We start from the raw sequence: 56,570 nt of genomic DNA on the forward strand, positions 1-56,570 counted from the left end.
CACGCGCTGCACCGAGGCGACGATCTCGCCCATGGTGCTGCCGGCCTGGTGCACCAGGCTGGAGCCTTCGGCGACCTTGCCGACCGAATCATCGATCAGGCCCTTGATCTCCTTGGCCGCCGCAGCCGAACGCTGGGCGAGGGTACGCACTTCGCTGGCGACCACGGCGAAACCACGGCCCTGCTCACCGGCACGCGCGGCTTCCACTGCGGCGTTCAGCGCCAGGATGTTGGTCTGGAAGGCGATGCCGTCGATGACGCTGATGATCTCGGCGATCTTCTTCGACGAGGCTTCGATGGCCGACATGGTGGTGACCACCTGGCCGACCACCTCGCCGCCCTGCGAGGCGACACCGTGCGCGCCGATGGCGAGCTGGTTGGCCTGCCGGGCGTGCTCGGCGTTCTGGCGCACGGTGGAGGTCAGTTCCTCCATCGAGGCGGCGGTCTCTTCCAGGTTGGCCGCCTGCTGCTCGGTACGGCGCGACAGGTCGCTGTTGCCAGACGCGATCTCGCCAGCGGCGAGGGTGATGCTGGAGGCACTGGCCTGGATCTGGCCGACGATCTGGGTCAGCTGCGTAACGGTGGTGTTGGCGTCGTCACGCATGCGCGCGAACACGCCGTTGAACTGGCCGTCCATGCGTGCGGTCAGGTCGCCGGCGGCGATCGACTGCAGCAGCTGCGAGAGCTGGCCGAGGTTGCCGTCGGCCACCTGCATCATGCTGTTGAGCTGCTCGATCATCACGCGGAAATCGTGATCGAAACGCTGCGCATCACCGCGCTGGCTGAAGTCGCCGGCGGCGGCGGCCGAGGCCAGCTGCTGGATCTGCGTGTTGATGGCCAGCAGGCTGGCCTTGGCCGCGTCCATCGACTCGTGCAGGATCGCGCGGCTGCCTGGCAGGCGGCGGGCGTCCGGGGCGAGGTTGCCGATGGCGTACTGGTTGAGCACTTCAATGGCATCGACGATTGCATCGAGGTGTTCGAAGATCACCGTGTTGATGCCGCTGGCCAGCTGGCCGTAGACGCCCGGGAAGTCTTCCGGAATGCGGTGGCTGATGTCCGGGCCGGCATGCATCTGTGCCATCAACTGGGTCTGTTCGCTGAAGCGGCGCAGCATCGCGGTCATGTCGGCGGTAGCCGCCAGCATGCGGCCAGCCTCGTCCTTGCCGGTGCTCTGGGTGGTGACGCTGAGGTCGCCGCGTGCGACGGCCTGGATGGCGTTCACGGCCTTGCCCAGGGGGCCGGTCACGGCGCGCGAGATGACCACCGCCAGTGTTGCGGCGACCACAACCAGCAATACGACGGCGGCAATGATCGCCAGCATGCTGTTGCGGTGGGTGGCATTGGCGTTGTCGATCTTGCCCTGCATCAGCGAGCTGCTGTACGCGCCCAGTGCCTTGAGGTCTTCAAAGGCCTTGCGGCGCAGCGGGCGCGACTGGTCGTCGGAGATCTGCCGTGCGACGACGCCATCGCCGGCGGTGGCCGCTTCGCGCAGCTTGGCATTGGCTGCGAAGTAGCCATCGACGTCGGCCTGCACGGCGCGGTAGAGCTCGCGTTCCTTGGCGCCGGCCGGCAGCTTGGCGTATGCGGCCAGCTGTTCGCGCACAACGGCGGCGGTGTCATCCATGCGCTTGTTGTAGTCGGCCACCTTCTCGGGCTGGTCCAGCATGCTCAGCTGGGCCAGCTCATAGGTGCGGAACTCACCCAGCTGCGAGCGCACTTCGCCGAGGTACTGCACGGACGGAATATCGTTGGAGGCCATCGCGCTCAACTGCGCGTTGGCCTCGGACAGGCGGACCAGGGCGAAGGCGCCCAGTACGACGGTCATCAAGGTGGTGAGGGTGAACCCCACGGCCAGCTTGCGGGCGATGGGCAGATCTTGGAACCACTTCATGCAGGGTGCTCCAGGTGGGCAGAGTGCCGGCGTCTGTGCGCCGGTTCGGGGGTGGTTGCAGAGCGAACGGGGGTGCCCGGTGGGGTTCGGTGACGACCGTCATTGCGAAATAACGGCGCCGTCCGCGTGGACTTTATGGACGCAGATCACATTCGGTTGCGTAGGGATGACAGCGCGAAAGCGTTGCAGCGGCGTGCTTTCGCTTGGATGAAGTAGTTGCGCCCGCAACCACCATGGCGACGGAGTTCACAGAAGGGATGGGGTCGGAGCTCTTTCCTGCGGAAAGGGATCCGACCCCCTTGGTAGAGCGCGCACAAACAAAAACCGCCGCCCCGAAGGGCGGCGGTCCAGTACACGCATGCAGCGTGGATCAGGCGGCCTGCGGCATCCGCAACGAGCGCACCAGTCCGCCAATGTCGACGATCAACGCGACGCGGCCGTCGCCAAGGATGGTGGCACCGGACACCCCGCCGATACGGCGGTAGTTGTTCTCGATGTTCTTCACCACCACCTGCTGCTGGCCGACCAGTTCATCCACTTCCAGTGCGATCTTCTGGCCATCGCCTTCGACCACGACCACCAGCGATTCACTGCCCGGCGCACGGTTGCCGTAGCCGTAGTACTCGCTCAGCGAGAGGATCGGCAGGTACTCGCCACGTACGCGCAGCACGCGGCCTTCGCCGGCCATGCTGCGAATGTCCTCGGCCTGCGGCTGCAACGCCTCAAGCACATAGGCCAGCGGCAGGATCAGGGTTTCGCCGGCAACCGCCACGGTCATGCCGTCGAGGATGGCCAGGGTCAGCGGCAGGCGGATCAGCGTGCGGGTGCCAGTACCCAGGCTGCTTTCGATCTGGACCTCACCGCCCAGTGCCTGGATGTTGCGGCGAACCACGTCCATGCCGACGCCACGCCCGGACAGGTCGGTGACCGCATCGGCAGTGGAGAAGCCTGGCTGGAAGATCAGGTCCCAGACCTGCGAATCGGTCGGGTTGTCCGGTACGGCCAGGCCGCGTTCGGTGGCCTTGGCCAGGATCTTGGCGCGATCCAGGCCGCGGCCGTCGTCGCTCACTTCAATGACGATATGGCCGCCCTGGTGCGAAGCGGCCAGGGTGATCGTGCCGGTTTCGTCCTTGCCCGCGCCGCGACGCACGTCGGGCATTTCCAGGCCGTGGTCGATCGAGTTGCGCACCAGGTGCACCAGTGGATCGGCGATCTTTTCGATCAGCCCCTTGTCCAGCTCGGTGCCCTCGCCGACGGTGCGCAGGCGCACCTGCTTGCCGAGGCGGCTGGACAGGTCGCGGACCAGGCGCGGGAAGCGGCGGAACACCGCGTCGACCGGCAGCATGCGAACGCCGATCACCGCTTCCTGCAGGTCGCGGGTGTTGCGTTCCAGCTGGTCCAGGCCGGCGAACAGGCTCTCGGCGTGGACCGGGTCCAGCGCGTGCGAGACCTGCTTGAGCATGGCCTGGGTGATGACCAGTTCGCCGACCAGGTTGATCAGCGCATCGACCTTGTCGACGCTGACGCGGATCGACGTTTCGGCTTCCTGGGTGGCAGCACCGCCGGCGGCAGGCGCAGCAGGCGCTGCCGGCACGACGGCAGCAGGTGTGGAAGGGGATGCAGCAACGGGCGCCTGGGTCGCCAGGCTCGGCGGCGCTGCCGGACGGATGTCCAGCTCGCAGTCGTCCAGTACCCAGGCGAAGGTGTCTTCGATCTTGCTGCGCGGCACCTTGCCGACCAGGCCCAGGTCCCACGCCAGGTGGGCCTCGAGCGGGTCGAGCTGGGCGAAGCCCGGCAGGCGTTCCATGCGCGCGGCCACCTGCAGCGAGCCGAGGTGTTCCAGTTCGCGGATGATGCGCAACGGGTCGTTGCCGCTCATGAACAGCGAGGGTGCCGGGGTGAACCCGATCTGCCAGGCTTCCGGCGTATCGTCCACCTTGGCTGCGGCAGCGGCCGGCGCGCTCGGTGCGGCCTGGCCGGAGAGAACGGCTTCGAGGCGCGCCTTCACTGCGGCGACCGCAGCGGGGTCTGCGGCCTGGCCATGTTCGGCTTCGCGCAGCAGGGCGCGCAGTACATCCACCGAGGACAGCATGGCATCGACGGCATGGCCTTCCAGGGCGCGCTTGCCGGCACGCAGCTCATCGAGCAGCGTTTCCAGCACGTGGGTCAGGCCGGCGATGGCATCGAAGCCGAAGGTGCCGGCGCCGCCCTTGATCGAGTGGGCGGCGCGGAACACCGAATTGATGATCTCCGCGTCCTGCTGCCCCGATTCCAGGGCCAGCAGGCCAGCCTCCATCGCGTCGAGGCCTTCGCGGCTCTCCTCGAAGAAGGTGGCGTGGAAGCGTTGCAGGTCCATGCTCATGGCAGTGGTGGTCCGGAAGCGAAGAGGGGGAGCGGTGCGGGGCGATCAGCCCAGCACTTTCTGCACGGTGGCGACCAGCTGTTCCGGATTGAACGGCTTGACCAGCCAGCCGGTGGCACCGGCGGCCTTGCCTTCGGACTTCTTGTCGGCGGCCGATTCAGTGGTCAGCATCAGCAGCGGGGTGAACTTGTAGTCCGGCAGCTGGCGCAGTTCGCGGATCAGCGCGATGCCGTCCATGTTCGGCATGTTGACGTCGGTGACCACCGCGTTGAAGCGCTGGCCCTTGGCGCGACCCAGCGCGACCGCGCCGTCTTCGGCTTCTTCGACGGCAAAACCGGCCGAGGTGAGGGCGAAGGAAACCATCTGGCGCATCGACGCCGAATCGTCCACCACCAAGATACGTGCGCTCATGCAGCGTTCTCCACAGATTTCAGGTTGTCATGGGTTACGTCCAGGCCCAGGGCCTGGGTGACGCCCAGCAGGCGCGCGGCGTCACGGAAGGTTGCGGTGCAACCGTGGAAGCCGGTGCCCAGGCCTGCCTCGCGGCGGGCCTGCACGAATGCACACAGCACCTGCACGGCGGCCGTGTGGATGCGGGCGACCTGGCTTGCATCCAGGGTCAGCTCGCCTGCCTGCGCCACCAGCGGGGCGAGGCGGTTCTTGAGCTCGGTGCTGCTCTCGATGCCGAGATCCTCACCCAGTTCGACAGTGCTCATCGTTGCTCCGGACAAACGGTTCCGTGATCCATAACGGCACCCCGGCGGGGTTCTTTAGAGGAATCGACGCGGTGCGTCGATGCGGTCGCAGCTGAAAAGGGGGCGGAGGGGATCAAGTCGCAAGCGACCTGGCTCTACTGCAGCCCCCTCGGCAACGGCGACCGCGCAGTGGGGACGTAAGGTGTTGATCCAACGGATCAACTCCTTGCGTCCCCGACAGGCACCGCTTCGGCGCAAAGCGCCGAGCCACTTGCGACTTAATCCCCTCCGTCCCCTTTTTTCCAGATCAACTCAACAGCCGTGTGGCGTCCAGCAGGATCATCGGGCGCTGGCTGACCCGGGCGACGCCGCGGAACAGATCATTGGAGATCTGGCAGATGCGGGCGGTATCCGGGGGTTCGATCTGTGAATCGGTGAGGTTGGCGACATCTTCCACTGCCGACACGCGCAGGCCGATGGTCTCGCCGTCCTCTTCCAGCACCACGATGCGGGTCTGGGCATCGTCTTCTGCCGCTGCGGCGCCGAGGTGCAGGCCGAGGTCCATCACCGGCACCACCTGGCCACGCAGGTTCATGATCCCGAGCATCGCCGGTGCCGTGCCACGCAACGGCAGCAGTGGCACCGGCAACACCACTTCCTGCACTTTCAGCAGTTCCAGCGCATAGGCCTGGGTCCCGCAGCGCAGGCGCAGCCAGCGCGAGGTGCGCTCGCCGGCGCGGCGGTTCTGCGGGTGCGGGCTGCTGGCGGGCTGGTGCGCCTGCGCCTGCAGCTCCTGCCAGGTACCGGGACGGTTGGTGGCCGGGGCATCCAGGGCGACGCGGGGCGGCGGCGCGGCGGCAGCACGCGCGGCCGGGGCGGGCGCGGGTGCAGGGCGCGGTGCCGGGGGCGCAACCACGGCCGGTGGCGGCGTGGGGACATCCTCGCCACCCGCAGCGGCTTCGAACGCAGCCTGCAGACCGGGGCTGTCAGTGTGGGCGAGCTGATGGCTGTCGGCCGCGTCGGTCTCGTAGATCACTTCGTCGGGCAGGTCGTCCCAGGTGGGCTCCGGGCCGGCCTTGGCCGGGGCCATCTCGTGGATCACCTCGTCAGGCAGGTCATCCCAGGTCGGTTCGCGCTCCGGAGCGGCGACCGGCATTGCGGCGGCCTCGAAGGCGGCTTCCAGTGCTGCGTCGTCCTGTGCCGGGGCAACGGCAACAGCGTCCGTCTCATAGATCACTTCAGCGGGCAGATCGTCCCAGGTGGGCTCGCGCTCGGCCGTTGTGGCCGCCTCGAAGGCGGCTTCGAGCGTGGCGTTGTCCACGGCAGGCCCCGCGGCGACGGTGTCGGTTTCGTAGATCACCTCGGCCGGCAGGTCATCCCAGGTCGGCTCGCGTTCCGGTTCCGATGTGCTGTCCGGAGCCGGGGCGGCGCTGTGCGGCGTTGGCAGCACGACGGCCGCCGGGGCGATCGCTTCGCCCAGCAGTTCGTCCAGGTAGTCGTCCAGTACGCCGGTGCTGTTCATGCGGCCTGCTCCAGGGCACGGGCATCCTCACCGAGGATCCAGTTCAGTGCGCGGCGATAGGCGGCCAGGCCGCGGCCCGGATAGTCCTCACCAACGCTGGGCAGGGTCAGGCCTGCGGCATTGCTGATGCGGGTGTCGATCGGAATGGCGTCTTCCCACACGCGGGTGCCATGGCGATCCTGCATCGTGCGCAGCGACTCGTTGCCGGCGCGGGTGCGGCGGTCGAACAGGGTCGGCAGGATCGAGATCGGCAGCGGGCGGCGGCGCGAGCGCTCGACCATCTCGCCGGTGCGGACCATGCCGTCCAGGCCATGCAGGGCCAGCGGCTCGGCCTGGGTGGGAATGATCAGGCGGTCGGCAGCGGCCAGCGCGTTGATCATCAACAGGCCAAGGGTGGGGGCACAGTCCAGCAGGATGTAGTCGTGCTGGCCCTGGTGACGCGCCAGTGCGTTCTGCAGGGCCAGGCCGAGGCCGGGCTGGTTGGCGCTGCGGCGCTCCAGCGTGGCCAGCGCCGACTGCGCGCAGACGTAGTCCAGGCCGTGGATGCTGCTGGCATGGCACAGGCTGGAAAGATCGGCCGGCGGGGCGCCGAACAGTTCCAGCACGCCCGCCGGTGGCGGATCCACCGGCACGCCGAAGGCGCGGCTGAGCGAGGCATGCGGATCGAGGTCGATCAGCAGCACGCGATGGCCAAGCGCGGCCAGGCCGCGGCCGAGGGCGAGGGTGGTGGTGGTCTTGCCGACTCCGCCCTTCTGGTTGGCGACTGCCCAGATGCGCATCGGTTTACTCCTTCATTGCCGGGGGAACGGCGGCGCCGACGCGGCTGCCAGCCGGCACCGGCGGCAACTTCACCGGTGCGATGGGGGAGGTGGGGGCGGTAGCCGGAGTTGCGGCGGCCTGTTCGGTGGTGCTGTCGTCGACGGCGCCGGTGGCCGCGTTGAGGCGCTGGCCAAGCGGATCCACCGAATGCGAGGTGTCGGCCAGGATGATGACCATCACCCGGCGGTTGCGGTTGCGCCCCTGCGCGCTGTCGTTCTCTTCGCGCGGACGGAACTGGCCATAGCCAACCATCGCCAGCCGTGATGGCTGCACGCCCTGGTCCGCGAACAGGTGCACCACGCTGGCGGCGCGTCCGGCCGACAGTTCCCAGTTCGAAGGGAAGGTGGCGGTGGCGATCGGCACGTTGTCGGTATGGCCTTCCACGCGCACGCTGTTGGGCACGTCGCGCAGCACCTCGGCCAGGCTGGCCAGCGTCTGCCGTGCATGCACGTCCAGCGCGGCCGAGCCGGTGGGGAACAGGATGTCGCTGTTGATCTCCACTTCGATCCACAACTCGGTGCGGCGCACGCTGATCATGCCGCGGTCGATCAGCGGCGCCAGTGCCGCGGTGAGGCGGTCGGCGATGCTGTTGAGCTGGCGCTCGGCACGGGCGATCTGTTCCTGGTTGTGCACGGAGACCGGCATGCGCATCTGCGAGGCCATCGACGGCAGCAGGGTCGGGTCGTGCGACGGCGCGGGCGCGGAGGGGCCGATCTTGGTGCCGGACTTGATCACCGAGGGGCTGTCCCAGCCGCCACCCTGCACCTGCTTGTTACCCACCTGCACCGGGTTGATGGTGCGCGGTGCGCCGCCGAAGGCATCGGTGAGCGCGTCGGCCATGATCCGGTACTTGCCCTCGTTGACCGAGGAGATCGCGTACATGACCACGAAGAAGGCGAGCAGCAACGTCATCAGGTCGGCATAGGGGATCGCCCATGCTTCATGGTTGGCGTGCTCTTCGTGGTGCTTGCGGCGGGCCATGTCAGTGCAGGAAGCCGGAGAGGTTGGTTTCGATGTTGCGCGGGTTCTCGCCCTGGGCGATCGAAATCAGGCCTTCAATGACCATTTCGCGGTCGCGGGTGTTGTGCGAGATCACGCTCTTGAGCTTGGCGGCGATCGGCAGGAACAGCAGGTTGGCCGAGGCGATGCCGTAGATGGTGGCGGTGAACGCGGCGGCGATGCCGTGGCCGAGTTTGCTCGGGTCGGCCAGGTTCTTCATCACCGCGATCAGGCCGAGCACGGCACCGATGATGCCGAGCGTGGGCGCGTAGATGCCCATCGCTTCGAAGACCTTGGCGCCGGCCTGGTCCTGGTGCTCCTGGCTGCCCAGTTCGATCTCCAGCATGTGACGCATCGATTCGGGTTCAACGCCGTCCACCAGCAGCTGCAGGCCCTTGCGCAGGAACGGGTCCTGCTGCGCTTCCACCTGCGATTCCAGGCCCAGCAGGCCCTGGCGGCGGGCGATGTTGCTCCACTCGACGATCTGCTGGATCAGTTCGCGGCGATCGCTGTGCGGCGGGCGCACGACCCAGCGCACGATCTTGAACGCATGCTTGAACACCGCCGGCGAGGTGTGAAGCAGGATCGCGGCAACGGTACCGACGATGACGATCACGAACGCCGCAGGCGACCACAACGACGCCAGTCCGGCGCCCTTGAGGATGCTGCCGCCGACCAGCGAGGCCAGGGCGAGAAAGAGTCCAATGAGGCTGAGTCTATCCATGGTTCCGGTATCGGCTTGTATGAATGGGACTTGAGACACCGGGAGAATGCGTACAGACGGTAGTCACAGTTTTCGGGTCGCCGGGCCTTGCCCGGCGGCGTTCAGCGTATGCCGTCCACGTCCAGGATCAGTGCCATGCGACCATCGCCGATCAACGTTGCACCGGCATAACCGCGCAGGCCGCGCAGGGCTTTTGGCAGTGGCTTGATGACCACTTCCTCGCGCCCGCGCACCTGGTCCACGACCAGGCCGAAGCGCGCTTCCCCGGCCTGCAGCACCACGATGGTCAGCAGGGTTGACGCGGCCGGCGTCACATCCAGCCACTGGCGCAGGTCGACCAGCGGCAGGGTGTGCGAGCGGCGATCAAGCACGGCGCGGCCATCGAACCAGCCCAGCGAGGTGCGCGGCGCGTGCAGCACTTCCATCACGCGTGCCAGCGGTAGCGCGTAGACGTCCTCGCCGGCCTGCACCAGCAGGGTCGGCAGGATCGCGAGGGTGAGCGGCACGCGGATCAGGAAGCGGCTGCCACGACCCAGTTCCGACTGGATCTGGATCTGGCCGCTCAGTTCGCGGATGCGCGACTGCACCACGTCCATGCCGACGCCACGGCCGGAGATGTCGGTGACCTGCTGCTTGGTCGAGAAGCCCGGCAGGAACACCAGGTGCAGGCACTCCTCGCTGCTCAGGCGGGCAGCGGCTTCCGGATCGATCAGGCCTTTCTCACGCGCCTTCGCGCGCAGCTTCTCCGGGTCGATGCCGGCGCCATCGTCCTGCACCTCGATGCTGACGTAGTCGCCTTCCTGCTGCGCTGAGAGGCGTACATGGCCCATCCGGGGCTTGCCTTGTGCTTCGCGCAGGTCGGGCATTTCCACGCCATGGTCGATGGCGTTGCGGACCAGGTGCACCAGCGGATCGGCCAGTGCTTCGACCAGGTTGCGGTCGAGTTCGGTCTCGGCGCCGACCAGCTCCAGGTCCACTTCCTTCTTCAGCGAGCGGGCGACGTCGCGGGCGACCTTGGGGAAGCGCGAGAACACCTTGCCCACCGGCTGCATGCGGGTACGCATCACCGCCGACTGCAGGCGGGCAGTGGCGATGTCCAGCGTCGATACGGCGCGGTCCAGCTCCTCGTCGCGCAGGCGTGCACGCAGGGTCTTCAGGCGGTTGCGGGAAAGCACCAGTTCGCCGATCAGGTTGACGATCGCATCCAGGCGCTTGGTGTCCACGCGCACGGTGTGCTCGGCCTCGGCCATCGGCTTGGCCGCCGGCTTGGCGACGGGCGCCGGTACGGGCGCCGGGCGCGTTGCAGCGGCAGGTGCTGCCGCGACGGTGGCAGCAGGCTTCGCGCCTGGCGCAGCGCCGCCGTGCAGCTGGTCCAGCAGCGCTTCGAACTCGTCTTCGCTGATCAGGCCGTCGTCGGCCTTCCTGGCCGGCGCGACCGCGGTCGGTGCGTTGCCGCCATGCAGCTGGTCGAGCAGGGCCTCGAATTCGTCGTCGGTGATCAGGTCGCTGCCAGCTGCCGCAGGGGCGGCCGCAGCGACCGGCGCGGCAGTGCCACCGTTCATGTCGAACTGCGCGATCAGGTCCGGCGGCGCATAGCCTGGCTCGGTGCCGGAGGACACGGCGTCCAGCATCGACTGCAGGTAGTCCAGCGATTGCTGGGCGGCGTCGAAGTGGTGGGCCTGCAGCACCGCCTGCCCGGCACGCGCGATGCCCAGGGCCTCTTCAGCGGCGTGGCACAGCTCGACCATCGCAGTGACGCCAAGGAAGCCGGCACCGCCCTTGAGCGTGTGGTATCCACGGAACACCGCGTTGAGCTGCTCGGTGTCCTGCGGTGCCTGCTCCAGCGACACCAGCTGTTCGCCCAGGCGATCCAGGATTTCCTGTGCCTCGATGATGAAATCGGCAGTGATGTCGTCGGATACCGCGCTCATGCTTACAGCCCCAGATCCGACAACAGGTCGTCGGCGTCGTTCTGCGAGACCGCGTGGCGGTCCAGTCCCTTCAGTGCCGGCCCGGCCAGTTCCGGGTCGGTGCGATGCTGTTCCGGCGGCAGGCCGAGTGCGCCGAAGCCCTCGTGCACGCGGCGGACGATGCCGACCACGCGACGGATGATCTGCCCGGTCAGGTCCTGGTAGCTCTGGGTCAGGGCGATCTCGGTCAGGTTGTGGCGGATGCGCTCGAGCTGCGCGTCCTGGCCAGGCTGCAGGCCTTCAGCGCGCAGCTGTTCGGTCAGGCTGCGGCATTCCTCGGCCAGGTCCAGGGTGCGGTGCGTGGCCTGTTCGGTCATGGCCACCACGTGGTCCAGGCGTGCGCAGGCGTCGTCCAGCTCACCGGCCTCGCTGGGCACGGTCGGCAGCTCACCCAGTGCCTGCCCCAGCTCGCGGGCCAGCCGCGAGAGGCCGCTCATCATCGGCTGCGTACGCAGCGCGACCAGTCCGTCGATGCGCTGCCGCCAGGCGGCCTCGTCACCGGACTCGAGTGCGTCCAGGGCTTCCTGCAGGCGCAGGGAGAGGGCGCTCTTGTCGACCGTGGTATCCATCAGGCGCTGGCCGCCAGGCGTTCGAAGATCTTGCCGAGCTTCTCTTCCAGCGTCTGCGCAGTGAACGGCTTGATGATGTAGCCGTTCACGCCGTTCTGGGCGGCTTCGATGATCTGTTCGCGCTTGGCTTCGGCGGTGACCATCAGCACTGGCAGTGTCTTCAGCTTGGCATCGGCACGGATCGCCTTCAGCAGCTCGATGCCGGTCATCACCGGCATGTTCCAGTCGGTGACCACGAAATCGAACGGCTGGCTCTGCAGCAGCGACAGCGCGGCATGCCCGTCCTCGGCTTCGGCGGTATTGGTGAAGCCCAGATCGCCCAGCAGGTTCTTGACGATCCGACGCATGGTCGAGAAGTCATCGACGATCAGGATGCGCATGTTCTTGTTCAAAGCAGAGTTCCTTTGTTGTTCATTCCGGGCGGCCGGGGGCAGCCGCCTCGGGCATGTTCATTCTTCCAGGCCGGCGTCCGCCGCCTCGAAAATCTTGAGCCGGCCACGCAGGCGCAGCACCGCCTGGCCGTGGATCTGGCAGACCCGCGACTCGCTCACGCCGAGCACCGCGCCGATCTCCTTCAGGTTCAGTTCCTGCTCGTAGTAGAGCGAGAGCACCAGCTGTTCGCGCTCGGGCAGGTGGCCGATGGCCTTGCCCAGCTCGCGGCCGAACTCACCACGCTCCAGCACCTGCTGCGGGGTCGGGCCGCCCTGGGCGACGGTGTCCAGCTCGCCCTGGTCCTCGATGCGCGACTCCAGGCTCAGCACCTGGCCACGTGCGGCGTCTTCCATCAACCGCAGGTATTCGGGCAGCGGCATCTCCATCGCGGCGGCCACTTCGGTGGCGCTGGCGGCGCGGCCGCTGCTCTGTTCCAGGCGGCGGATGGTGGCGGCGGCATCGCGTGCACGGCGGTGCACGGAGCGCGGCACCCAGTCGCCACGGCGGATCTCGTCGATCATCGAACCGCGGATGCGGATCGAGGCATAGGTCTCGAACGAGGCGCCCTGGTCGGCGTCGTAGCTGCGCGACGCTTCTATCAGGCCCATCATGCCGGCCTGGATCAGGTCGTCCACTTCAACGCTGGCCGGCAACCGCGCGGCCAGGTGGTGGGCGATGCGCCGCACCAGGTCCGAATGCTGGGCGATGACCTCGTTGGCCGCCGAGCGCTGGACTTCCCTGTACTGGGCTGCGCCTTTCATGCGGCCACCCCGCGCTGCTTGAGGATGCGCTCGAGGAAGAACTCGACGCCGCCACGCGGTTCGGTCGGCGCCTGCCAGCGTGCGGTGCGACGCGCGATCTCGGTGATCGCCAGCGCGGCCGGGCTGGACGGGTAGGCCTTCACCACCGGCTGCTGGCGCTGCACCGACAGGCGCAGCCAGTCGTCCTGCGGCACGCAGCCCAGGTAGTTCAGCGAGACATCGGCGAGGAACTTCTCGCAGACGCGGGTCAGCTTTTCGTACAGCACGCGGCCCTCGTTGGGGTCGCGCACCATGTTGGCCACTACCTGGATGCGGTCCACGCCGCGTTCGCGCGACAGCACCTTGATCAGCGCGTAGGCGTCGGTGATCGAGGCCGGCTCGTCACAGACCACCACCACGGTGTCCTGCGCGGCCTGGCAGAAGGTCAGCACGCCGTCGGTGATGCCTGCGGCGGTGTCCACCACCATGATGTCCAGTTCGCGTTCCAGCTCGGAGAACACGTTGACCAGGCCGACGTGCTCGGCCGGGGCCAGCTCGGCCATGTGCCGGCGGCCGGACGCGGCCGGCACCACCAGCACGCCGTTCGGGCCTTCGACGATGACGTCGTCCAGCGAGCAGCGGCCGGCGACCAGGTCGGCCAGCGTGAAGGTCGGGTTCAGCCCCAGGATCACGTCGATGTTGGCCAGGCCCAGGTCGGCGTCCAGCAGCAGCGTGCGCTTGCCCATCCCGGCCAGTGCCACCGCCAGGTTGGCGGACACATTCGTCTTGCCCACGCCGCCCTTGCCGCCAGTGACGGCAATGGTGCGCACAGGGCCGAGCGGCTCGCTGCGGGTGGCCGACAGCGGGAAGGTCTTGGTCAGCTTGGCGTACTCACGCGACGGCATGGTTCAACTCCGGGTTGCAGGGTATATCGGCCGCTCGGCGCAAATCTTCAAGGCGAAGTACAAGATTGGCTGCACTGGCCCGGTGCAGGTCGTCCGGAACGTCCTGGCCATCGGTCACCCAGGTGATCGGCAGGGCGTGGTCCACGGCCACTGACAGGGCGTTGCCGAAGCGGCCCGTCTCGTCCAGCTTGCTCAACACCAGGCCCTGCAGGTTGGCGGCGCCGAAGCGGCGGACCACCTCGTCCATGTCGCCGAAGCTGGTGTTGGCCGGCAGCACCAGCAGGGTGCGTACCTGGCGGGCGGCGCGCAGCCACTGCAGCTGCGCGGCCAGCGCGCGGTCGCGCGGGCCCAGCCCGGCGGTGTCGATCAGCACCAGCTTGTAGTCCTTCAGGCGTTCCAGCAGCTGGTCCAGGTCGGTGCCGCTGTTGGCCTCGTGCACCGCGATGCCGAGCTGGCGGCCGTAGCCGTACAGCTGCTCGCGGGCGCCGATGCGGGTGGTGTCGGTGGTCACCAGGGCCACGTCGCGCGGCGCATGCTTCTCGGCGAAGCGCGAGGCCAGCTTGGCGATGGTGGTGGTCTTGCCGGCGCCGGTCGGGCCGACCAGGGCGATCACGCCGCCTTCTTCCAGCGGGTCGACCGGGGCGATCGGCAGCTTGCGCGAGATCAGCCCCAGCATCAGGCCGCGGCCACGATGGGCTTCGGTCTCCAGCGGGATCTGCATGGCCACGTCGCGGGCCAGCCCGGCGTCGAAACCGTACTCGTCCATCAGGTCCAGCGCGGTGGCGCGCACCGGGCTGCCACGCAGGCGCTCGTCGGTGAAGCGGTTCATCTCGCGCTCGATCACCTGGCGCATGCCGGCCACTTCCTGGCGCAGCTGGCGGATCTCGGCGTCGTCCTGGGCAACCACGGTCAGCGTCGGTGCCGGGGCCAGCATGGGGGCCGGGCTGGCTTCGCCGGCGGCTTCGAGCGCTGCCGTTTCGCTGGCGGCGATGTCAGGCTGGACATCGGCCATGGCAGCGCCCGGCAGCGGCGGCGGCTGCACGGCGGGGGGCACGCTTTCGTGATGCGTGTCGTGCGGCGGGTCGATCTGGAAGCGGGCGCGGTTGGCCGGCGCGGTGACGGCCGGGCCCGGTGCGACGATGGCCTCGGCGAACGGGGCGAAGATCTGTTCGGGCAGCGCCGGTTCGTTGACGGCGGCGCGCGCCAGGGTGGCTGCGAAGCCGGTGCTGCCGCGGGTCGGCACGATCTCGTCGGCGCTGTCCAAGGTGCGGCCGGTGGCACCCACGGCCGCACGGGCGAGGGCGGCCACGGCCGAGGTGGTGGCGGCCACCGGCTCCGGCGCCGGGGCAGCGCTGCGGCGGCGGGTGACCGCGGCGATCACCGCGTCAGCAGCGGTGCGCGGCTTGGGTGCCGGCGGCGGTGCGACATCACGGCGCGAGGCTTCCAGTGCACGCTGCACGGCGCTCTCGTCGTAGTTGGCCGCGGCGACGATCTCGACGCCTTCCTCGATCCGGCGGTTGGACAGGATCACGGCGTCAGGACCATGTTCCTTGCGCACCAGGTTCATGGCGGAGCGCATGTCGGCGGCGACGAATCGTTTGATTTTCATGCTGTGGTCACGGGACGAAGACGGCGGGGTGGCGGTCGGAGAACTCGGGTGGTCGGTGGTCTGCACGGTGCGGGTTCCCCTTGGTATCTGTCTGTTGCGTTGGTTCGAAGGTGGTGTCTGTTTTCTGGCGCATCGGTGGGCGGCGTCAGCTGATCGTTCCGACCAGCTTCAGGCGCTTGTCCTCCGGCACCTCGCTGTAGGCCAGGACCGACAACGACGGAACGCTGTGGCGGACCAGGCGCGCCAGCGCGGCGCGCACCGGGCCCGGTACCAGCACGACCGCCGGCTCGTTTCGCGCTTCCTGCTTGCTGACACATTCGGCCAGGCTCTGGTGCAGTCGCTCTGCGAGTCCGGGTTCCAGCGCGGCGCCGTTGCCCTGCGTGGACTCCTGCAAGACACGTTCCAATTGCGGGTTGAGGGTGAACACCGGCAGCTCCGCCGACATTCCGGCGATCTCCTGCACGATGAAGCGGCCCAGCGCGGTGCGCACGGCAGCGGTCAGCACCGCCGGGTCCTGGCTGCTGGGCGCGTGTTCGACCAGCGCTTCGGCGATCTTGCGCAGCTGTCGGATCGGGATGCGCTCGACCAGCAGGTTCTGCAGCACGCGCACCACTGCCGACAGCGGCAGCGCCTTCGGCGTCAGATCTTCGACGAGCTTGGGCGCGCTCTTGGCCAGGTTGGCCAGCAGGTGCTGCACTTCCTCGTGGCCGAGCAGTTCCGGCGCATGTTCGCGGATCAGGTGCGAGAGGTGGGTGGCCACCACGGTGGCCGGGTCGACCACGGTGTAGCCCAGCGTTTCAGCCTGGGCACGCTGGTGCGGCTGGATCCAGGTGGCATCCAGGCCGAACGCGGGATCCTTGCCGGCAATGCCCTCCAGGGTGCCCAGCGCGCTGCCCGGGTCCAGCGCCAGTTCGCGGTCCGGGTGGATCTCGGCGGTGGCCACTGGCACGCCATGCACCAGCACGCGGTAGCCGTTGGCCGGCAGTTCCAGGTTGTCGCGGATGTGCACCGAGGGAATCAGGAAGCCGACGTCCTGGGTCAGCTTGCGGCGCACGCCCTTGATGCGCGCCATCAGTTCGCCGCCCTGGTTGCTGTCCACCAGCGGGATCAGCCGGTAGCCGACCTCAAGGCCCAGCGGATCGACCGGGCTCAGCTCGTCCCAGCTCAGTTCGGCGGTCGGCGCAGGTGCCGCCGGGCGGCCGAGTGCGTTGAGTGCGGCCGCGTCATTGCCGGCGGCTGCCGGGTCGGTGGCTGCGGCCTTGCCCTTGCGGTAGACCTTCCAGGCGATGAAGCCGAGGATAGCGGCCAGCGTCAGGAAAGCGACGTTGGGCATGCCCGGCACCAGGCCGACCACGCCGATGATGCCGGCGGTGATCGCCAGCGCGCGGTACTGGCCGAACACCTGGCCGGTCATCGCCTGGGCCATGTCCTGCGAGCGCGAGGCGCGGGTCACCAGCATCGCCACCGCGCTGGAGACCAGCAGGGCCGGCAGCTGCGCCACCAGGCCGTCACCGATGGACAGCAGGGTGTAGGTGGCAGCGGCTTCGCCGAACGGCATGCCATGCTGCAACACGCCCACGGCCAGGCCGCCGAGCATGTTGATGAACAGGATCAGGATGCCGGCGATGGCGTCACCGCGGATGAACTTGCTGGCGCCGTCCATCGCGCCGTAGAAGTCGGCTTCCTCGCGCACTTCCTCGCGGCGCAGCTTGGCTTCTTCACGCGTCAGCAAACCGGCGTTGAGGTCGGCGTCGATCGCCATCTGCTTGCCGGGCATCGCGTCGAGGATGAAGCGCGCGGTCACTTCCGAAACGCGGCCGGCGCCCTTGGTGATGACCACGAAGTTGATGATGGTCAGGATCGCGAACACCACGATGCCGACCGCATAGTTGCCGCCGATCACGAATTCGCCGAAGGCGGCGATGACCTTGCCGGCGGCGTCGTGGCCGTTCTGGCCGTTGAGCAGGATCACGCGGGTGGAGGCCACGTTCAGCGCCAGCCGCAGCATGGTGGTGATCAGCAGCACGATCGGGAAGATGGTGAAGTCCAGCGGGCGCTTCACGTAGACCACCGCCAGCAGCACCATCAGCGAGATGGCGATGTTGAAGGTGAACAGCGCATCGAGCACCGGCGCGGCCAGCGGCACCACGACCATGGCCAGCAGGGCCAGCACGATCAGCGGCGCGCCAAGGCCCTGGCGGATCATTTCCAGGGCACGGCGGGTGTTGAAGCCGGCGGAGGGCTGGGCGCTCACGGGCGGCCCCCCTTGCCGAATTCATCCACCTGGATGTGCGGGGCGTCCGGCATCGGGCCAGTGCGCCAGGCGCGCAGCTGGTAGACGTAGGACAGGACCTGGGCGACGGCCGAATACAGTCTCACGGGGATTTCCTTTCCGAGTTGGCCTTCCCGATACAAGGCGCGTGCCAAAGGCGGGGCGGAGACGATCGCGACCTTGTTGCCGTCGGCGACCTCACGGATGCGCAGGGCGGTTTCGTCCACGCCCAGGGCGACCACGGTGGGGGCGTTCATGGCGCCACCTTCGTACTTCAGGGCCACCGCGTAGTGGGTGGGGTTGACCACCACCACGTCGGCGGTGGGTACCGCTTCCATCATCCGGCGGTTGGCCATCTGCTGCTGCAGCTGGCGGATGCGGCCCTTCACCTCGGGGCTGCCCTCGCTCTCCTTCATTTCCCGGCGCAGCTCTTCACGGGTCATCTTCAGTTTGCGCATCCAGTTCCAGCGCTGGTACGGCGCATCGATGGCGGCCAGCACCAGCATCGCGCCGGCGGTGGCCAGCAGCAGGCGCAGGGTGAAGCCCAGGCCATCGGTGATGGCGGTCTCCAGCGGGTGGTGGATCAGCCCGCGCAGGGTGTCGAAGCCGGTCCAGACCACCAGTCCGGCGGCGACGCCGACGAAGGCCACGCGCAGCAGCGATTTGGTGAACTCGGCAATGGCCTCCGGGCCGTACAGGCGCTTGAGCCCGCTCATCGGGTTCATGCGGTTGATGTCGGGCAGCAACGCCTTCTGCGACCAGCGCAGGCCGCCCATCACCAACGGGGCGACGAAGCTGGCCAGCAGGCAGACCAGCACCAGCGGTGCGATCACCAGCATGAACTGCAGCAGCAGGTCGCCGAAGTGGCCGAACAGTTCCTTCGGGTTCTGTCGCAGGCTCTGTTCCGGGCTGAGCGCCTGCTTCATCCAGGCACTGGCGCCACGGCCGATCGAGCCGCTCATGGCCATCACCGCCAGCACGCCGGCGCCGAACACGGCGGCGGTGCCGAGTTCGCGCGAGCGCGGCAGGTTGCCTTGTTCACGGGCGTCGCGCAGGCGTTTTTCGGTAGGTTGTTCGGTCTTTTCGCCGGCGGATTCGTTCTCGGACATCACAGGCACTGCGGCAGGGGATGCCGGGGTGCGTGCAAGAAGTGTTCCGTGATGGGCCGTTGCCTATCCACGCATGGCGTGGCTCTACTGGGGGGTGTCGCTGGTGGGGTGCAGGGGAATCGTCAGAACACTGTCGCTGTGCCAATCCACCTGCAGCGGGGCGCCCGCATCGGCGGCCGATTCATCGCTGACATCGCGCCCGGTGCCGTGGTTCACCTGGTGCATCGCGTCCTTCAGCACATCCACCTTCACCAGCAGGCGGCTGCCGGCAGCCAGGCGGCGGGCGACCATGCGCGTGCGATCGAAGGGCAGGTGGGTCCATTGGCCGGGCTGCAGCAACTGGCGCGTGCCCGGGTCACGCACGTGGCTGGCCCGGCCCATGTAATAGGACAGCTGCATCCGGTGTCCATCGGCCATCAGCTCGTACAGGGTGACGGTGAAATCGAAGTCGCGCTTGTTGATCCGCACCTTCAGGTCGCCGGAGAAGCTGCCCACCAGATCCATCGGTCCGGTGAAGGGTTCCGAGACATAGGCCAGCGCGGTGTCGGCTTCATCCTGTGCTGCGACGATGGGGAACGGGTAGTAGCCGTGCCGCATTTCGTTGCGGTCGGCCATGTCCACGGTCTGCTCCAGCTGGCCCGGCGCTGGCGGCTGTTCCTGCAGGCGGTGGTAGCCATCGGGCGAAGCGGGTGCGGCCGACAGGTGGTAGCGGCGATGGGCACCCGCGGCGGCGTCCAGTGTTGCCGCATGCCCCCAGCGGTTGGCGCCCATCAGCTGGTAGTTTACGCGGTCGGGCACCAGCGCCGGGCGAGGGGCGCCGCGCAGCACATGGTCCAGCCACTGGAAGGTCAGTGCGGGCGTGTCGAACTGCGCGACAGGATCCAGCTCATGGCCACGTAGCTGCATCGGCTTGAGCGCCGACTGCGCACCGCGGTGGTCGTAGGGGCCGATCAGCAGGGCATGGTCGGCATCGGGGCGGTGCCGCAGGTGGTCCTTGAAGTACTGCAGTGCCGAGATCTGGCCGTCGTCGTAGTACCCGGTGATGGTCAGCACCGGGATGCGGATGTCGTCGAACTGGTCGCCATAGGGAACCATCGACTGCCAGTAGGCGTCGTACGTCGGGTGATCGAGCCAGCGCTGCAGCCAGGGGTTGGGCGTGCCGTCGATCTGGTCGATCTGCCGGTAAGGGCGGCCGGAGGCATACCAGCGGCGGGGCAGCTGTGACCAGCGTTCGTTCTGGTTGTAGGTGTCGTTGTCCAGCATCGGGCCATTGGCCACATAGAACGCCCAACCGTAGTTGGCACTCAGGAACACGTTGTTCTCCATCGGAAGGCCCTGGCCGGGGATGGCGGCAACGTAGGGCACGATGGTCTTCAATGCGGGATGGTGATGGCGCGCCGCCGCCCAGGCAGTAAAGCCCTCGTAGCTGCCGCCATACATAGCCACCCGGCCATCGCTCCATGGCTGGCGGCTGATCCAGTCGATGGCCGCGTTGGCGTCCGCGCCGTCATGCTCGTAGGGGGCGATGGTGCCGCTGCCCTGGCCCTTGCCGCGCGCATCGACCACGATGCCGGCGTAGCCATGCGCGGCGGCCAGCAGCATCTTCTGCCGGTTCTTGGGTGGATCGGTGTAGATGGTGAACAGCATGGCCGCAGGCAGGGGCACCGATGCGGCGCGAGGGCGGGCCAGCTGCGCCGACAGCACGACGCCATCGCCAACGGGGATGCGCAATGCGTCGTCTATGGCGAAGCGGCGCTGCTCTTCCGCCGCGACCAGCGGAGGGGCCAGGGCAGCGGCCAGGGTCTGCGCACGCAGTACTGCCCGCAGGCGCAGCAGTTCCAGGGCGACAGCCTCGGCAATGGTCGTCGCCCCCGCCTGTGCCGCGACGGCCTGCTCCAGCTGGGCGCGCACCGGGGCTGGCTCAGCCGAGAGTGCGGCACCGGCCTGCACCGCGGCAACGTCGTCGAGGGCGGCGAAGGTGGCGTGGAAGGCGCGCGCATACGCCGCTGCGTCCTGCTCGCCGGCGGTGACGAGCAGCAGCATCGGTACCCAGCGTTGCACTGCTGCGGTATCACCTTCGCTTGCAAGCGATGCGCGTGCCTGCTGGATCGATCGCCGCGCTTCGGCCGTCTGGCCCGCCGCCACCAACGCGTGGCCGCGCTGTACATCGGTCAGGCTGGGCGACTTCAGCACGCCCTTGCCAAGGGCCTGCAGGGCAGCGTCGACCTGGGCCGGGGAAGCATCGGCTGGCAATGACCACGGCAGATCAGCGGCAGCAGCGTGGCCAACAGCAAGGGCCAGCAACAGGCCAGCAAGGGGGGTGCGTAGGGCCACGGGCGCTTCCTGGGATGAGGGTGGAACGGCGCATCCACGCGTGGCGTGGATCTACCGAAGGCCAACCAATGGTAGCGCCGGGCCGTGCCCGGCGGGAGCCGAGCGCAGGCTCGGCGCTACCGGGGCGCGTTGTCGCTGGGCGGTGGGCTCTGCGCCAGTTCCACCCGCGGCCGGGGCAGGTCGTGCAGCTGCATGAAGCGCGCCGCATCGACTGGCCGTCCCAGCAGGTAGCCCTGCAGGTAGTCGCAGCCCAGGCGCTCCAGGTAGGCGCGCTGGGCGGCGGTCTCCACGCCCTCGGCGACGATGTCCATGTCCAGCGCATGGCCCAGCGCCACGATCGCCGAGACGATCACCACGTCCTCTGCACTGTGTTCCAGGTCGCGCACGAACGCATGGTCGATCTTGATCTCGGTGGCCGGCAGCCGCTTCAGGTACAGCAGGCTGGAATAGCCGGTGCCGAAGTCATCGATGGAGATGCCTACGCCCAGCGCCGACAGCGCCTGCAGCAGGCGCAGGCTGGTGTCGGTATCGCGCATCACCGTGCTTTCGGTGATTTCCAGCACCAGGTGGCGCGGAGCGATGTTGTGGCGTTCGATCACCGCGCGCACATCCTGCAGCAGGTGCGGCGAACTGAACTGCACCGGCGACAGGTTCACCGACATCGACCAGCCTTCGTGACCGGCATCGTGCCAGCGCCGCAGCTGCAGGCAGGCCTGGTCCAGCGCCCAGCGCCCGATCTCGTTGATCGCACCACTGCGCTCGGCCAGGCGGATGAACCGATCGGGCGGAATCAGGCCATGCTCCGGATGGTGCCAGCGGATCAACGCTTCGGCACCGGCCACCTTCTGCGTGGCCACGCGGATCTTGGGCTGGTAGTGCAGGAACAGCTGCTCGCTGCCGATGGCCCGGCGCAGGTCGGCCAGCAGCCGGAACTGTTGTTCGGCGCTGTCATTCATCCAGTCGGCGAACAGCACGAAGGCGTTGCGCCCGGATTCCTTGGCCTGGTACATCGCCGCGTCGGCAAAGGCCATCAGCTGCCGCTCGCTGGCGGCGTGGTCGGGGCAGATCGCCACGCCGATGCTGGCGGTTACCTGCAGTTCGTTGTCCGGCAGCAACGGCCCACTGCCGACCGCCTGCAGGATGCGCCGGGCGAGGGTTGGCAGATCCTCATCGTGCTCGATGCGCACCACCAGCACGAACTCATCGCCGCCCAGGCGCGCCAGCATGTCATGGGGGCGCAGCAGCTGGCGGGTGCGCTCGGCCACCGCCACCAGCAGTGCGTCACCCGCCTGGTGGCCATAGGCGTCGTTGACCTGCTTGAAACCGTCCAGGTCCATGAACATCACCGCGAAGCGGCTGCCGCCCTGTTCGGCCTCGGCCAGTGCCTGCACGATGCGGCGCTGCAACAGCAGGCGGTTGGGCAGGCGGGTGAGCGGATCATGCAACGCGGCCTGGGTCAGTTCCTGCTGCGCATCGGTCAACGAAGTGCTCAGCATGGAATTGCGCAGTCGTAGCAGCTGCGCCTCCACCCGCTGGTCCAGCCAGGACACCACCAGCACCACCGCGAGGATCGCGACCGTCAGCACCACTACCAGCATCGCCAGCCACTCGTTCTGCAGGCCATCGCCGACCGCCGCGCCGCAGATGCTGCCTTCCGGAAAGCGTGCGGCGGCCATGCCGGTGTAGTGCATGCCAACGATGGCCAGCCCGAGCAGGCCAGCGGCTGCCAGCCGGTCGCCGACACGGGTGCGCTGCGCGCGCAGGCGGAATGCCACATACAATGCAGTCCATGAGGCGGCGACCGCCACGATCAGCGAGAACAGCAGCCAGCCCGGGTCATAGTCGATGCCGGGTTGCATGCGCATCGCCGCCATGCCGACGTAGTGCATGCCGGCAATGCCGGTACCCATCAGCAATGCCCCGCCGGCCAGGCGTGGGTGCGGCAGGGTGCGCAGCGAAACCAGCCACAGCGCGAACACCGATGAGGCGATGGCCAGGGCCAGGGAGAGCAGGGTGATCGGCAGGTCGTAGCCGAGCGGAATGGGCAGGTCGAAGGCGAGCATGCCGATGAAGTGCATCGACCAGATGCCCAGGCCCATGGCGAAGCCACCACTGAGGCGCCACCACCAGGCCGCGCCCTTGCCGGGTGCGGTGACCGTGCGCCCGGCCATCGCCAGCGCGGTGTATGACGCCATCACGGCAACCAGCAACGAGATCGCCACCAGCCACGGGTTGTACGTGCCTACCAGCATTCGTCAGTCTCCCGGACCTGCCTGTCGACGGAAACCACGGTGGGGCATGCATGAGGCAGGCCGACGCAGGGCGGCGGCCACGTGCGGCATCCCCCCGGTTGCCGCGCATTCACTCTAGCGCGCAGACCCGGGGGAAGGGCAAGCAGTAAAACGTGATGATCGGGTCAGTGTGTGACCGCGTCCGCAGCCTGGAAGGCGGCATCGAACAGGCGCTGTACCGGCGGGCCCATTTCCCCGGCCAGCAGGGCCAGCAGGAACAGGCCCAGCAGCAGTGAGACCGGCAGGCCCAGCTGGATCGGATTCAGTGCCGGGGCAGCACGCGCCAGCACGCCGAAGGCCAGGTTCACCGCCAGCATCGCCACGGTCAGTGGAATAGCCAGGGTCAGTGCGCCGCGCAGCACGGTCAGCAGGAAGGTCGGAGCGATGCTGAAGAAGGCGTGCGGGTCCGGCAGCGGGGCGCCGATCGGCAGCGCCCGGTAGCTGTCCACCACCAGCGAGATCAGCGCCAGATGGCCGTTGGCGGTGAAGAACAGCAGGCCGAACAGCAGGTAGAACCACTGCCCGATCACGCCGGAGGTGCCACCACGAAGCGGGTCGCTCATCTGCGCGAAGGCCAAGCCGGTGCCCTGGGCGATCAGTTCGCCGGCCATCGCGCCGGCCTCGAACACCAGCCGCAGCAGGAAGCCGATGGACACGCCGATGGCCAGCTCGCGGGCGATGGTCAGTACGGTGGCAGCATCGAAGCCGGTCCAGTCCGGAACCGGCGGCAGCAGCGGCGCCAGCGCGATGGCAAGGGTACCGGCCAGGATCACGCGGATCCGTGCCGGCACCGCACGGGTGCCGACCATGGGCATGGCCATGGCCACCGCGCCGATGCGCAGCATGGTCCACAGCACGGTGCCGATCATGCCAAAGGCCTGCAGGCCGTCGGCAGCCATCTGGGTGGCGGCGTCCATCGAGGCGCGTGTCCTAGCCGATCAGGTGTGGAATGCGCTGGAACAGCAGCGTGGTGAATTCAACCAGGTGGCCGATCAGGAGGCTGCCGAGCGCGAACAGCACCGCGGTCAGTGCCGCCGCCTTGGCAACGAAGGCGATGGTCGGTTCGTTGAGCTGGGTCGCGGCCTGCACCACGCCCACCACAACGCCCACCACCAGCACGGTGAGCAGCAGCGGGCCGGCCACCCACAACACGGTGATCAGGCCGCCACGCAGTTCGGTCAAGGCAAGTTCGGGAGACATTCGGGGTCCATCTGCTTGTGTGGAGTCGAGCCGCGCTCGACTGTGCTTCTGTAGAGCCGAGCCATGCCCGACTGCCTCTCAATCACGCCGGATTGAAGCTCGCCGCCAACGTACCCACGGTCAGCACCCAGCCATCCACCAGCACGAACAGCAGGATCTTGAACGGTGCCGACACCAGCATCGGCGACAGCATCATCATGCCCATCGACATCAGCACGCTGGCCACGACCAGGTCGATGATCACGAACGGGATGAAGATCAGGAAGCCGATTTCGAAGGCGGTCTTCAGTTCGCTGGTGACGAACGATGCGACCAGTACCGGGAACGGGATGGCGTCGGGGCTGGCGTAGGTGCCGTGCCCGGCGATGCCGGCGAAGGTCATCAGGTCGGTCTCCCGGATCTGCGCCAGCATGAAGCCGCGCAACGGCGTGGTGGTCAGCGTCCAGGCGGTCTGGAAGTCGATCTCGCCATTGAGGTACGGCGCCATGCCGGTGCTCCAGGCCTTGTCCCAGGTCGGCATCATCACCATCGCGGTGAGGAACAGGGCCAGGCCCAGCAGCACCTGGTTGGACGGGGTCTGCCCGGTACCCAGCGCCTGGCGCAGCAGGCCCAGCACGATGATGATGCGGGTGAACGAGGTCAGCACCAGCAACATCGACGGGATCAGGGTGATCGCCGTCATCAGCAGCAGGGTCTGCAGCGGCAGGCTGACCGGCGCACCTCCGATCTTGCCGACGTTGATGTCCGGCAGTGGCGTGGTCGGTGCGCCGGGTGCAGCGAAGGCCAGTGCCGGCAACAGGCACAGGGCGAGCATCAGCAGCCACGGCATCAGGGTGGCAAGACGGGTACGGGCGACACGCATGTCAGGGGTCCTTGCGCAGCCGCTGCTGCAGCAGCTGGGCGAAATTCGGAAGATTCTTGAAGTCCGGCACGCGCACGGGCGCGGGCGGCGGCAGCGGTTCGGGCAGGGTGTGCAGGGTGTTGATGCCGCCGGCGGTGACGCCCAGCAGCAGCTGCTGGCCGTTGACCTCGACCACCACCACGCGCTCCTTGGCACCGACACTCAGGCTGGCCACCACCTTCATGCCTTCGGCCGGGCGGAAACCACTGCCGGGCAGGCGCTTGAGCAGCCAGCCGAGGCCGATGACCAGCGCCAGCACTGCCAGCAGCGCCAGCACCGCGCCGAACAGGCTCGGTGCGGCGGCTGCGTGCTGGCCGATCTGCGGGCCGGCCGGAGCGGCGGTCTTGCCGACCGCCAGCAGGGTGGAGGCCAGCAGGCTCAACGCAGTCTCCGGATCCGCTCGCTCGGGCTGACCACATCGGTCAGGCGCACGCCGAAGCGGTCATTGATCACCACCACTTCGCCATGGGCGATCAGGGTGCCGTTGACGAACACATCCAGCGACTCGCCGGCACCACGTTCCAGTTCCACCACCGAACCCTGGTTGAGCTGCAGCAGGTTGCGGATCGGCAGGCGCGCGCGACCGACTTCCAGCGACAGCGTCACCGGTACGTCGAGGATCACGTCCAGGTTCAGGTCCGGGCCGTTCGGCTCATCGGCCTGCAGGCTGCTGAACTGGGCCGGAGTGGGTTCGAGGGCGTCGATATCGTTCATTGCGGGTCTTCCTGGATGACGGGTACGCGCGGGCGGGTGCCTGGCGGATGGGTAGCGGTGATCTTCACGGCGTTCATGCCGTTGGCGATGCCGAACTCGCCGGTGAACACCGGGATGTTCTCCACGCACACCGGCACCTGCGGGCTCAGCTCGATCGGCAGGATGTCGCCGACCTTCAGTTGGGTCAGGTCACGCAGGGTCATGCGCTTGCTGGCCAGTACGCTGGACAGGGTGACTTCGGCGATGTTGAGCTGTTCACGCAGGGTCTTGCCCCAGCTCTCGTCGCGGTCGTTGCGGTCGCTCTGGATGCCGGCGTCGAGCAGCTCGCGGATCGGCTCCAGCATCGAATACGGCAGGGTGACGTGGATGTCGCCACCGCCGCCATCGAGTTCGACGTGCAGGCGGCACACCACCACGTATTCGCGCGGCGTCACGATGTTGGCGAAGTGCGGGTTGATCTCCGAGTTGATGTACTCGAAGTCGACGTCCATCACCGGTGCCCAGGCCTCGCGCAGGTCGGCGAAGGTCTGCTTCAGCAGCAGGTGGATCACCCGCATTTCGGTGGCGGTGAACTCGCGGCCTTCGATGCGGGTGGGGTAGCGCCCGTCGCCACCGAAGAAGTTGTCGACGATGGCGAACACCAGGGTCGGCTCGAACACGATCAGGCCGGTACCGCGCAGCGGCTTGAAGCGGATCAGGTTCAGGTTGGTCGGCACATACAGCGAGTGCATGTAGTCGTTGAACTTGATCAGCTCGATGCCGCGCACCGACAGCTCGGCCGAGCGACGGATCAGGTTGAACAGGCCGATCCGCCACAGGCGCGCGAAACGCTCGTGGACCATTTCCAGGGTTGGCATGCGACCGCGGATGATGCGGTCCTGGCTGGCGAAGTCGTACGAGCGCGCTTCGCCTGACGGCGGTTCCGGATCGGTTTCGACCGCGCCACTGTCCACGCCGTGGAGCAGGGCATCGATCTCGTCCTGGGACAACAGATCATTCATCGGTGGGCCCTTACTGGGTCACGAAGCTGGTGAACAGCAGGTCGTCGGCACCATTGCTGCCGGTCTCGGCCTTGAGCACTTTCTGCACTTCGGCCAGCGACGCAGCCTGCAGCTTCTGCTTGCCGGCGACATCGGCGATCTGGTCCGGGCTGACCTGCGAGAACAGCATCAGCAGGCGTGCGCGGATGGCGGGTGCATGGGTCTTGATCGCTTCCAGCGCGGACGGGTCGCGGGTCATCAGCTGCACTTCCAGCTGCAGGTAGCGCGGGCCATCGACCGGGCCGTTGAGGTTGACCACGAAGGCCGGGTCCAGCGCGAAATACTGGGCCGGTGCCGGGGTCGCGGTCTTCTTCGGGGCCTGCGCGGCCTTGTCTTCGTGCTTGGACTGGGTGAAGAACCAGACGCCGCCACCGGCGGCAGCGGCGGCCAGTACGGCCACCAGCGCGGTGATCAGGATCGGACTACGCGGCTTGGCGGCCTTGTCCTTCTCGGCTGTCTTCTTGGTTTTGTCAGCGGCTGCGGCCACGGGGTGAAGCTCCTGAGGGTTGCTTCACCGGGATATGCAAGGGGTGTGCCGAAGGCGGGGCAGAGGGGTGCGACGGAATTCCGTCGGGGGGCGGTGGGGCCGTGCGGAGCAAGCTCCGCACCCACCAACGCGATACTGGCCGGTGCGGCTCTATTGCCCGGGTGCCCTGGTGGGTGCCAACCTTGGTTGGCACGCCTGTCAGGCGTATGCGTCCAGCAACCCGCGCTGGCGGATCAACTGTGCGGACGACACGTTGGTGTCGCCCGGCGACGGTTCTCCGTCACCGGCGGTCCCACCGTTGCCAGATGCTCCCGACGCATTGCCGTCGCCCCCCGGGGCCTGGTGGCCAACATCAGCGTGTGCCAGCTGGAAGCCCTGTTCGCCCAGCAGCTCGCGCAGGCGCGGCAGGCTGCTTTCCAGAGCCTGTCGCACGTCCACGTGCGGGCTGCTGAAGCTGGCATGCACCTTGTCGCCGTTCAACTGCAGGCGCACGTCGACCGGGCCCATATCGTCCGGGCTCAGGCGGATATGGGCGTGGCCGATTTTCTGGTCGGCCAGCCAGCCCAGGCGTGCGCCAATGGCCTGGTCGAAGCCGTCGTCACCCAGCACGGGCTTGGGCGTGGGTTCGCCATTGAAGATCGCGTTGCCGGTGGCGAGCGCTGCCTTCAGGTCCTGTACGGCGCCCCCCGCCGGTGCATGCAGCAGTGGTGCACTGGCGCGGTCGCCAACGGCGGCCACGTCACTGCCTTCGCCGCGCTCGCTGCGCTTGCCGGGCAGGATCATCTCCGGCAGTGGCAGCGCGCTGGCATCGTCCGCGCTGGTCGCCGCCGGTTTGCCGTCGGCCGTCGCTGCGGCGGCCGCTGCTGGAGCGGTTGCAGGCAGTGCCGGGTTCGCGGCAGGGGCAACGGGCAGTGCGCTGCCGTCGCTGGCCTGCGACGGTGCAGCGGTGGTCGGCAGGGCAGCGGCCGGATCCACGGGCGTCGGCATCGCCAGCACCAGGCCGGCCAGACCGAGCGGCGGCCAAGGGGCGTCTTCGGTCGCGGCGGGCTTGTCCTTGTCGGTAGCGGGTGCAGCCGGGGGCACGGCAACGGGCGCTGGCGGCGGCGCTTCAGCGGTTACCGCTTCGGCGTCGCTGCGTTCGCCTGGTGCCTGGCCACTGCTGTCAGTGGTCGACGGCTGGCTCGACGTGGATGGCGACGGCGTGGTGGCGCTGCCGGCAGGGGCGGGTGCAGAGGGCGCGCCGTCCTGCAGCAGCTGGCTGAAGTCCTTTCCGCCTTCGCTGCGCGGGGCGCGCGCCGCACTGTTGCTGGTGGCCGGCGTGGCAGGGTTGGCACTGCCGGCGAGTGGGGAGGGCATCACGAGCGACCTCCCTGCTCGGTGCCGTCCTGGTCTTCGGCCTGGACCAGGCGCGCGCGGCGCGCACCGATATCGTCCATCTCGCGCTGGTCGCGGCGGTCGGTCACCACTTTTTCCTGCGCGCGGTAGCTGGCGGCCAGCTGTTCCAGCACGGCCTTGTCACGGCTGGCCAGGATCAGCCGGGCGCGCTCGGCTTCCACCTTTTCGCGGTTGCCATTGACCGTGGCCTGCTGCTGTTCGACGGCACTGTCCAACCGGTCGAGGAAAGCGCGTCGGTTCAGCAGCTGCGCCGGGCTGGTGGCGGCCATCTGAGCGTTGGCGTACTCCTCGGCGTAGCGGCGCAGTTCGTCCAGTCGCGATAGATGGGTATCGAGCACGCGCTGGCGTTCGGCAAGGTCGCGGGCAACCGCGTCCTCGTGTTCCTGGGCCCGCTTGAGCAGGGGATCAATGCGCTTGGACTGGTTCATGGCTTAACTCTCTTGTTCCACCAGGCGCTGCAGCGCCGCCTGGCTGTGCGGGAGATCTGCGGCCTTGGCAACGTCCTGGCCGAGGAACTCCATGATTTCCGGCCAGCGTTCCAGGGCTTCGTCGGTGGCCGCGTCGTTGCCGCGCTGGTAGGCACCGATGGCGATCAGGTCACGGTTGGCCGAGTAGGCCGAGACCAGTCGCTTCAATTTGCGGATGCGCAGGCGCCACGGCTCGTCGGCGATTTCCGTGACCACGCGGCTGACCGACGATTCGACGTCGATGGCCGGGTACAGGCCGCTGTCGGCCACGCGCCGCGAGAGCAGGATGTGGCCGTCGAGGATCGCGCGCGCCGCATCGGCGATCGGGTCCTGCGGATCATCGCCCTCGGTCAGCACCGTGTAGAACGCAGTGATCGAGCCACGGCCCTTGGCGCCATTGCCGGCGCGTTCGACCAGTGCCGGCAGCTTGGCGAACACCGACGGCGGGTAGCCGCGGGTGGTCGGCGGCTCGCCCACCGACAGGCCGATCTCGCGCTGCGCCTGGGCAAAGCGGGTCAGCGAGTCCATCAGCAGCAGCACGTTCAGTCCCTGGTCGCGGAACCATTCGGCGATGGCGGTAGCGCGGTAGGCACCGTGCAGGCGCGCCAGCGGCGGCCGGTCGGCGGGACTGGCCACTACCACGGCGCGGCGCAGGCCTTCCTCGCCCAGCGTGGTCTCGACGAAATCGCGCACTTCGCGGCCACGTTCACCGATCAGGCCGACCACGATCACGTCGGCGGCGGTGTAGCGGGTCATCATGCCCAGCAGCGTCGACTTGCCGACGCCGGAGCCGGCGAACAGGCCGACACGCTGGCCGCGGCCGATCGGCAGCAGCGCGTTGATCGCGCGCACGCCCACGTCCAGCGGCTGGGTGATCGGTTCACGCGCCAGTGGATTGATCGACACGCCGGCCATGCCGACATGGCCTTCGGCGCGGATCGGGCCCTTGCCGTCCAGCGGCACGCCATCGCTGTCGATGACGCGGCCAAGCAGGCCTTCGCCCACTTCCACGCCACCGCGGCGCGCCGATGGCACCACGCGGGCGTTGGGCAACAGGCCATGCAGCTCGGCACTGGGCATCAGGTAAGTGCGCTCGCCGGCGAAGCCGACCACTTCGGCATCGACCCAGCCGCCGTCGACCACTTCCACCTTGCAGCTGGCCCCCAGCGGCGCCTCGCAGCCGACAGCTTCCAGGGTCAGTCCGACCGCGCGGCGCAGCACGCCTTCGCGGATCAGGCCACGGCCATGGGCGGTATCCACGCGCAGTCCATCGAGGCGACGGGCCAGGCGCAGGTTGCGGGCCATGGCCCAGTCGGCCGGTGGCGGCGTCGGCTGCGGATCGGGGTTCATGCATTGGCTCCGGTCTGGCGGATCACCGCGTCCAGCGCGCCGCGCAGGCGGGCTTCCAGGGTGCCGTCGATGCGCACGGCTTCGGCGTGCACGCGTAGATCGCCGCGGCTGAGGCTGGTGTCTGGCACCAGGCGCTGTTGTGGCGGCAGGCTCAACAGCGGGGCGAGGGCGGCGATGTCATCCGGATGCAGTCGCACTTCTACCTCGCGGGTGCTGCCACCCACCGCGTCGATGGCCTCACCGACCAGCTGTGCCAGCAGTGCCGGGTCAGCTTCATAGGCGCGGCCGACCAGCGCACCGGCGATGCGTACCGCCAGCTCACCGAGTGCGCCGACCACTTCGTTCTCCAGCCGCACCAGGGGGCGGCTGAAGTTGTCGAGGATGCCTTCGATCTGCGCGGCGAGGCGACGCACTTCGGCCTGACCCTGGCCGTAACCTTCAGCATGGCCGTGCTGGAAGCCTTCCTTCTCGGCGCTGTCCTGGATGGCCTGGATCTCCTCCAGGGTCGGCAGCTGCAGCGGCGGCTCCGGCTCGTGTTCCGGGTCCGGCTCGGTGAGTTCGAACGCATCCTCCTGCTCCAGCACCGGTTCAGGCTGGGCCAGCAGGTCCGGGGCAAGCCAGCGCACGACGTTGCTCACAGCATGGCCTCCGCGCTGCCACCGATCGTGACGGTGCCCTCATCGGCCATGCGCTTGACGATGGCCAGGATCTCGCGCTGCGCGCCTTCCACGTCGGACAGGCGCACCGGGCCACGAGCTTCCATGTCTTCCAGCAGGATTTCGGCCGCGCGCTGCGACATGTTGCGGGTGATCTTGTCGCGCACCTTGATGTCGGCACCGCGCAGGGCCAGGCCCAGGCGCTCGCCGCTCACTTCGCGCAGCACCAGCTGCATTTCGCGGTCATCCAGGTCGACCAGATCGTCGAACACGAACATCAGGTCCTGGATGCGGTTGCTCAACGGCGCATCGATGCGGGCGATTTCTCCCAGGATCGCCTGGTCCTGGCCGCTGTCCATGAAGTTCAGGATGTTGGCCGCGCACTGCACGCCGCCGATGTTGGACGATTTCAGGTTCTGGTTGCCGGCGAACTGGCGCTCCATGATCTCGTTGAGTTCATTGAGTGCGTTAGGCGGAATGCCGTCGAGGGTGGCGATGCGCAGCAGCACGTCCACGCGGGTACGGTCCGGCAGCAGTTTCAGCGCGTCGGCGGCCTGGTCGGTTTCCAGGTGCGCCATCACGATGGCGATGATCTGCGGGTGCTCGTTGCGCACCAGGTCGGCCACCGCACGCGGGTCCATCCACTTCAGCGCGTCCAGGCCGGTGGTGTTGCGGCCGAGCAGGATGCGGTCGATCAGGTTGCCGGCCTTCTCGCTGCCCAGCGCCTGCACCAGCATGTTGCGGATGTAGTCGTCCGAGCCCACGCCCAGCGAGGTCTTCGAGCCCAGCTCCTGGCCGAACTGGTCCATCACCCGTTCCACCTGCTCGCGGGTGATGTCGGTCATGGTGGCCATGGCGATGCCGATCTTCTGCACCTCCTTGGGTTCCATGTGGCGCAGCACTTCGGCCGCATCCAGCTCACCCAGGGACAGCAGCAGCACGGCCGCGCGCTGTACGCCGGTCAGTTGTGCCTCAGTCATTGGCCACCCAGCCCTTGACCACCTGGGCCACGCGCTTGGAGTCGGTCTTCACGGCTTCACGCGCCATCCGCAGTCGTTCCTCATAAGAATCCACCGGCAGGGCCAGTGCGTCTGGTCCGGCCAGGCTGGCCCGGTCGGCGCCCAGCGCCGGCAGCGGCATGCCATCGTCATCGACCAGCTGCACATCCGCGGTGTGCGGTTCCAGTGCTGGTTCGTCGTTCTTCTTGTTCTGGCCGGTGATCGCACGCAGTGCCGGGCGCAGCACACCGAACAGCAGCGCTAGCACCACCACCGCGCCGAGCAGCATGCGGCCGGCATCGTGCACCCACGGCAGCTCCCACCAGGCCGGGCCTTCGACCGGCGTGGTATCCCGCACGAACGGGGCATTCATCACCGACACGGTATCGCCACGCTCGGCGTTGAAGCCGACGGCCTGCTTGACCAGCGCTTCGACGCGGGTCAGTTCGGCGGCCGACAGCGGCTGCGGGCTCATCTTGCCGTTGGCGCCGGCGCGCGGCACGTTGTCCACCAGCACCGCCACCGAGACGCGCTTGATGCGGCCTGCCGGCTGGCGGGTGTGCTGCAGGGTGCGGTCCAGCTCGTAGTTGCGGGTGGCGTTCTTGCTGCTTTCGGTCGGGGTCTGCGCGGTGGCCGGTGCAGCCTGCTGGCCCGGCGGGCTGTTGCTGGTCGCACCCGGCACACCCTGCGGGCCAGGGGTGCTGGTGGTGTTCTCGCTCATCTGCTCGCTGCGCAGCTTCTGCGGCTCACCGTTGTAAAGCTCGCGGGCCTCCTCGGTCACCGAGAAATCCATGTCCACGCTCACTTCCGGGTTGACGCGGCCAGGGCCGGTCATCGGTTCCAGCAGCTCGCGGATGCGCTGGTTGAACGAGGTTTCCTGGCGGCGCACCTGCTCGAACTGGGCAGCGTTGACCGCCGCTTCGCTGTTCGGGTCGGTGATGCTGAGCATGCGCCCACTCTGGTCGACCACGGTCACCCGCTCCGGCGCGAGATCCGGGATGCTGGCCGCAACCATGTGCACGATGGCATCCACCTGACTGCGTTCCAGCTGCTGGCCACCACGCAGTTCCAGGGTGACCGAGGCACTGGCTACGTCGCGCTGGCGGGTGAAGGCGCTGGGCTTGGGAATGGCCAGGTGCACGCGCGAATCGCGCACCGGGCGCAGCGTGTTGATGGTGCGCGACAGTTCGGTTTCCAGCGCGTGCTGGTAGCGCGCGCTTTCGACGAACTGGCTGACGCCGAAGCCCGGGTCGCGTTCCATCAGCTCGAAGCCGAGCTTGCCACTGTCGGTCAGGCCGGAACCGGCCAGCTTCAGGCGGGCGTCGTGCAGGTTCTTTTCCGGCACGGTGATGCCACCGGTGGCCGGGTCGAGCGCGAACGGAATCTGCGCGGCGCGCAGCAGGTCGGTCGCTTCAGCGGTGGCCTTCTGGTCCAGGCCGGTGTACAGCGGGACCATGCCCGGCTTCTGCGACCAGAAGAACACGGACAGGCCTGCCGCCACCGCCACCGCGATCATCGCCATCAGGCCCAGCCGACGGGTGATCTGCAGGCTCTGCAGGCGGTCGAACCATTGCCCGGCCTTTTCGGCGTTCAGGCTGTCCTTGGAGAGCGTCAGTGCCATGCGTCTCTATTCCTTACAGCGGCATGTTCATCACGTCCTGGTAAGCCTGGACGAGACGGTTGCGGACTTCCACGGTGGCGCGGAAGGCGATCTGGGACTGCTGCGAGGCGACCATCACCTTGGCGAGGTCGGCGCTGGGGTCGCCCATTTCGAAGGCCTTGGCGAGGGCGCCGGATTTCTGTTGCGCATCGTTGACGCCGGCAATCGCACCACGCAGGGTTTCGGTGAAGCTGGCCGGCTGGGCCTGCGGTGCGTCCAGCACCGTGCCCGGCAGGGCGTTGCTGCGAGGCGTTTCGCCCAGCGGGTTGAGCGCCGGCTGTCCCATCTGGGTCTGATAGGAGCGGATCTGCGAAAGGATCGAAGTGACGGAGTGGGACATCTGCAACGGTTCCAGAAACAGGGATGGGGTTGTCTGCTGTAGCCAGTGCAAGTGCCGTGCCGAAACCGGTTTTCGATTCAGTGAAGTGAGGGTGGGGGTGTTTGGTGGCAGGGCTGCGCCCTGCACCCGCAGAGGCCACGTCAACATCAACGTCAAAATCGGGCTATCCGTGGGGTGGCGGGGTGGGTCCGGTTACGGGGGACGCCGTAAACCCGTCCTTGGGGGCTTGGCCGCGGCATCCATGCCGCGGACACCCCCGCAACCGGACCCACCCCGCCTTCGACAGTGGGCCGCGATCTGTTGGAACCTGCTGCTGATGGTGCTTCTGATGGTGGTGGGTGCCGACCGTTGGTCGGCACGGGGTCGGATCCCGTTGCAACGCAACCGGCTCTGACTCCGGTCGTGGCGCCATTTAACCGGCGTCGGTTTTCTGGCCTATGGCTGCAGGGTCCATCGGCCGGAATTCTGGCGCTGGCGCGGGGCAATGGGTCCGTCGTGCTGGGTGTAGATGAAGCGACCCTGGCGGTCGCTCTGGCAGGTCAGCAGCAGGGTGTAGTGGGCGGGGCCGGCCGGGTGGGCCTCGGTCATGTGGAGTTCCGCGATATGCGGGGCCAGGCGCTGGTAGCGGTAGCTGCCGCCGATGCGCAGGTCGGTGCCGAGGATGTCGAGCACGTACTGGCTGCCGGCGAAGCTGACCTGGACCATGCGTCCGGCATTGGGGTTGTCCGGGGCGTACAGCGGGTCGCTGAGGTTGGTGAACTGGCGCTGGTCGAGCGTGGCGGGCAGGATGCAGTTGGCCGCGGTGGCCAGGGCCGGGCAGAGCAGGACGGCGAGCAGGATCAAGCGATGCATGTGGACCTCCTTGGGATGTCCTTGCCAATGCACCGCAGTTCGGCGCTGCTGTCTTTAGGAAGACTTGTAAACGCGGGAGTTTCGGCTCCCTACCGCAGGTGGCACTTTGACCCCTGCGAGTTCGTTCAGCTGGTCGGCGCGGCGTGCTCGCATTCGACGCCTCGCATGGGCTTCGGGTTAACCGTTGCCTCGGGCATTTGAGGAGCGTTCCTTCACTTCCTGCAGCCACGCTTCGAACATATCGGAAGGCAGGAGATCTTCGGTATTGGAGAAATGGAGATCGTGGCTGAACTTGACGCTCAGCTTTTCCGTAACGGCGTCGAAGTGCGCCTTCAGCTGGGTAGGGGGTTCTCGATCATGATTCTTATGAAGTTCAAGTAGGCGATCAAGATCGTCCAAGAGAAAATCCAGCAGGGCGCTGCCACGGGAATCGGAAAGGTCAAACGGCTGACCACTTCCGGCCGCGGGAGCGTCGTTCAACTGGTTGGTCCTGTAGAGGTGACCGCCAATGTCATAGAAGACGTCTGCAGATGACGTCCCATCTTCCGCTGCACCGTACAGGTAGACCCCATCCACGCGATGCTCTCCGTACTCCAGGCAAACGCTCAGCATTGATTCCAGTATTTCCTGCATGGAATCTTCGAAGGTCCCGTTCATGGCATTCCCTGGTCGAAATCACAACCCTTGAGGCTATTGCGTAACGAAGCAGAACGCATTGGGAAAAGTTGTAAATCTCAAAAACACCAACGCCCGGGCAAGCCCAGGCGTTCGTGCCCCCTTCATGCTGGTAGCGCGCTTCAGCCGGCCAGTTCGGCCTGCTCGCGTTCGATGCCGTACTTGCGCAGCTTTTCCACCAGGGTGGTGCGGCGCAGGCCGAGCAGCTGGGCGGCGTGGGCGACCACGCCCTGGGTGCGTTCCAGTGCTTCGTTGATCAGGCCCAGTTCGATGTTGGCCATGTGGTTGCGCAGGTCCATGCCTTCGTCGGGCAGGGCGGCCGGTGCCGCCGGGCGATTGACGGCGATGCCGTGCTCCAGCGCCGGCTGGTTGCCGCTGCCGGGCGTGTGGAACGAGAAGCTGCGCAGGTCCAGTCGCTCTTCGCTGGTGGCGGGCTGTGCCGGCGTCGGCGTAGCGACGGCAGCCAGCGCGGCATCGCCACGGTAGCGGGCCGGCAGGTCCTGTACGCGCACCGATCCACCCGGATGCAGCACGGCCAGGCGCTCGACCAGGTTGGTCAGCTCGCGCACGTTGCCCGGCCACTCGTAGCCGGCCAGTGCCTGCAGGGCTTCCGGGGTGAAGCGCACTTCGCCACGGCCGGTTCGCGCCAGCTGTGCGGCGATGGTTTCCACCAGTGCCGGCAGGTCCTCGCGACGCTCGCGCAGCGCGGGTACTTCAATCGGGAACACGTTGAGGCGGTAGAACAGATCCTCACGGAACTTGCCTTCGGCGATCCGCGTTTCCAGATCACGGTGGGTCGCGGCCACGACACGTACGTTGCAGCGGATGGTCTGGTTGCCACCGACGCGCTCGAAGCTGCGTTCCTGCAGCACGCGCAGCAGCTTCACCTGCATCGGCAGGCTCATGTCGCCAATTTCGTCCAGCAGCAGGGTGCCGCCTTCGGCCATCTCGAAGCGGCCCTTGCGCGCGGTCAATGCGCCGGTGAAGGCACCCTTTTCGTGACCGAACAGTTCGCTTTCCAGCAGGTCGGCCGGAATGGCGCCGCAGTTGATCGCCACGAACGGGCCATCACGGCGCGGCGAGCGCTGGTGGATGGCGCGCGACACCACTTCCTTGCCGGTGCCGGATTCGCCCAGCACCAGCACGGTGGTGTCGAACGCGGCCACCTGCTCGATCATGGTGCGCAGTGCGGTGACCGCCGGGCCGTTGCCGGTTGGTCCCTGCTCCTGCGCGGCACCGGCCTGGTGCTCGGCATCCAGGCGCTTGAGGCTGGCGCGGCGCAGCAGGGCTTCCATCTGCGCGTGGCGCAGCGGCGTCTCCAGTGGCCAGATGTTGGCTTCGTGCAGGCCGTGCTGCTGCGCGAAGGCTGCGGCATCACCGTCGGCCAGCAGTACCGGCGGAGGCAGGCTGCTGCCGCCCAGCCAGTTGTAGAGTGCGGTGCTGGCGGCGTTGTCGTCCAGGCTGCCGACGATCACTGCCATCCAATCGTTCTGGCGCTGCCGGCCCAGATCGAAGTCGGCCGCGTCGGAGACCCAGCGCGGGTTGAAGTCCATGAACTCCAGCAGGGCAACGGTGCGCTCTGCACGCACGGCGTCGTTGTCCAGCACAAGGATGCGCGATTCGCTCACGACTGTTCCTCCCTGAGGCCTTCCAGGATCGGCATGACTTCCTGGATGTAGGACAGCTTGCTGACGAAATTGTCGGCACCGGCACGCAGCGCGTGCTCGCGGTGCTCCGCGTCGTCGAAGTGGCTGGCGATCACGATGTACGGTGCGTCGTCCTGCGACTTGATCAGGCGGGTGGCCTGCAGGCCGCCCATCTCAGGCATTGCCAGATCCATCAATACGACCTGCGGGCGCAACGTTTCCGAACGCTCGATCGCTTCCAGGCCGTTGCCGGCGCTGCCGACGATCTGCAGCCAGTCGATCTTGCGGAAGTGGCGCATTGCCGCGTTGATGAAGCCCTCGTGGTCATCGACCAGCAGGACGGTAAGCTTGTTCATGTGCAACATCCTTTTCAGCCCACCCGGGCCAGCTGTGGTTGCCTGGCGCCGAGCCGGCGCCGTTCACGGGCCGGGGCGATGTCCAGTTGTTCCCGGTATTTTGCGACGGTTCGGCGGGCAATGTTCACCCCCTGGCGTGACAACAGGCCGGCGATCGCCTCATCGGCCAGTGGCCGACCGGCCGGTTCGGCGTCGATCAGGCGGCGGACCATGGCCTTGACCGCCTGCCCGGAGACGCTGGCGCCTTCCAGTCGGACGGCGAAGAAGTGCTTCAGTTCGAAGGTGCCGCGCGGGGTCTGCAGGAACTTGCCGGTGGTGATGCGCGAGACGGTGGACTCGTGCATGCCGATTTCCTCGGCCACTTCCTTCAGGGTCAGCGGTGCCATGGCTTCCTCGCCACGCACCAGGAACGCGGCCTGGCGCTCGACGATTACCCGCGCGGTGCGCAGCAGGGTGTCGTAGCGCATCGACAGGCCGCGGCTGAACCAGCGCGCTTCCTGCAGCATCTCGCGCAGTGCCGGGGCGGCCTCACTGGTCTCTGCCAGCGCCTGTTCGTACTGGCTGTTGATGGAGACGCGGCGACTGGTGGCCGGGTTCAATGCCACTTTCCACTGGCCATCGGCGTGCCAGGCGACCACATCCGGAACCACAACGGCATTGCGTTCCGGCAGCAGGCTGTCGCCTGGGCGTGGCTGCAGCGACAGGATCAGGCGTACCGCTTCGCGCACATCGTCGATCTCGGCGTCGTGCTGGCGGGCGAGGGCGGGGTAATCATGTGCGGCCAGCGCATCGAGCGCGCCGTCCAGGATGCGCGTGGCCAGGTGGCGGGCAGGCACCGCGCCGTGCAGGCTGCGCAGCTGCGCCTGCAGGCCCTCGCGCAGGTCCTGGGCGGCCATGCCGGCCGGGTCACCGTGCAGCAGCTGCTGGCGGATGGCTTCGACGCCGTCGGCGTCGATGTCGAACTGGGCGCTGGCCAGCAGCTGCAGCTGGCCCAGTGGCGCCTGCAGGTAGCCAGCCTCGTCGCAGTGGTCCAGCCAGAATGCGGCCACTGCCAGCTGGCGATCATCCATGTCCAGCGACAGGCGCTGCAGCACGCGCAGCTGCGGGTCGGTGGATTCGCCGGTGGCGATGCGCGCCATGCGGTCGTCGTCGCCGTCCTGCCAGCTGGCGCCGGCCACGTCCCACATCGACGACTCCGGCAGCTCGTCGAACGCGGCGGTTTCCAGCGTCGCGGTGGCAACGTCGGTGGCGTCGGCGGCCGGTGCTTCGGGCTCTTCGATTTCCAGCAGGGGATTGGAGTCCAGCAGGCGCTGGATTTCCTGTTCCAGGTGCAGGCCATCAAGCTGCAGCAGCCGGATCGACTGCAGCAGCTGCGGGGTGAGGTGAAGTTGTTGGCCCAGCTGGGTCGAGAGTGCAGCCTTCATCGTGGTTCCCCGGCGCCGCTCCCCGGCGCCTTGTGGAACGCATCTTGCTTTTGATCCGGCGGTGGCGGAATCGGGGGGTTCCTGAGGAGCTTCGTGAATTTCCTGACGGCGTGTAGGGATATTCCCCACAGTGGTGCGGAATGTTGACGATGATCGCTGCTAAGTTGCTGATTTCCGGTGCAAGGCCCGGATTGATCGGGCTGCGCCGTGTACGGATTCCTGTCGGGGAGTGTCGGGATGACGGGAATTCGACGCCGGTGAAGGGGGCGGGCGTGGGTTGGTAGAGTCGACTGCCAGTCGACTGCTCTCCGGTCAGATAACGAAAAACGCCCGCGCGCTTCGCGCGCAAGTCGACTGGCAGTCGACTCTACCCGGCATTTTCCCGACGCCCACGGTGGAGTTGGATCACTCCAGCTCGTGCTGATGGCGCGCGGCCAGCAGCAGCAGATCGTTGGCGCGACGGCAGCCCAGTGACTCCATCATGCGTGCGCGGTGGGTTTCCACTGTCTTGACGCTGATGCCGAGGTCGGCGGCGATTTCCTTGTTGCTCTCACCCTTGCCGATGCGGCGCAGGATCTCGCGCTGGCGCGGCGACAGTGCGGCGATGCCGGTGGGTTTCTCGCGGCCGAGCATCGGTGCCAGCATCTTGGCGGAGATCTGCGGGCTCAGGAACACCTGGCCGGCATGCGCCGCGCGAAGCGCCAGCTCCAGTTCCTGCGGCGCCGCATCCTTGACCACGAACCCGACCGCGCCGCGGTCGAGGGCATCGCGCACGTGCGCGGCATCGTCGTGCATGGTCATCATCACCACCCGGGTACCGGGCGCGCGCAGCCGGATATCGCTGAGCGCTTCCAGACCCGTACGGCCAGGCAATGACAGGTCCATCAGGACCACGTCCGGGGCGTGCTGCAGGGCCAGCTGCAGCGCCTGTTCGGCGTTGCTGGCCTCTGCAACCAGCTGCACGTCGGCAAACCCCTGCAGCAGCCGCGCCAGGCCGGCGCGGACCAGGGTGTGATCGTCGACGATGAGAACTCGCACAGGCACGCAGCAGGTCCGTGTAGGGGAGTCCACCTTAACTTAGCTGAACGGGCGCGCCAAGGCTTGCCCGCCAAGCGTGATGGTGGCAGGTTTCAGCGCGCCCGGCGTGCCTCGGCCACCTGGCGCCGGTGCAGGCGGAACAGGTGGCGCTCCATGGCCATTTCCAGGCCATCGCCAAGGCGCTGGAAGCGCAGCCACAGATAGTGGCCGCCGCCGCCATCGGCCGCTTCGGCAATCACTTCCACCGGCAGGTCGATATGGTCGGGCAGCCAATCACTGGGCTGCAGACGGACCAGGCCCGCCTGGCCGGGGCTGGCGCCACTGCGCGGGCCCAGTTGCAGGCGGATGCCACGGCGCGACCAGCGCACCGGGCGCAGGGTCAGTTCCTGGCCCTGCTGGCGGACCAGGCGGCCAAGCAGCACCATCGCCAGATCCAGCTTCGCCTCCAGCCGCTGCAATTGCAGGCTGGCTTCATTGCGGTCGTCATGCTCGTCAACGCGGCTGTCTTCAACCAGCGCCAGGCTGCGCAGCAGGCCCTCGGCACTGCCGGTACGGCCGGTGCCACTGCCTGCCTGGAATTCGGCGGGCAGTGCCAGCTCGCAGCTGAGCGTTTCGTCGAACAGCTCGCTTTCGGCGGGATGGTGCAGCGACGTTGTCGGCAGTTGGGTCATGCCAGCGATTCTGCCTGCAGGTAGGCATGGGCCGCGCGAAGAGAGCGCTGGCCGTCATTCATCAGTGCTGCCACCGCATCGCGACGCTGGCGCAGCAGGCCCAGCAGGTTCTGCTGGCGCTCGAACAGCGCACTGAGTGGTGCGTGGTCGTCCGAGGTCAGCGGCTGGCTGAGCAGGGCATGCAGCGTGCTGTCGTGACCGTCTAGCAGGCTGTCGGCCTGGTCGAGGGCGTCTTCGCCCAGGGCCTTTTCGAAGGCGTCCAGCTGGGTGTGCAGTTCGTGCAGGCTCATGGCGCCACCGCGGCCGGGCGGCGCTGTTCCTGCGGGATTGCATTCCAGGCGCTGTCGATCTCGCCCAGCAACTGCAGGGATTCATCGAGGGCGGCACGGTCGTTGTGCAGGTTGGCCTCGGTCAGGCGCTGCAGCACGTAGTCGTAGAGTGCCGACAGGTTCCCGGCGATTTCACCGCCAGCCTCATGATCCAGCGAGCCATTGAGGTGGCCGACGATCGCGCAGACCTCGCCGATCGCCTTGCCCTTGCCGGCCTGGTCGCCACGCTCGAGGCTGGCCAGGGCGCGCCGCACGCGCTCCAGCGCGCCGGCCAGCAGCATCGCCACCAGCTTGTGCGGATCGGCATCGGCGACCGCACTGGTCACTCCCACCTGGCGGTACTGCTCGGCATATTGACGGCTGGAACCGTACATTCGTGATTCTCCTTGCGCGGGGTGCCGCCGGCAGGTCGTGGGGACCGCTTCCGGCGGTGCGGCGTTGATTGCTGTTGCGTCCGTTATCGGTGCGTTACACGCCAAACTTGAGCGTTGCACGCCGTCCTTTAGCGGTTCAGCTGTGCCAGCTGCTGCTGCAGCGACGTATTGCTCTGCTGCAGCTTGCCCATCAGGCTGTCCAGCGCGATGAACTGCTTCTTGTAGCGCTCCTCCACGTTCTTCATGCGCGTGTCGAGGTCCTTGCGGCGCTTGTCGATGTTGTCCAGCGTGGTGTTGAGGCCCTTGGTGCGGGCGACGAATGCGCCTTCCTTGCCGACCGTGGTGCTGACGTAGCCGTCGACCATGGTGTAGAGCGTGCCGGCACCGCCGGTGTCACCGGTGATTGCCGAGCGGATCTTCTCGGGCTGACTGGCCAGCGCGGCGGCAAACTTGGTGGCGTCCAGCACCAGGCTGCCGTCGGCGTTGGGGTAGCCACGCGTCTGCAGTCCCAGCGTTTTCGGGTCCAGGCCATCGGCGGACAGTTCCTTCAGCACGCCCGACATCACCGAGCGCAACTGGCTGGAGGCACCACGCATCTGCGCGTCGCCGGTCAGCGTGGCGGCTTCCTTGGTCTTGGCGTCGTACTTGGTCTCGGTGTTGATCGCCGCGATGGCTGCGTTGTAGGCGGTCACGAACTCCTGCATCACCTTGGTGGCTGCAGTGGTATCGGTGCTGATCACGACGGTGCTCTTGCCCTTGACCTTGAGGTTCAGGGTCAACCCCGGCACGGCGTCGGCCACGGTGTTGCTGGCGCTGACCACCGTGACGCCATCGATGGTCAGCTCGGCATCGGCTGCCGCGGTGTTTTCCTGGAGGCTGCCCACCAGTGCGGTCAGTTTCGGGTCGCTGCCGCCGTATTCGAGCTTGATGGCATTGGCGGCGCCGGTCTTTTCCTGGGCAATCGACAGGTACTGGTTGTCGCCCGAGGCGATCAGGGTCGCCTGCACGCCTTCCTTGCGGCCTGCGGCGTCGATCTTGTTGCGCACGGTGGTCAGCGTATCGCCGGCTTCCACCTCGACCTTCATCGTCTTTGCCTTGTCGCCGACGCCAACGGTCAGCGTCAAGGTTCCGGCGCCGAAGGTGTCGGTCTTCCCTACCGAGGTATTGGCAATCAGCTTGTGTGCGGTGGCAAGGGATTTCACCTCCACCTGGTGGGTGCCATTGGAGGCCGCTGCCTTGGTCGTGCCCAGGTCGTACAGTGCCACCGAGGCCGTCAGCACGTCGTCGGTGTTGGCCGGTTGCGCCTTGCCGGTGGCGGTCACGGTGCGGGTATCGAAGGCGGTGGTGGCCTTCAGTGCGGTCAGCGCGGTCTTCAGCTTGTCGAAGGCTGAAGTGACAGTGCCGATCGACGACAGCTGCATCTTGGCCTTGGACTGCTGCAGGTTCAGCGCGTTGTCGGCGGGCTTGCGGTCGGCTGCGACCAGCTGGTTGACGATGTCCGAGATGTTGAGCCCCGAGCCAATGCCACCGTATCCAAAGCTTGCCATGTGATTCTCCTGGTATCCGGGCCTGGCCGTCGTGCGGTGGCCCGTCGTCAACGAAAATAGCGGCCTGCGCCGCTGGGTCTTGAGGACTTCGTTGATGCACGTGCCGTGCCAATGGTCTGGCGCAGGTTCTGGCACGCGGGTTGCAGGAAGGCTGGGGCAGGGTGCGGGTAGGTTCACCGCGGGCTGCCGGGAGTCTGCAAAAAGCCCTCCCCCAATGCAGGGGAGGGATCAGGCTACTGACAATCGGGGGGAGACGAAGCCGCCCGGTACGTACAGTCAAAGGTACAGCGCTGAAAGAGAGGTCCGCAGGAGCGGGCGATGCCAAGCCGGTTCGGGAGCGATCCCGGGCCGGGCATGGCCCGCGCCTTCGTGCACCGTGGCTTCCGGGTTGCCGCTACCGTCGGTTCGATCCGACGGTAGCGGCGCCTTCTTGCCGTGGATCAGCGCAGCAGGCTGAGCACGCCCTGCGGCACCTGGTTGGCCTGGGCCAGCATGGCCGTACCGGCCTGCTGCAGGATCTGGGTGCGGGTCAGCTCTGCGGTTTCCTTGGCGAAGTCGGTGTCCTTGATGCGGCTGCGCGACGCCGACAGGTTTTCCGACGAGGTCTGCAGATTGGCCACGACCGAGGTGAAGCGGTTCTGGATCGCGCCGAGGTCGGCACGGGTGCTGTTGATCGCACCCAGGGCCTTGTCGACCACTTCCATCGCCTGCTGTGCACCAAGCACCGTGCTCACGTCCAGCTTCTGCACGTTGGCGGCGGTGGCGGTGCCAGCGGTGTAAGCACCGGCTGCGGTCTTCGCGCTCCACACGCCGGTCGCGGCGGTCAGATCGCTGCGCTCAAGCGCGATGTCGGCAGCGACGACGGCCTTGCCTTCCTTCACCGAGGTCAGTTTCATCGAGCCGTCGGCATTCGCCTCGGCATAGAGGCCGGCTTCGCCGATCTTTGCGTTGATCGCCGTGGCGACAGCCTTGGACGCGTCGGCAGTGGTGGCGCCGGCCTTGATCTCGACGGTGCCGATGTCCACGCCCATTACCTTGCCGGTAATGCGCGAGCCGTCGGTACTGGCGGCCAGTACGTCAGTTGCACCGCTTGCGAAGGTCGAGGTGCCGAGCGAACCCGCTTTCGCATCGATGGTCTTGTCGATGGCGATGGCCTGGCCGGCATTGGCGCCGACCTGGAACAGCTGGCTGGAGAACGTGCCGTCCAGCAGCTTGGTGCCGTTGAAGTCCGACTGCTTGGCGACGCGGTCGATTTCCGAGACCAGCTGGGTCACTTCGGCCTGCAGCGCCTTGCGGTCGCTGGCCGAGTTGGTGGCGTTGGAGGCCTGCACCGACAGCTCGCGGACGCGCTGCAGATTGTTGCCGATTTCGGTCAGCGAACCTTCGGCGACCTGGGCCAGCGAGATGCCGTCGTTGGCATTGCGGATGGCAACGTCGGTACCGCGGATCTGCGTGCCGAAGCGCTCGGAGATCGCCAGGCCGGCGGCGTCGTCCTTGGCGCTGTTGATGCGCGAACCGGAGGACAGGCGCTGGATGGTGGTGGCCAGCGAGCTGCCGCTGGTGCTCAGGTTGCGCTGAGCATTCAACGACATCGTATTGGTGTTGATGACTTGTGCCATGGTGCTTTTCCTTTGGCGAAGGTGGAACGTATTTCAGGATCCGGGCGCCGCGTCATGCGGCGCCCGGAGGTCGATCAGCGAGCGGATCAGCGCAGCAGGCTGAGCACGCCCTGCGGCACCTGGTTGGCCTGGGCCAGCATGGCCGTACCGGCCTGCTGCAGGATCTGGGTGCGGGTCAGCTCTGCGGTTTCCTTGGCGAAGTCGGTATCCTTGATGCGGCTGCGCGAAGCCGACAGGTTCTCCGACGAGGTCTGCAGGTTGGCCACGACCGAGGTGAAGCGGTTCTGGATCGCGCCGAGGTCGGCGCGGGTGCTGTTGATCGCACCCAGGGCCTTGTCGACCACTTCCATTGCCTGCTGTGCACCCTTCACGGTGGACACGTCGATCTTGTCGGCGAACTGCTTGCCCGGGACCGGGGTTGCCGCGGCGAAGCCGGCCAGCGAGCTGCCGATGGCAGTGAAAGCGCCCGCGTTGTTCACGCTGTCCTTGACCGAGGTCAGGGTCAGTGCGCCGGCGGCATCGGTTTCGGCCAGCACGCCGGTTTCGCCGATCTTGGCGTTGATGGCGGCAGCGACGGCCTTGCCGTTTGCAGCGGTGTTGGCGGCAGCGTCACCGACGCTCTTGACCGTCATGGCGCCGAAGTTGAAGACGGTGCCCTTGCTGTCGGTGATGGTGAACGCACCCACTGCGGTGTCGGTGTCAGCGGTACCGGCGATTGCGGTTGCGGTACCGCTGGAGAACTGTGCACCACCCAGGGCGTTGGCCTTGGCATCGATGGTCTTGTCGATGGCGATGGCCTGGCCGGCATTGGCGCCTACCTGGAACAGCTGGCTGGAGAACGTGCCGTCCAGCAGCTTGGTGCCGTTGAAGTCCGACTGCTTGGCGACGCGGTCGATTTCGCTGACCAGCTGGGTCACTTCGGCCTGCAGGGCCTTGCGGTCGCTGGCCGAGTTGGTGGCGTTGGAGGCCTGCACCGACAGCTCGCGGACGCGCTGCAGGTTGTTGCCGATTTCGGTCAGCGAACCTTCGGCGACCTGGGCCAGCGAGATGCCGTCGTTGGCATTGCGGATGGCGACGTCGGTACCGCGGATCTGCGTGCCGAAGCGCTCGGAGATCGCCAGACCGGCGGCGTCGTCCTTGGCGCTGTTGATGCGCGAACCGGAGGACAGGCGCTGGATGGTGGTGGCCAGCGAGCTGCCGCTGGTGCTCAGGTTACGCTGAGCATTCAACGACATCGTATTGGTGTTGATGACTTGTGCCATGAGGAGAGGTCCTTGAGCGGTTGCACGTGAGTTGGGTTAGACGCCCCCGACGTGCCCCGGGGGCGGCTCATGTCAGCGCTGCAACAGGCTGAGCACGTTCTGCGGTACCTGGTTGGCCTGGGCCAGCATGGCCGTACCGGCCTGCTGCAGGATCTGGGTGCGGGTCAGTTCGGCGGTTTCCTTGGCGAAGTCGGTATCGCGGATGCGGCTGCGCGAGGCCGACAGGTTTTCCGAGGAGGTCTGCAGGTTGGCCACCACCGAGGTGAAGCGGTTCTGGATCGCGCCGAGGTCGGCGCGCACGCTGTTGACCGATTCGAGGGCCTTGTCGACGATCGACAGCGCCTTCTGTGCGCCTTCGGCGGTGGTGACGTTCAGGTCCTTGACGAAGTTGGCCGTGGCGCCAGTCAGCAGGCCGCCGTTGGTGCTCGTTTCGGTCAGGCCCAGGCCGGCGATGGTCGCGGCGGTGGCGCCAGCCGGCGGGGTTGCGGCACTGACGCCCAGGGTGAAGGTCTGGCCGTCCTTGACCGAGGCCAGGCTGATCACACCGGCATTGACCGAGGCCATGACGCCGGTTTCGCCCAGCTTGTTGTTGATCGCGGCAGAGGTGGCCGAGGTGATCGATTCGCCCGCCTTCACGGTGAAGTCGTTGATGGTGACCGTGGTGGCGGTGCCGCCCGGCGGGGTCACCGAGATCTGCAGGCCGGAGTAGGTGGTGTCGGCGGTGGCCTTGTCGGCGGCGGCCAGGCTGGTGCCGGTGTAGCCGTTGGCGAAGGTTGCCGCGCCCAGCGAATCAGCCTTGGCGTTGACCACGCTGTTGATGGCGATGGCCTGGCCGGCGTTGGCGCCGACCTGGAACAGCTGGCTGGTGAAGGAGCCGTCCAGCAGCTTGGTGCCATTGAAGTCAGCCTGCTTGGCCACGCGGTCGACTTCCGAGACCAGCTGGGTCACTTCAGCCTGCAGGGCCTTGCGGTCGCTGGCCGAGTTGGTGGCGTTGGAGGACTGCACGGCCAGTTCACGGATGCGCTGCAGGTTGTTGCCGACTTCGCTCAGCGAACCCTCGGCGACCTGGGCCAGCGAGATACCGTCGTTGGCGTTGCGGATGGCCACGTCCAGACCGCGGATCTGGGTGGTGAAGCGCTCGCTGATGGCCAGGCCGGCCGCGTCGTCCTTCGCGCTGTTGATGCGCAGGCCGGACGAGAGGCGCTGGATGGTGGTAGCGAGCGAGCTGCCGCTGGTGCTCAGGTTGCGCTGAGCGTTGAGCGACATCGTATTGGTGTTGATTACCTGTGCCATGGGGTCGTCTCCTCTTATATGGAACCCGTTGGTGAATGAAACGAAGCGCCGCCTGTTTTTTTGTGTGGCTGTGTGCTTCGCTGTTGCCAAATGAATAACGGCGCTTTGTCAACAACCTTTAGCCGTGAATTCCGTCGATGCTGCAATTCGGTGCCGGAGGCTGTTTTTCCCGGGTTTTCCAGCTCTGGCTGGGCGTGAAGGCGACCCCGGAAAGGGCGGTTGGGCATGCCCAACCAGCGCTGATGAAGGTATCGGCGGGGCAGGGCCGGGCTTGATGGGCAATCACGGAAAATGCGTGCAGCACGTTTCCGGTAGCGCCAGCCCACGCCCGGCGAGCGCGACGGAACGGGCACGCAGAAACGAAAAAGGCCGCGATGCAGGGCATCGCGGCCTTTCAGGGGTGACGCAGGAGATGCGTCAGCGGATCTTGTTGAACAACGACATCGACTGCATCTGCGAGAAGATCGTCTGTGCCGCCTGCAGCGCGGTGCTCTGCAGCTGGTACTGGCTCAGTGCATCGGCATAGTCCAGGTCGCGCATCTGCGACAGCGTAGTCTTCAGGGTCACGCTGTTGGCTTCGCGCATGTCGGCGGCATTGTCCAGTGCCTTCAGCTGCGCACCGCCGGCCGCGCGCGAATCGATCATCCGTTCCGACGCACGGGCCACATCGCGCAGGGCGCTCTGCAGTTCGTTCTGCTGCGCGCTCATCTTGGCGGTGGTGCCGGTGTCGGCATCAAGCGCGGCAATCAGCTTGTCCATGGTGTCGAAGATGTCGCGGCTGGTGGCCGGCTTCACGTTGAAGCTGTCACCGGCAGCGGGTGCGCCGGTGATCTGCAGGCGGACACCGTTGACTTCGACGTTGTCACCGGCCTTGAACGTGCCGGTGCCGGTCACGTTGCCAGCGCCGTCCAGTACCTGGTACTGGTCGGCGGCGGTGAAGCGGATGCTGAAGGACTGGCCGTTCCAGCTGTCGCTGCCATCGCGGGTGATGTTGGTCAGCACGCCGTTGCCGGTATTGCCGGCCGCGGCAACACCATCGACGAAGCCGTCGCCGGTAGGAATGCGCATGAAGATTTCGCTGCCGGGCAGGGCATCCCGCACATAGGTATCGGGGCCGACTTCAATCTGGCGCTGGGTCTGGTCGCCACGGTAGACCACCTTGCCATTGATCTTGGCGAACGGCGGATCGCCATCGTTGGTGCCGCCGAACACGTAGCGGCCGGTGCCGTCGTCGGCGTTGGCCAGCGACAACAGGCCCTCGCGGATCTGGTTCAGTTCGGTGATCAGCGTTTTCTTGTCGGCGGCGCCCAGCGCCGGATTGCTGGCCTGGATGGTCAGGTCGTTGACGCGCGCCATCAGGTCGTTGACCTGGGCCAGGGTGTTTTCCTGTACGCCCAGTCGGTTCTGCACGTTGCCGGCATTGAGTTTCATCCGGTCCAGCGCGGCCAGGCTGCGGTCAAGCCCCACGGCCGTACCTGCGGCGACCGGATCGTCCTTGGCGCTGACGATCTTGCTGCCGGTGGCGATCTGCTGCTCCAGGTGGCTGAGCTTGGCCTGCTTGGCCATCATCAGCGACACGGACTGGTTGAACATCATGCTGGTGGAGATACGGCTGCTCATCGACGGACGGCTCCCAGGATGGTCTGGAACATGCTGTCAGCGGTGGAGATCAGCTGCGACGCGGCCTGGTAAGCCTGCTGCAGGCGCAGCATGTCGGCCGCCTCTTCGTCCAGGTTGACGCCGGACACTTCATCGCGCGCTTCCTGCGCCTTGTCATTGATCACCAGCTGCGCTTCCAGCGAATACTCGGCCGAGCGGGCGGCTGCACCGACCTGGGTGGTCAGGCCCCCCAGGGCGCCGTTGAGGGTGACCGTGCCGCTGTTGAACGCCTTGGCGCTCTCCACCTTGGACAGCCTGGAGGCGTTGCTGTTGTCCGACGAGCCCGCCGGAGTCGGGGTGATGTTGAAGGTGTCGCCGACCTTCGGCGCACCGTCCAGCACGAAGCTCCAGCCATTGGCACTGATGGTCTGGCCGGGCGTGTAGGTCTGCGGCGGGCCCCCATCGATGGTGTAGGTGGTGGCCGAGGTGAACACGATCGCGGCCGGATTGCGCAGGTTGGCGTTGGTCGAATCGCTGACGGTGACACCGCTCAGCTTGCCGGTGCCCGTGTTGGACGTCGCCGCCGCGCCCTTCACTGCCGCAGCAGCGGCGATGCGCGAGGGATCGGTGATCGCCACTTCCATGCTACCCGCCACGCCTGCGGTCGGCTGCAGCAGGAAGCGGTCGTTGGCCGCCGGGGTACCGCCGACCACCAGCTTGACGCCGTTGATCACCAGTGGATCGGCGGCCGTACCGGTGCCGGTCAGCGGAACGTTGGCACCGGTGTCGGCACGACTGGCCTTCCAGTTGGTGCCATCGAACTGCAGCACCACGTTCTGCGCGTCCAGCTTGCCGAGGTCGCCGTAACTGGCGCTGAGGCTGGCGGTGCCGGTGTTGGCATTGTTGGCGGTGACGCGCGGGTTGCCGATGTTGAAGAAGTCACCCCCGAGCTGGCCATACAGGTCCACGCCCTGGTGATGCACCTGGTTGAAGCTCTCGGCCAGGCCTACCGCCAGCTTGCCCAGTTCGGCCTGGGCAGGCGTCAGCACGGTGTCGCGGAATTCCAGCAGGCCGCCGATCTGGCCACCGACCGCCTTCGGGTCGAGGCGGATGGTGTTGCCCTGCGTTTCCAGCGCCAGCTGCAGGCGCTCGGGCTGGTACGGATCGGCCACGGTGGTGACCTTGGTCGCCGTGGTGCCCACCACCAGTGCGTTGCCGCCGGCGGTGTAGACATTCATGATGCCGCCGTCCTGGATCACTGCAGTGCCACCGGTGTAGCCGATCAGCTGGGTGATCAACTGGTCGCGGCGGTCGAGCAGGTCCGGTGCGGCGGTAGCGATGTTGGTGCCGATCGCACCGTTGATCTGCGCGATCTCCTGCGCCAGCCGGTTGACCTCGGTGGCACCGGCCAGCAGGCCGTTGTTGACCTCGCTGTTGAGGTTGTTCAGGTGCGTGTTGAGCTGCACGAAGCGGTTGGCCAGCGCCTTGCCACCATCCAGCATGTTCTGGCGGTCGGCGGTGCCGGCGGCATTGGAGGACAGGCCGCTGACCGAATCGAAGAACTTCGACCAGACGCCGGACACGTTGGTTGCCGCGTCGGAGAACAACGAATTGACCCGGTCGGCCATGCCGGAGAGCTGCTTCAGGCGCGCCAGCTCGCCGCTGCTGTCGAGCAGGCGCGAGATCGCCAGCTGGTCGGCGGTACGGCGGATGTCGGTGATGCGGGTGCCGTTGCCGACCGTGCCGTAGCCGTAGTTCTGGGGATCAGCCGTGGCGAAGTTGACCTTCTGCCGGCTGTAGCCGGGGGTATTGAGGTTGGCCACGTTGTGGCTGGTGGTCGCCAACGCACGCTGGAAGGCGAGCAGGGCACCGGTACCGGTGGAAAGTACGCTGGACATGGGGTTCCTCAACGACGGGTGATACCCAGCGCCGCGGTTGCGGTGCTGGCGAAGGTCTGGCCAAGGCGCGAGCCGGCGTCTGCCACGGCGCTGACGGCGCGCTCGATGGTCGGTCCGCCGGCGATCGCGGCGATCTTGGCCGCGTAGCGCGGGTCGGTGGCATAGCCGGCGCGCTGCAGGCCACGGGCGAAGCCCTGCACGTCGGTGCCGGCCTGCAGGGCCTGCTGGTAGCGCGGGCTGGTCTTCAGCAGGCGCACGTAGTCGGCAAAGCTCTCGGCCGGCGAACTGTAGGCACGGAAGCTGGCGGTCTCGTTGCGGCGCACGCCATCGACGTACTCGTGGGTGCCGGCCACGGCGCGCTGGCCGTTCCAGCCATTGGCCTTGATGCCGAACAGGTTGTGCGAGGTGCTGCCGTCGGCATGCTTGATGTGGCGCTTGCCCCAGCCGGTTTCCAGCGCCGCCTGGGCGACCAGGGCGCGGGCATCCACGCCCAGTTCCTTGGCCGCACGCTGCGCGTGCTGCCAGATGCTGGCGACGAAGCCTTCCGGGGTGTGTTCGCCCAGCTGGGCGACGGCGGTGCGGGTCGCCATTGCATCGGCCGGGCTGATGGCCGTGCCGCGGTTGCTGGCGGTGGCCGACCACTGGTCGCTGTTGGCGGCCCAGTCCTCGCCTTGCAGGCCGCCGATGTAAGGATCTTCGGTACCCAGCGAGCGGTGCATGCTGCTGCTTTCGCGCCCGGCGATCAGGTCCAGCGCCTGTTCCATCGGTGTAACCGCCGCGTGTGCGCCGGACTGCGCGCCGGCGGCCATCTGCTGCAGCAGGCGCACGGCCTGGCTGCCGTCTTCCAGCGGCAGCGACGGTGCCGGCTTGGTCGGTGCATTGAGCTGATAGGCACGGCTGGCCTTGGCCGGGTCCACGCGGGTATCCAGCGCCGGGCCATCGGCGGCCTGGCCGGACAGCTGCCGGCTGATCATGCCGGACAGGCCCAGGCCTTTGCCGCGGGTCATCGCCTCGGCAATCTTCTGGTCGTACATCTCGCGGAACATCTTGTTTTCGCCAGGGAACAGCGAGTCGCCGAAGCTGGCGTCACGCATGCTCTTGACCAGCATCTGCGCGAACTGGCCTTCCAGCTGGCGCGCGACCTTGTCGATCTTCGCCGGATCGTTCTGTTGTGCCGGGTGCAGATCGAATGCGGGATTGATGCGCATGTCAGATCACCTCGAGCTCGGCACTCAATGCGCCGGCCTGCTTCAGGGCTTCCAGGATCGCGATGAGATCGCCTGGTGCTGCGCCCACGGCGTTCACCGCGTGCACGATTTCGTCCAGGGTGGTGCCGCCGCTGAACTTGAACATGCGGCTGCCGTCGTTGGTGGCGGTGATGGTCGACTGCGGGCTGGCCACGGTGCGGCCGCCGGACAGCGCATTGGGCTGGCTGACGTTGGTGTTTTCCTGGATGGTCACGGTCAGCGAACCATGCGAGATCGCAGCCGGTCCCACGCGCACCTGCTGGCCGATGACCACGGTGCCGGTACGCGAATTGACCACCACCTTGGCCGGGGCGCTGCCGGGGGTCAATTCCAGGTTCTCGATGCGCGCCAGCAGGCCGATGCGTGCGCCCGGATCGGTCGGCGCGGTAACCGCTACGGTCACGCCGTCGACCGCACGCGCCGCACCTTCGCCGAAGGCGTTGTTGAGCGCGGCGACCATGCGCGAGACCGTGGTGAAGTCGTTGTTGTGCAGGTTCAGGGTGATGTCACCGCCGTTGGCCAGCGGATCGGGCAGGGCGCGCTCAACGGTGGCACCGTTGGGAATGCGGCCGACGCTGGGCACGTTCACCGAGACACGGGAACCGTCCTTGCCCTGCGCACCGAAGCCGCCGACGATCAGGTTGCCCTGCGCGATGGCGTAGATCTGTCCGTCGGCGCCGCGCAGCGGGGCCATCAACAGTGAACCGCCACGCAGCGAGACCGCGTTGCCGATCGAGGACACGGTGATGTCGATCGGCTGGCCCGGCTTGGCGAACGGCGGCAGTTCAGCGTGGATCGCCACGGCGGCCACGTTCTTCAGCTGCGGGTTGACGTTCGGCGGAACATTCACGCCCAGCTCGCCGAGCAGGTTCTTCAGGCTCTGCACGGTGAAGGGCGCCTGGCTGGTGCGGTCGCCGCTGCCATCCAGGCCGACCACCAGGCCGTAGCCCACCAGGGCGTTACCACGCACGCCGCCGACCTGGGCCAGGTCCTTGATGCGCTCGGCGCTGGCCGGGGCTGCCACCGCGAAGACCATGAACACGCCACAGTAGAGCGACGCCATGCGTCGCTGCCAGGAAGAAGAGGAGAAGAGTTTCATGGCCATACTCAGAACGGCGTCAGGCCGGAATTGAAGAAGCGGCTCAGCCAGCCCATCGCGTTGGATTGCGCAACCGGGCCGCGGCCGCCGTAGACGATGCGGGCTTCGGCCACGCGGCTGGACGGAATGGTGTTGTCCTGGCTGATGTCGCCCGGGCGGACGATGCCCTGCACCTGCACCAGCTCATCGCCCTGGTTCAGCCGCAGGTTCTTCTGCCCTTGCACGACCAGGTTGCCGTTGGGCAGGCGCTGCACCACGGTTACCGTGACGCTGCCCTGCAGGCGGTTGCTCTGCGCGCTGTTGCCCTTGCCGGTGAAGTCACGCGCGCCCTTGGCCGTCGCACTGAGGATGTCCTTGCCGCCCAGGGTGACCGGCGCGCCGAGGATGGACGGCGTGCCCAGGCTCAGGTTCGATTCCTTGTTGGTGGCAGTGTTGGCACTGGTCTGCGCGGTGGTGTTTTCCAGCAGGGTGATGGTCAGCAGGTCGCCAACATCGCGTGCGCGGCGGTCCGAATACAGCTGCAGGGTCGGGCCGGCGGCGTAGATGGCACCGGCGGTCGGCTGGGCCTGCGGCGGCATGATCGGCTGGATCGGTGCCATCGTCGGGTAGGGACGCACGTCGCCCGCGATCACGCAGCCACCGAGCAGGGCGGCCACGGCGCAGGCGAGGGTAGTGCGGGCGAAGTTGGAAATGGGCGACATGGCAGTTTCCCGGGTTGGCCGGTCAGAGCTTGTTGTTGAGATAGCCGAGCATCGAATCGGTAGTGGAGATCGCCTTGGCGTTCATCTCGTAGGCGCGCTGGGTTTCGATCATCGACACCAGCTCTTCCACCACGTTGACGTTGCTGCCTTCCAGCGCGCCCTGCACCACGGTGCCGAGGCCGTTGAGGCCGGGGTTGCCGTTCTGTGCCGGGCCGGAAGCGGTGGTCTCCAGGAACAGGTTCTCGCCGCGGGCCTGCAGGCCGGCCGGATTGACGAAGTCGGTCAGGGTCAGTGCACCCACTTCCACCGACGCTGCACCGTCGGCCATCTTCACGCTGATGGTGCCGTCGGTACCGATGGTGACCGACTGCGCGCCTTCGGGAATCTGGATGCCCGGCTGCACGGGGTAGCCGCTGTTGGTGACCAGTTCGCTGTCCTGGTTGATCTTGAACGAGCCATCACGGGTGTAGGCCGAGCTGCCATCAGGCATCTGAACCTCAAAGAAGCCGCGGCCATTGACCATCACGTCCAGGGCGCGGCCGGTCTGCTGCTGGCCACCCTGTTCAAAGTTCTTGGCGGTGGCGACCACGCGCACGCCGGTTCCGAGCTGCAGGCCGGTCGGCAGCTGCGTCTGCGCCGACGAGGAGCCGCCGGGCTGGCGCACCTGCTGGTACAACAGGTCTTCAAAACTGGCACGGTCCTGCTTGAAGCCGGTGGTGTTGGTGTTGGCGAGGTTGTTGGAAACCACCGACATGCGCATCTGCTGCGCATCCAGTCCGGTTTTCGCGATCCACAATGCCTGGTTCATCTTCGATGTCCTGTCTGGTGAAGCCGGCCGCGTGGTGCGGCCCTTGTATGCGGGTGTGCAAGTGGTGTGCCAGCGCCGGCATCAGCTGGCGCCGGAATTCCGTCAGCTGCCCAGGCGCAGCATGCTGTTGGCGCTGCGCGCGTTTTCGTCGCCGTGCTTGATCACCTGCACCTGCATTTCGTACTGGCGCTGCAGCTGGATCATCTGCACCAGCGCGCCAGCGGCGTCCACGTTGCTGCCTTCCAGCTGGCCGCTGTGCACGGCCGTGCCCTGTGCCGGCGCGAACGGCTGCAGTGGGTCGGTGTTGCGGAACAGGCCATCCAGGCCACGCTCAAGGCGCTCGTCCGGCGCCTGCACCACTTTAATGCGGCCGATCTGCGCCATCGTCTGCGGGCCTTCGCCCTGCGGGATGATCGAGAGCGTGCCGTCGGCACCGATTTCCATCGCCTGGTAGGGCGGAATGGCGATCGGGTTGTTGTTGTCATCCAGTACCGGACGGCCGCTGGAGGTCACCAGCTGGCCGTTCGGCGTCACCGACAACGCCGCGCCGCGCGTGTACGCCTCGCTGCCGTCGCTGGACTGCACGGCCAGCCAGGTGCCGGTCTGCAGGGACAGATCCAGCGGCTTGCCGGTGATGTGCTGCGAGCCGGGCGTACGGTTGAAGCCGGCGTCGACGTGCAGCGCATCCACCCGCGAGGCAAAGCCCGGGCCCTTGATCGGGAAGGCTTCGGTATTGGCCAGCGCTTCCTTGAAGCCAGGGGTGTCCGAGTTGGCGAGGTTGTGGCTGAGCGTTCCCTGCGCCTGCAGGGAGGCGCGGGCACCGGTCATCGCCACGTAAAGGGCTTTATCCATGCGGGGAGTTCCGTGACAGGGTCAGCAGCTCATCAACGGATGTTGATGACGGTCTGGGTGATCTGGTCCTGGGTGGTGATCATCTGCGCGTTGGCCTGGAAGTTGCGCTGCGCGGTGATCATGTTGACCAGCTGCTCGGTGAGATCGACGGTGGATGCTTCCAGCGAGCCGGCCTGGATCTTGCCGAGATTGGAGGTGTCCGGCATGCCGGTGCGCGGGGTGCCCGAGCTGAAGGTGTCCACCCACAGGTTGTTGCCCTTCGATTCCAGGCCCTGCGGATTGTTGAAGGTGGTCAGCGCGACCTGGCCCAGCGGCTTGTCGGCGCCATTGGAGTAACGCGCGTAGACCACGCCGGTTTCCGACACGGTGATCTCATTGAGCTTGCCGGCGGCGTAGCCATCCTGCTGGGTGTTGCGCAGCGCGAACTTCTCGCCGTACTGGGTCGAGCCGCTCACGTCCAGCGTCATGTTCAGCACGCCGGCACCGGTGGTCGGGGTGAAGGTGCCGAGGCTGACCTTGCCGTCCGCCGGTGCGGTCAGCTTGCCGCTGTTGTCGAAGGTGACCGGGGTTGGCGCGCCGGCCGGCTGGCCGTCCACGTAGTTGCGCACGGTCCACTCGTTGGGGTTGGCACCCTTCACGAAGTACGAGACCTGGATGTGGCTGACGCCCAGCGAGTCGTACACGGTGATGCCGCCGCTGGAGTGGTTGTAGCTGTTGGAGTCGGTCGGATCGAAGGTGGTGACCGTCGGTTGCTTCGCGTTGGCCGGCAGGGTAAAGCCGACCTTCACTTCGCTGGTCTGCTTCGGCGGGCTGTCGGTGGTGAGCAGCTG

The 56,570-nt window shown here is 67.3% G+C and carries 53 protein-coding genes (1 of these 53 running past the window's edge); all 53 read right to left on the bottom strand.

The window, feature by feature from the left end:
• On the bottom strand, positions 1 to 1,890 hold a 1,890-nt coding region (locus tag AC5P9L_RS19585; RefSeq protein ID WP_495201614.1), incomplete at its 3' end, for a methyl-accepting chemotaxis protein.
• A 370-nt stretch (positions 1,891 to 2,260) separates the two neighbouring features.
• Complete coding sequence (locus AC5P9L_RS19590) at positions 2,261 to 4,252, bottom strand: chemotaxis protein CheA (RefSeq protein ID WP_005409520.1); 1,992 nt, start codon at positions 4,250 to 4,252, stop codon at positions 2,261 to 2,263.
• Positions 4,253 to 4,297: 45 nt separating this feature from the next.
• The gene (locus tag AC5P9L_RS19595) at positions 4,298 to 4,663 is read right to left on the bottom strand and encodes a response regulator (RefSeq protein WP_005409521.1); all 366 of its coding nucleotides are present in this window, start codon (positions 4,661 to 4,663) and stop codon (positions 4,298 to 4,300) included.
• The gene (locus AC5P9L_RS19600) at positions 4,660 to 4,968 is read right to left on the bottom strand and encodes an STAS domain-containing protein (protein ID WP_005409522.1); all 309 of its coding nucleotides are present in this window, start codon (positions 4,966 to 4,968) and stop codon (positions 4,660 to 4,662) included. The genes AC5P9L_RS19595 and AC5P9L_RS19600 overlap by 4 nt, the downstream gene beginning before the upstream one ends.
• Before the next feature lie 286 nt (positions 4,969 to 5,254).
• Positions 5,255 to 6,469: a chemotaxis protein CheW gene (locus AC5P9L_RS19605; RefSeq protein ID WP_065183654.1), complete on the bottom strand. Its 1,215-nt coding sequence runs from the start codon at positions 6,467 to 6,469 to the stop codon at positions 5,255 to 5,257.
• A complete protein-coding gene (locus AC5P9L_RS19610) occupies positions 6,466 to 7,248 on the bottom strand; it encodes a ParA family protein (protein ID WP_005413243.1) in 783 nt (260 codons plus the stop codon). Before AC5P9L_RS19610 ends, AC5P9L_RS19605 begins: the two co-directional genes overlap by 4 nt.
• A gap of 4 nt (positions 7,249 to 7,252) precedes the next feature.
• Entirely contained in the window at positions 7,253 to 8,269 is a 1,017-nt protein-coding gene (motD, locus tag AC5P9L_RS19615; protein WP_005409526.1) for a flagellar motor protein MotD, read from the bottom strand.
• Between the two features lies 1 nt (position 8,270).
• Positions 8,271 to 9,011 carry a flagellar motor protein gene (locus AC5P9L_RS19620; RefSeq protein ID WP_005409527.1) on the bottom strand — a complete coding sequence of 247 codons (741 nt, stop codon included), beginning with the start codon at positions 9,009 to 9,011 and terminating at the stop codon, positions 8,271 to 8,273.
• Positions 9,012 to 9,112: 101 nt separating this feature from the next.
• Entirely contained in the window at positions 9,113 to 10,942 is a 1,830-nt protein-coding gene (locus AC5P9L_RS19625) for a chemotaxis protein CheA (protein ID WP_111188869.1), read from the bottom strand.
• A 2-nt stretch (positions 10,943 to 10,944) separates the two neighbouring features.
• Positions 10,945 to 11,550 (bottom strand): protein phosphatase CheZ, encoded by a 606-nt coding sequence (locus AC5P9L_RS19630; protein ID WP_012480099.1) that lies wholly within the window; start codon positions 11,548 to 11,550, stop codon positions 10,945 to 10,947.
• Positions 11,550 to 11,942 (bottom strand): chemotaxis response regulator CheY, encoded by a 393-nt coding sequence (gene cheY / locus AC5P9L_RS19635; protein ID WP_005413247.1) that lies wholly within the window; start codon positions 11,940 to 11,942, stop codon positions 11,550 to 11,552. Before cheY ends, AC5P9L_RS19630 begins: the two co-directional genes overlap by 1 nt.
• A gap of 57 nt (positions 11,943 to 11,999) precedes the next feature.
• Complete coding sequence (locus AC5P9L_RS19640) at positions 12,000 to 12,743, bottom strand: RNA polymerase sigma factor FliA (protein ID WP_005413248.1); 744 nt, start codon at positions 12,741 to 12,743, stop codon at positions 12,000 to 12,002.
• Positions 12,740 to 13,627, bottom strand: coding sequence for a MinD/ParA family ATP-binding protein (locus tag AC5P9L_RS19645; RefSeq protein ID WP_005409532.1), 888 nt, complete (start codon positions 13,625 to 13,627; stop codon positions 12,740 to 12,742). The genes AC5P9L_RS19640 and AC5P9L_RS19645 overlap by 4 nt, the downstream gene beginning before the upstream one ends.
• A complete protein-coding gene (gene flhF, locus AC5P9L_RS19650; protein WP_495230696.1) occupies positions 13,614 to 15,236 on the bottom strand; it encodes a flagellar biosynthesis GTPase FlhF in 1,623 nt (540 codons plus the stop codon). Before flhF ends, AC5P9L_RS19645 begins: the two co-directional genes overlap by 14 nt.
• 145 nt (positions 15,237 to 15,381) lie before the next feature.
• Positions 15,382 to 17,442 (bottom strand): flagellar biosynthesis protein FlhA, encoded by a 2,061-nt coding sequence (gene flhA, locus AC5P9L_RS19655; protein ID WP_279915856.1) that lies wholly within the window; start codon positions 17,440 to 17,442, stop codon positions 15,382 to 15,384.
• Between the two features lie 44 nt (positions 17,443 to 17,486).
• Positions 17,487 to 18,617 carry a flagellar biosynthesis protein FlhB gene (gene flhB / locus AC5P9L_RS19660; protein WP_049404619.1) on the bottom strand — a complete coding sequence of 377 codons (1,131 nt, stop codon included), beginning with the start codon at positions 18,615 to 18,617 and terminating at the stop codon, positions 17,487 to 17,489.
• An 84-nt stretch (positions 18,618 to 18,701) separates the two neighbouring features.
• The gene (locus tag AC5P9L_RS19665) at positions 18,702 to 20,951 is read right to left on the bottom strand and encodes a CocE/NonD family hydrolase (protein ID WP_279915855.1); all 2,250 of its coding nucleotides are present in this window, start codon (positions 20,949 to 20,951) and stop codon (positions 18,702 to 18,704) included.
• Positions 20,952 to 21,067: 116 nt separating this feature from the next.
• Positions 21,068 to 23,203: a putative bifunctional diguanylate cyclase/phosphodiesterase gene (locus AC5P9L_RS19670; protein ID WP_227415837.1), complete on the bottom strand. Its 2,136-nt coding sequence runs from the start codon at positions 23,201 to 23,203 to the stop codon at positions 21,068 to 21,070.
• A gap of 164 nt (positions 23,204 to 23,367) precedes the next feature.
• A complete protein-coding gene (fliR, locus tag AC5P9L_RS19675; protein WP_005409539.1) occupies positions 23,368 to 24,159 on the bottom strand; it encodes a flagellar biosynthetic protein FliR in 792 nt (263 codons plus the stop codon).
• 13 nt (positions 24,160 to 24,172) lie between these two features.
• Positions 24,173 to 24,442: a flagellar biosynthetic protein FliQ gene (locus AC5P9L_RS19680; protein ID WP_005413254.1), complete on the bottom strand. Its 270-nt coding sequence runs from the start codon at positions 24,440 to 24,442 to the stop codon at positions 24,173 to 24,175.
• A gap of 82 nt (positions 24,443 to 24,524) precedes the next feature.
• Entirely contained in the window at positions 24,525 to 25,304 is a 780-nt protein-coding gene (gene fliP, locus AC5P9L_RS19685; protein ID WP_049404621.1) for a flagellar type III secretion system pore protein FliP, read from the bottom strand.
• 1 nt (position 25,305) lies between these two features.
• Entirely contained in the window at positions 25,306 to 25,725 is a 420-nt protein-coding gene (gene fliO / locus AC5P9L_RS19690) for a flagellar biosynthetic protein FliO (protein WP_005409542.1), read from the bottom strand.
• The gene (fliN, locus tag AC5P9L_RS19695; protein WP_227415838.1) at positions 25,722 to 26,057 is read right to left on the bottom strand and encodes a flagellar motor switch protein FliN; all 336 of its coding nucleotides are present in this window, start codon (positions 26,055 to 26,057) and stop codon (positions 25,722 to 25,724) included. The genes fliO and fliN overlap by 4 nt, the downstream gene beginning before the upstream one ends.
• On the bottom strand, positions 26,054 to 27,058 hold the full coding sequence (gene fliM, locus AC5P9L_RS19700) for a flagellar motor switch protein FliM (protein ID WP_005409544.1): 1,005 nt from the start codon (positions 27,056 to 27,058) through the stop codon (positions 26,054 to 26,056). The genes fliN and fliM overlap by 4 nt, the downstream gene beginning before the upstream one ends.
• A 10-nt stretch (positions 27,059 to 27,068) precedes the next feature.
• Positions 27,069 to 27,584, bottom strand: a complete 516-nt coding sequence (locus AC5P9L_RS19705) for a flagellar basal body-associated FliL family protein (RefSeq protein ID WP_062606966.1) — start codon at positions 27,582 to 27,584, stop codon at positions 27,069 to 27,071.
• Positions 27,585 to 27,782: 198 nt separating this feature from the next.
• On the bottom strand, positions 27,783 to 28,940 hold the full coding sequence (locus AC5P9L_RS19710; RefSeq protein ID WP_111196705.1) for a flagellar hook-length control protein FliK: 1,158 nt from the start codon (positions 28,938 to 28,940) through the stop codon (positions 27,783 to 27,785).
• Positions 28,940 to 29,407 carry a flagellar export protein FliJ gene (fliJ, locus tag AC5P9L_RS19715; RefSeq protein ID WP_005413256.1) on the bottom strand — a complete coding sequence of 156 codons (468 nt, stop codon included), beginning with the start codon at positions 29,405 to 29,407 and terminating at the stop codon, positions 28,940 to 28,942. Before fliJ ends, AC5P9L_RS19710 begins: the two co-directional genes overlap by 1 nt.
• A 3-nt stretch (positions 29,408 to 29,410) precedes the next feature.
• Positions 29,411 to 30,796, bottom strand: a complete 1,386-nt coding sequence (locus AC5P9L_RS19720) for a FliI/YscN family ATPase (RefSeq protein WP_005413257.1) — start codon at positions 30,794 to 30,796, stop codon at positions 29,411 to 29,413.
• Positions 30,793 to 31,434, bottom strand: a complete 642-nt coding sequence (locus AC5P9L_RS19725) for a FliH/SctL family protein (protein WP_005409549.1) — start codon at positions 31,432 to 31,434, stop codon at positions 30,793 to 30,795. The genes AC5P9L_RS19720 and AC5P9L_RS19725 overlap by 4 nt, the downstream gene beginning before the upstream one ends.
• Positions 31,431 to 32,417 carry a flagellar motor switch protein FliG gene (fliG, locus tag AC5P9L_RS19730; RefSeq protein WP_024958226.1) on the bottom strand — a complete coding sequence of 329 codons (987 nt, stop codon included), beginning with the start codon at positions 32,415 to 32,417 and terminating at the stop codon, positions 31,431 to 31,433. The genes AC5P9L_RS19725 and fliG overlap by 4 nt, the downstream gene beginning before the upstream one ends.
• A gap of 7 nt (positions 32,418 to 32,424) precedes the next feature.
• Positions 32,425 to 34,071 carry a flagellar basal-body MS-ring/collar protein FliF gene (gene fliF / locus AC5P9L_RS19735; protein ID WP_012480110.1) on the bottom strand — a complete coding sequence of 549 codons (1,647 nt, stop codon included), beginning with the start codon at positions 34,069 to 34,071 and terminating at the stop codon, positions 32,425 to 32,427.
• 13 nt (positions 34,072 to 34,084) lie between these two features.
• Positions 34,085 to 34,450, bottom strand: coding sequence for a flagellar hook-basal body complex protein FliE (gene fliE / locus AC5P9L_RS19740; protein WP_005409552.1), 366 nt, complete (start codon positions 34,448 to 34,450; stop codon positions 34,085 to 34,087).
• 435 nt (positions 34,451 to 34,885) lie between these two features.
• Positions 34,886 to 35,302 carry a hypothetical protein gene (locus AC5P9L_RS19745; RefSeq protein ID WP_044570072.1) on the bottom strand — a complete coding sequence of 139 codons (417 nt, stop codon included), beginning with the start codon at positions 35,300 to 35,302 and terminating at the stop codon, positions 34,886 to 34,888.
• Positions 35,303 to 35,479: 177 nt separating this feature from the next.
• Entirely contained in the window at positions 35,480 to 35,959 is a 480-nt protein-coding gene (locus AC5P9L_RS19750) for a hypothetical protein (RefSeq protein WP_012480112.1), read from the bottom strand.
• Between the two features lie 140 nt (positions 35,960 to 36,099).
• The gene (locus AC5P9L_RS19755; RefSeq protein ID WP_111189488.1) at positions 36,100 to 37,605 is read right to left on the bottom strand and encodes a sigma-54 dependent transcriptional regulator; all 1,506 of its coding nucleotides are present in this window, start codon (positions 37,603 to 37,605) and stop codon (positions 36,100 to 36,102) included.
• Positions 37,602 to 37,979 carry a response regulator gene (locus tag AC5P9L_RS19760; RefSeq protein WP_005409556.1) on the bottom strand — a complete coding sequence of 126 codons (378 nt, stop codon included), beginning with the start codon at positions 37,977 to 37,979 and terminating at the stop codon, positions 37,602 to 37,604. The genes AC5P9L_RS19755 and AC5P9L_RS19760 overlap by 4 nt, the downstream gene beginning before the upstream one ends.
• A gap of 14 nt (positions 37,980 to 37,993) precedes the next feature.
• Positions 37,994 to 39,403 carry an RNA polymerase factor sigma-54 gene (gene rpoN, locus AC5P9L_RS19765; protein ID WP_227415839.1) on the bottom strand — a complete coding sequence of 470 codons (1,410 nt, stop codon included), beginning with the start codon at positions 39,401 to 39,403 and terminating at the stop codon, positions 37,994 to 37,996.
• Positions 39,404 to 39,808: 405 nt separating this feature from the next.
• Positions 39,809 to 40,441, bottom strand: a complete 633-nt coding sequence (locus AC5P9L_RS19770) for a response regulator (protein ID WP_005413261.1) — start codon at positions 40,439 to 40,441, stop codon at positions 39,809 to 39,811.
• Positions 40,442 to 40,533: 92 nt separating this feature from the next.
• Entirely contained in the window at positions 40,534 to 41,112 is a 579-nt protein-coding gene (locus AC5P9L_RS19775; protein ID WP_005413262.1) for a PilZ domain-containing protein, read from the bottom strand.
• The gene (locus tag AC5P9L_RS19780) at positions 41,109 to 41,402 is read right to left on the bottom strand and encodes a hypothetical protein (protein ID WP_005409560.1); all 294 of its coding nucleotides are present in this window, start codon (positions 41,400 to 41,402) and stop codon (positions 41,109 to 41,111) included. The genes AC5P9L_RS19775 and AC5P9L_RS19780 overlap by 4 nt, the downstream gene beginning before the upstream one ends.
• Positions 41,399 to 41,815, bottom strand: a complete 417-nt coding sequence (gene fliS / locus AC5P9L_RS19785; protein WP_005409561.1) for a flagellar export chaperone FliS — start codon at positions 41,813 to 41,815, stop codon at positions 41,399 to 41,401. Before fliS ends, AC5P9L_RS19780 begins: the two co-directional genes overlap by 4 nt.
• Positions 41,816 to 41,943: 128 nt before the next feature.
• Positions 41,944 to 43,362: a flagellar filament capping protein FliD gene (fliD, locus tag AC5P9L_RS19790; RefSeq protein ID WP_043033573.1), complete on the bottom strand. Its 1,419-nt coding sequence runs from the start codon at positions 43,360 to 43,362 to the stop codon at positions 41,944 to 41,946.
• A 440-nt stretch (positions 43,363 to 43,802) separates the two neighbouring features.
• Entirely contained in the window at positions 43,803 to 44,981 is a 1,179-nt protein-coding gene (locus AC5P9L_RS19795; RefSeq protein WP_005413265.1) for a flagellin, read from the bottom strand.
• 86 nt (positions 44,982 to 45,067) lie between these two features.
• Positions 45,068 to 46,243, bottom strand: a complete 1,176-nt coding sequence (locus AC5P9L_RS19800; RefSeq protein WP_099473109.1) for a flagellin — start codon at positions 46,241 to 46,243, stop codon at positions 45,068 to 45,070.
• Between the two features lie 72 nt (positions 46,244 to 46,315).
• Positions 46,316 to 47,536, bottom strand: coding sequence for a flagellin (locus AC5P9L_RS19805; RefSeq protein ID WP_005413267.1), 1,221 nt, complete (start codon positions 47,534 to 47,536; stop codon positions 46,316 to 46,318).
• Between the two features lie 417 nt (positions 47,537 to 47,953).
• Positions 47,954 to 49,156, bottom strand: coding sequence for a flagellar hook-associated protein FlgL (gene flgL, locus AC5P9L_RS19810; protein WP_279915675.1), 1,203 nt, complete (start codon positions 49,154 to 49,156; stop codon positions 47,954 to 47,956).
• Positions 49,153 to 51,033, bottom strand: a complete 1,881-nt coding sequence (gene flgK, locus AC5P9L_RS19815; RefSeq protein WP_005413269.1) for a flagellar hook-associated protein FlgK — start codon at positions 51,031 to 51,033, stop codon at positions 49,153 to 49,155. Before flgK ends, flgL begins: the two co-directional genes overlap by 4 nt.
• Before the next feature lie 8 nt (positions 51,034 to 51,041).
• Complete coding sequence (gene flgJ / locus AC5P9L_RS19820) at positions 51,042 to 52,241, bottom strand: flagellar assembly peptidoglycan hydrolase FlgJ (RefSeq protein ID WP_227415841.1); 1,200 nt, start codon at positions 52,239 to 52,241, stop codon at positions 51,042 to 51,044.
• 1 nt (position 52,242) lies between these two features.
• Positions 52,243 to 53,385: a flagellar basal body P-ring protein FlgI gene (locus AC5P9L_RS19825; RefSeq protein ID WP_275998944.1), complete on the bottom strand. Its 1,143-nt coding sequence runs from the start codon at positions 53,383 to 53,385 to the stop codon at positions 52,243 to 52,245.
• A 2-nt stretch (positions 53,386 to 53,387) separates the two neighbouring features.
• Positions 53,388 to 54,080, bottom strand: a complete 693-nt coding sequence (gene flgH / locus AC5P9L_RS19830; RefSeq protein ID WP_099473115.1) for a flagellar basal body L-ring protein FlgH — start codon at positions 54,078 to 54,080, stop codon at positions 53,388 to 53,390.
• 22 nt (positions 54,081 to 54,102) lie between these two features.
• A complete protein-coding gene (flgG, locus tag AC5P9L_RS19835) occupies positions 54,103 to 54,888 on the bottom strand; it encodes a flagellar basal-body rod protein FlgG (protein WP_005409571.1) in 786 nt (261 codons plus the stop codon).
• 102 nt (positions 54,889 to 54,990) lie between these two features.
• Entirely contained in the window at positions 54,991 to 55,740 is a 750-nt protein-coding gene (locus tag AC5P9L_RS19840; RefSeq protein ID WP_024958568.1) for a flagellar basal body rod protein FlgF, read from the bottom strand.
• Positions 55,741 to 55,772: 32 nt separating this feature from the next.
• Positions 55,773 to 56,570: the 3' portion of a flagellar hook protein FlgE gene (gene flgE, locus AC5P9L_RS19845; protein WP_005409573.1), read on the bottom strand. It continues 426 nt past the right edge of the window; the window shows 798 of its 1,224 coding nt (coding positions 427-1,224); its start codon lies off the right edge, out of view — the gene reads right to left on this strand; its stop codon occupies positions 55,773 to 55,775.

Source organism: Stenotrophomonas sp. YJH_SMC_64, assembly GCF_059371375.1.

Excerpts from the sequence above, each read along its gene's own strand:
- flgJ (WP_227415841.1), bottom strand. The coding sequence starts at position 52,241 with ATGCGCATCAATCCCGCATTCGATCTGCACCCGGCACAACAGAACGAT.
- flgL (WP_279915675.1), bottom strand. The coding sequence starts at position 49,156 with ATGAGCAGCCGTATCTCCACCAGCATGATGTTCAACCAGTCCGTGTCG.
- AC5P9L_RS19605 (WP_065183654.1), bottom strand. The coding sequence starts at position 6,469 with ATGAACAGCACCGGCGTACTGGACGACTACCTGGACGAACTGCTGGGC.
- flgG (WP_005409571.1), bottom strand. The coding sequence starts at position 54,888 with ATGAACCAGGCATTGTGGATCGCGAAAACCGGACTGGATGCGCAGCAG.
- flhA (WP_279915856.1), bottom strand. The coding sequence starts at position 17,442 with ATGATCCGCCAGGGCCTTGGCGCGCCGCTGATCGTGCTGGCCCTGCTG.
- AC5P9L_RS19825 (WP_275998944.1), bottom strand. The coding sequence starts at position 53,385 with ATGGCCATGAAACTCTTCTCCTCTTCTTCCTGGCAGCGACGCATGGCG.
- AC5P9L_RS19745 (WP_044570072.1), bottom strand. The coding sequence starts at position 35,302 with ATGCATCGCTTGATCCTGCTCGCCGTCCTGCTCTGCCCGGCCCTGGCC.
- AC5P9L_RS19670 (WP_227415837.1), bottom strand. The coding sequence starts at position 23,203 with ATGCTGGTAGGCACGTACAACCCGTGGCTGGTGGCGATCTCGTTGCTG.
- fliR (WP_005409539.1), bottom strand. The coding sequence starts at position 24,159 with ATGGACGCCGCCACCCAGATGGCTGCCGACGGCCTGCAGGCCTTTGGC.
- fliM (WP_005409544.1), bottom strand. The coding sequence starts at position 27,058 with ATGAATGATCTGTTGTCCCAGGACGAGATCGATGCCCTGCTCCACGGC.
- fliF (WP_012480110.1), bottom strand. The coding sequence starts at position 34,071 with ATGGCACTGACGCTCTCCAAGGACAGCCTGAACGCCGAAAAGGCCGGG.
- flhF (WP_495230696.1), bottom strand. The coding sequence starts at position 15,236 with ATGAAAATCAAACGATTCGTCGCCGCCGACATGCGCTCCGCCATGAAC.
- AC5P9L_RS19750 (WP_012480112.1), bottom strand. The coding sequence starts at position 35,959 with ATGAACGGGACCTTCGAAGATTCCATGCAGGAAATACTGGAATCAATG.
- AC5P9L_RS19645 (WP_005409532.1), bottom strand. The coding sequence starts at position 13,627 with ATGCCGTCGCGTGAGTACGCCAAGCTGACCAAGACCTTCCCGCTGTCG.
- AC5P9L_RS19760 (WP_005409556.1), bottom strand. The coding sequence starts at position 37,979 with ATGAACAAGCTTACCGTCCTGCTGGTCGATGACCACGAGGGCTTCATC.
- AC5P9L_RS19625 (WP_111188869.1), bottom strand. The coding sequence starts at position 10,942 with ATGAGCGCGGTATCCGACGACATCACTGCCGATTTCATCATCGAGGCA.
- rpoN (WP_227415839.1), bottom strand. The coding sequence starts at position 39,403 with ATGAAGGCTGCACTCTCGACCCAGCTGGGCCAACAACTTCACCTCACC.
- flgK (WP_005413269.1), bottom strand. The coding sequence starts at position 51,033 with ATGTCCAGCGTACTTTCCACCGGTACCGGTGCCCTGCTCGCCTTCCAG.
- AC5P9L_RS19805 (WP_005413267.1), bottom strand. The coding sequence starts at position 47,536 with ATGGCACAGGTAATCAACACCAATACGATGTCGCTCAACGCTCAGCGC.
- AC5P9L_RS19840 (WP_024958568.1), bottom strand. The coding sequence starts at position 55,740 with ATGGATAAAGCCCTTTACGTGGCGATGACCGGTGCCCGCGCCTCCCTG.
- AC5P9L_RS19620 (WP_005409527.1), bottom strand. The coding sequence starts at position 9,011 with ATGGATAGACTCAGCCTCATTGGACTCTTTCTCGCCCTGGCCTCGCTG.
- AC5P9L_RS19595 (WP_005409521.1), bottom strand. The coding sequence starts at position 4,663 with ATGAGCGCACGTATCTTGGTGGTGGACGATTCGGCGTCGATGCGCCAG.
- AC5P9L_RS19600 (WP_005409522.1), bottom strand. The coding sequence starts at position 4,968 with ATGAGCACTGTCGAACTGGGTGAGGATCTCGGCATCGAGAGCAGCACC.
- fliN (WP_227415838.1), bottom strand. The coding sequence starts at position 26,057 with ATGAACGATATCGACGCCCTCGAACCCACTCCGGCCCAGTTCAGCAGC.
- fliP (WP_049404621.1), bottom strand. The coding sequence starts at position 25,304 with ATGCGTGTCGCCCGTACCCGTCTTGCCACCCTGATGCCGTGGCTGCTG.
- AC5P9L_RS19795 (WP_005413265.1), bottom strand. The coding sequence starts at position 44,981 with ATGGCACAAGTCATCAACACCAATACGATGTCGTTGAATGCTCAGCGC.
- AC5P9L_RS19780 (WP_005409560.1), bottom strand. The coding sequence starts at position 41,402 with ATGAGCCTGCACGAACTGCACACCCAGCTGGACGCCTTCGAAAAGGCC.
- AC5P9L_RS19710 (WP_111196705.1), bottom strand. The coding sequence starts at position 28,940 with ATGCCCTCCCCACTCGCCGGCAGTGCCAACCCTGCCACGCCGGCCACC.
- AC5P9L_RS19680 (WP_005413254.1), bottom strand. The coding sequence starts at position 24,442 with ATGTCTCCCGAACTTGCCTTGACCGAACTGCGTGGCGGCCTGATCACC.
- flhB (WP_049404619.1), bottom strand. The coding sequence starts at position 18,617 with ATGTCCGAGAACGAATCCGCCGGCGAAAAGACCGAACAACCTACCGAA.
- AC5P9L_RS19630 (WP_012480099.1), bottom strand. The coding sequence starts at position 11,550 with ATGGATACCACGGTCGACAAGAGCGCCCTCTCCCTGCGCCTGCAGGAA.
- AC5P9L_RS19610 (WP_005413243.1), bottom strand. The coding sequence starts at position 7,248 with ATGCGCATCTGGGCAGTCGCCAACCAGAAGGGCGGAGTCGGCAAGACC.
- AC5P9L_RS19800 (WP_099473109.1), bottom strand. The coding sequence starts at position 46,243 with ATGGCACAAGTCATCAACACCAATACGATGTCGTTGAATGCTCAGCGT.
- AC5P9L_RS19720 (WP_005413257.1), bottom strand. The coding sequence starts at position 30,796 with ATGAACCCCGATCCGCAGCCGACGCCGCCACCGGCCGACTGGGCCATG.
- fliJ (WP_005413256.1), bottom strand. The coding sequence starts at position 29,407 with ATGAACCAGTCCAAGCGCATTGATCCCCTGCTCAAGCGGGCCCAGGAA.
- AC5P9L_RS19590 (WP_005409520.1), bottom strand. The coding sequence starts at position 4,252 with ATGAGCATGGACCTGCAACGCTTCCACGCCACCTTCTTCGAGGAGAGC.
- flgH (WP_099473115.1), bottom strand. The coding sequence starts at position 54,080 with ATGTCGCCCATTTCCAACTTCGCCCGCACTACCCTCGCCTGCGCCGTG.
- fliE (WP_005409552.1), bottom strand. The coding sequence starts at position 34,450 with ATGTCCCACTCCGTCACTTCGATCCTTTCGCAGATCCGCTCCTATCAG.
- fliD (WP_043033573.1), bottom strand. The coding sequence starts at position 43,362 with ATGGCAAGCTTTGGATACGGTGGCATTGGCTCGGGGCTCAACATCTCG.
- fliS (WP_005409561.1), bottom strand. The coding sequence starts at position 41,815 with ATGTACGGTTCCAGCCGTCAATATGCCGAGCAGTACCGCCAGGTGGGA.
- AC5P9L_RS19775 (WP_005413262.1), bottom strand. The coding sequence starts at position 41,112 with ATGACCCAACTGCCGACAACGTCGCTGCACCATCCCGCCGAAAGCGAG.
- AC5P9L_RS19640 (WP_005413248.1), bottom strand. The coding sequence starts at position 12,743 with ATGAAAGGCGCAGCCCAGTACAGGGAAGTCCAGCGCTCGGCGGCCAAC.
- motD (WP_005409526.1), bottom strand. The coding sequence starts at position 8,269 with ATGGCCCGCCGCAAGCACCACGAAGAGCACGCCAACCATGAAGCATGG.